This is a genomic window from Citrobacter rodentium NBRC 105723 = DSM 16636, from assembly GCF_021278985.1.
GTDB classification, from domain to species: Bacteria; Pseudomonadota; Gammaproteobacteria; order Enterobacterales; family Enterobacteriaceae; genus Citrobacter_A; species Citrobacter_A rodentium.
Genome location: NZ_CP082833.1, coordinates 3906941 through 3964611, shown reverse-complemented (window position 1 = coordinate 3964611; position 57671 = coordinate 3906941). Strand labels below are relative to the sequence as shown.

Here is a 57671-nt window from a genome sequence, read left to right as displayed (position 1 = left end):
GTACTGCACCGGGACTGGATTCGCACCGCTGGCGACCGTTATGTTCTCGATCCGGGTATTCCGGAGGTGCGCGACTGGATCACCAGTATCGTGGCTGAAGTCGTGAAAAACTATCCGGTCGATGGCGTGCAGTTTGATGATTACTTCTATGCCGAATCACCGGGTTCAGCGCTGAATGACAATCTCACCTGGCAGCGTTACGGTCAGGGATTCCACAGCAAAGCCGACTGGAGGCGTCATAATACCGAGCTGCTTATCGCACAGGTTTCCCGCACCGTCCGCCAGATCAATCCGCAGGTGGAGTTTGGCGTCAGTCCCGTCGGCGTCTGGCGTAACCGCTCGCACGATCCCGCTGGTTCAGATACGCGTGGCGCCGCCGCCTACGATGAGTCATACGCCGATACGCGTCGTTGGGTACAGCAAGGATTGCTGGATTACATTGCGCCGCAGCTGTACTGGCCGTTCTCGCGTGATGCGGCGCGTTACGACGTGCTGGCAAAATGGTGGGCAGAGGTGGTAAAACCGACCAAAACCCGGCTTTACATTGGCGTGGCGCTGTACAAGGTGGGCGAGCCGTCAAAAAATGAGCCGGACTGGATGGTGAATGGCGGAGTGCCTGAACTGAAAAAACAGCTCGATTTAAATGACGCTGTACCGCAGATTACCGGCACGATTTTGTTCAGAGAAAATAACCTCAATCAGCCGCAAACGCAGCAGGCGGTTACCTACCTGCGAAGCCGCTGGGCAATGCAAAACTCACCCTCTTCCGTTAGTGCTAAAATGCTGAATAATTAACACCTCAGGTATGCAGGGCGATGGTATAGCCCTGCTCACGCCAGTTGGTCAGCTGCTCCTGCTGTCGCCTGGAGAGCGCCTTGCCGGCCCAGACAAAAATTTGCTGGCCGGGGAACATCTCTGGCCGCGGCGACTCCAGCGGTTCGGCAAGCACGTGAATATTCCAGCCCTGGACGGATAAACGCCAGGCTTCAAGCCAGAGACGCGTCCGATCGTCCGTATCCCAGGCCAGAAGAAAAGCGTCTTTATCAGGATCGGTGCACTGCCGGACATTGTTCAGGCACACCACGACATAATCAATCAGCACGCCGTCCAGTAAGCTTCCCATGATCCGCGCCGTTGCCTGTTCAAGATTGAGGCGCTGGCGAACCGGGACAAAAATATGATCGATAATATCGTCTACGGAACAGGTTTCACCCAGCTCGGCGATGCGCATCCGCAGCTTATCGGGATTAATACGGCGTAACAGAGACATCATCTCTTCCTGCAACGCCAGCCAGCCGTCGTGCTGTGCTATTTGATTATCTTCAAGCAGCGCTTTGACCTTCCCGACAGGCACGCCGCTTTTTATCCAGCGCTTGATCTCTTCGATACGTCGGATATCTTCTTCGTCAAACTGACGATGTCCGCCCTCACTGCGTTGCGGTTTCAGTAATCCATAGCGTCTTTGCCAGGCGCGTAACGTGACCGGGTTTATCCCGCAGCGTTCTGACACGTCACCAATACTGTAAAAAGCCATAGAGTCCCTCTCACCAAAAGCCATACATCCTTGTATAACTTAACCAATGCAAACGGCATGTACAAATTTAATTTTGCTGTACAGCTCGCGAAATAGCGTTTGATCAGGGGCTGGCGCTTGAGAGATTTGTAACTAAATTTAACATTTAATTAAAGATCGGCTGTCCGTTCAGGCCAGGCGATAGCCTCAACGCCGGCCAGACAGGGACTGGCGAACAGGCTTCCCTGGAACTGGCTAATACCCGCAGATTCAAGCCACATCCACTCTTCCGCCTTTTCCACGCCAACTGCCGAAATAGCGATTTCAAGGGAGGTACAGCATCTGACAATGGCCTGAACAATCGCCTGCCGCGGCCCGCTCTTATGCACATCGCCCACCAGCGCGCGGTTGATTTTGATTCTGTCAGGCTGAAACTGAGCCAGCAGCCACAGCCCGCCGTAACCGGCGCCAAAGTGGTCGATAGCGACGCTGATGCCCGCGCTTTTCAGCAGCCGCACGGCGCGGGTGAACTCGTCCAGGCGCGAAATCACTTCGCTTTCTGTAAATTCCACGGTGACCTGCTCCGGAACCAGACCGTTGCTCTCAATCGCCTGAAGCAGCGTTTCGACAGCACCAGGAAGATTTACCAGCGTCATAGGAAGAAGATTAACCGAGATGGTCTGCTGTCGCAGATTGAGTTTTCCCGCCATCGCGAAGGCAATCTGCTTCGATTTGAGGTCAGCTTCATAAATGGCGTTACCGGTTAAACCGGCAAAAAAGTCTTCCGGCCCCCTGCCATCTTTTGTCCTGACCAGCGCTTCAAGCGAAACGACCTCTCTGGCGAAAGGATCGACAATAGGCTGAAAGGCAAAACTGCACTCTGCCGTATTCTCGAGCTCGATAGCGTTTTGCGCCACGCCTTCGCCATCGGTAATAAATTCCCAGGCGTTAGCGGGCGGAATTTCGAAATAGTTTTCTTTTTCAGTCGCTTCCACAAAGGTGCGGAAGAACTGAAGCGCCCGGTCATTAAACGCCAGCTGATATTTAGTGGTTCCCTTATCCAGAACCGTTTGCAGAACTTCATCCCTGTCATATTCCCGCAGATCGAACAGTTCCATCCCCACTTTACCGAAGCGACGCGACGGCGCGTAATCGCGCAGCAGTTCAACCAGGTTATGGTGTCGATCATCAGTGCAAATGCTGTTATAGATTTTCAGCACACTGTCTTCCGGTCCCTCGAGAAGCTGAAAAAAATGACGGCCATTGAACAATAAGATCCCCGTGACGTCGGCCTGTTCATTTTTGAAGTTTGCGGCGGCGACCATCTTTTCAAGTGAAACAAAGGTGATGCTTTCGCAAATATAGCTACGGTAGATGACCGTTGTGAGCATGATATTTCCAGAAATGAAAAATTGAGAAAACACCCTACCAGAACCGGGCCAATTCGTCTTGCGAAACATTACCTTTAGATAACATTATGTTCACAAAGGAAAATTATCACTTCTCTCTTGTGCAAATTTATCCTACGTCAGTAAAAAAGATGTAAAAGTAGGCTGTACAACTTACTTTTCCTCAAACAAAAAAAACACATCTTAACTATATGATAAAAAAGAGTTAGCATTAAATGCTAAAAATTAGCGTGCTAATCTATACGCTTTTTATGTACATGTTTTCTATGTTTGTATAACTTATATTGCAACTTTGTAGATTATTGAAACAAACGGGAGTCATACATGCATCACAACAGCTTTCTGGCCGGTTCTTCGAATGCGATTACCCAGTACTTCAATAAAGCTAACCTGCCGACTCAGCAGGAAACGTTGGGTCAAGTTGTGGTGGAAATCCTCAGCGATGGTAAAAGCCTGAACAGAAAATCTCTTTGTACAAAATTGTTGGGGCGTCTGGGCAAAGCGACCAGCCAGGAAGAGGAACACCATTATCACACGCTGATCGGTCTGTTATTTGATCGTTAGTGGGAAGTTCACGCCGAACCGCTGCGAGGTCAGCGACGGCATCCAGAGACGTAGTTATGAACAGAAGTGAAATAGAGCAACTGACAGATGAAATCATTGGTGAAGCGGTGTTAACGCTGCTGAAAAGCCATGGCCCGATTAATACCCAGGCGCTGATTGTGGCGCTGGGGAATATGGAGGCCAACGAGGGTGATAGCCAGCGGCGAGAGGCCATTAAAGGCGTTATTGCTGAAGTGAACAATATGTCTTCCCGGCGGGGCAAAAAAGCGCAGAAAGCGGATTCAAATGCAGAACAACGGGGCAACGTGCTGCAGCTGTTTGGCAATCGTCAGCCAGACAGCGCAAAAAAAATGCACTGACCACAACCTTATTCAACATTACGGTAAAAGCGCATGAGACAAGTTATGCTTAAACAGCCTGATATTTACGCAGTTCTTCCTGATACAGCAATGTCAGAATTTTTCCGCAATGCGGGTGAGCGACTCGCTGATGAGTCTGCCATTTTAGAAACCGCCATTAGCCACATCCTGGCGACGGATGTGCATATCACCAATAAAGCGATTATCCTGTGGCTGGTTCATGAGCTTGAAACTACAGATAATGTGGTTCACGCCGATGTGTTACGTAAAACGCTGGAAATTGTTGTCGGTTACACGATGGACGATATCTGACGGTTGGCCCATACCAGAATAAGACACCTTCTGGTATGGGCGAAGAGATTAAGGTTGTGAGGTCGTTTGCTCCGCTTTGCCAAAGAATTGTGTTGCGCCATGTGCATGTTCCCCGGCGCCGCTCACTCGCTTAAGTTGTACAACACCACCTTTTTCCCATGCGTTTGCCCCCGCCAGTACAGGCCGCGCCTGAATATCCTGGCGCTGTTGTTTAACCTCACTGGTATCGATACCCAGTCGACGGTCGCGGTCGGCCAGCAGCGCAGGATCAAGCTGCCCTTCTCCGGTAAAGCCCATCATCAACGCCGGTATGCCAAGCGGCAAGGTTTTGTCGCGGTCGGTATGCCAGGTATGCCAGGTCTTTCCGTAGGTATTGACAATTTTGCTCATCAGCGCCTTGTCCGCGACCGCCGGTAGTCCCGGCGCCACCAGACTGCCCGACTTCACCTCATACTGATGACTGTGCCAGAGTTTTTTCTCCTCTGGCGGCAGCGCGTTAAACAGGCGTTCGCTGATGATATACTCCACGCCCATCAGACGAGCGTCTTTGGTATTACCGTCATAGATTACCGCCTGCATCACCTCTTCATTCAGAACGGTGACGTAATGATGCGCCTCCATCTGCCCGTTTTTATCGCCGTTATAAAAGTGAAAGCCATCGAGATAGGCGCTGATGGCGTCAATGGGCGGGCGCGACTGGATCACCTGCGCGCCTGTCTCCAGAGTACGCAGTCCCGCCGACGTTTCTTTACCTGGCAGCGGCGTATTCGGCGGGGTGTTGTTCGCCCCGCATGCCGTCAGTTGTACAACGCAAAACGCGGTTAAGATCGCCTTCTTCACTTATGGCCTCCGGAATAAGGCGAAACTACGCCCGGCGAGTTCAAAATCGGTTTCGGTTTCAATGACCGTGCCCTGCCCCTCGTCTCCGGCGGTGGAGAGTTCAAGCACCCATCCGCCTTCGCCCGTTTCAGGGATGCTGAAGGGGACGCTGCCTTCAAACGGATTGAGCAACAGCAAAACGTCGTGCCAGATCCCCTCTTCAGTTTCGAGATCGGGACGCCCGATATATACCCCGAGAGTGGAGCCTTCGTCCCACTGCTCTGGCTGTTGCAGCCCGCCGCCGGCGTTGTACCACTGGATCACCATCCCGTCCCGCCAGTTCTCACGCCGTAGCAACGGCTGTGCTTTTCTCAGTTGAATAAGATGACGGGTAAATTCTCGCAGCGCCTGGGCGGATTCCGGTAAATTCTCCCAGTGAACCCAGGAGATCTCGCTGTCCTGACAGTAACCGTTATTATTCCCGCCCTGGCTGCGGCCAAATTCATCGCCTGCCAGCAGCATCGGGGTGCCGTGGGAGAATAACAGCGTGGCGAGGAAATTACGCTTCTGACGCTCGCGCGTGGCGATAATGGCTTCGTCGTCGGTAGGGCCTTCCACGCCATAATTGTACGATCGGTTATCGTTATGACCGTCGTTGTTATCTTCGCCATTCGCCTCGTTGTGCTTTTCGTTATAGGAGACCAGGTCGTTCAGGGTAAAGCCGTCATGCGCGGTCACAAAATTGACGCTTGCCCACGGTCGGCGTCCGCGCAGGTCGTAGAGATCGCCAGATCCCAACAAGCGCGCGGCAAAATCGGTCGAAACATTATCGCCCTTCCAGTACTCGCGCACCGTGTCGCGGTATTTGTCGTTCCACTCTCCCCAGCCGGGCGGGAAACCGCCAACCTGATACCCTCCCGGACCGATGTCCCACGGTTCGCCAATCAGCTTCAGTTTCGACAGCACCGGGTCCTGCATTATTGCGTCAAAGAAGCCGCCGCGCTGGTCAAATCCTTCCGGCTCACGCCCGAGGATAGTTCCCAAATCAAAGCGGAAGCCGTCGATATGCATCGACTCCGCCCAGTAGCGCAAAGAATCCATCACCATTTGCAGCACCCGCGGGTGTGAGGTGTTTACCGTATTACCGGTCCCGGTATCGTTGATGTAATAGCGATGCTGGTCGGGCAGCGTCCGGTAATAGGAGAAGTTGTCGATCCCCTTGAACGACAGAGTGGGTCCCAGCTCATTCCCTTCCGCCGTATGGTTATAAACCACGTCAAGAATGACTTCGATACCCGCATCGTGAAACGCGCGCACCATATCGCGAAAGCCCTGAATGCCGCGCGGTCCATAATAGCGCGTCGCGGGGGCGAAAAAGCCCAGCGTGTTATAGCCCCAGAAGTTTTTCAGCCCCTTATCGAGCAAATGCTGGTCGTCCGGGAACCAGTGTACCGGCAGCAACTCAACGGAAGTGATGCCGAGACTTTTAATGTACTCCACGCTGGCGGAATGCCCCATCCCTTCGAAGGTGCCGCGCAGTTCGTCAGGAATAGCGGGATTCAGGAAGGTAAAGCCTTTAACGTGCGTTTCATACACGATGGCATTGGGCCAGGGAATATCAGGACGATGGTTATCCTGCCAGTCAAAGGCGTTGGGATCGACCACCCGGCATTTCGGCGTAAACGGGGCGCTGTCGCGGGTGTCGAAGCTGAGATCTTTGTCTTCATGATCCAGTTCATAAGCGAAGTGCGCTTCGTTCCACTGAATATCGCCCACCAGTTCTCTGGCGTAGGGGTCGATTAATAGCTTATGTGGATTAAAACGATGGCCGTTTTCCGGGTCAAAAGGGCCGTAAACCCGGTAGCCATAGAGCGCGCCCGGTTCAAGATCCGGCACATAGCCATGCCAGATCTCATGGGTAAACTCCGGTAAGGTCAGACGGGCGATTTCATGTTCCCCGCCCGCATCGTACAGGCAGAGTTCGACGCGTTCGGCGTGGGCGGAAAAAAGGGCAAAGTTGACCCCTTTGCCGTCATAGTTCGCCCCTAACTGGTGACAGTGCCCTGCTCTGATTTCGAAAGCTTTGCCATTAGACATTATGCATTCTCCCTTGATGCGTCTGAATGTTCAGAAGAAACTTCGCGTAAAACGCCAATCAGCGGATGACCGGGTAAACGGTCAAGATAAAGCGTGGAGCCAACCGTCACCGTCTGCTGGTTAAAGACGTCCTGATACTGGCGATCCGCCAGCCGGGCGGGCAAGATAATCTGCGTTTGCGCGCGGATAGCCATGTCCGTCGCGCACAGCGATGCCTTCAGACGGCTGAAGAGCCAGCGCGGCGCCACCACCAGCAGCGCGTTTTCATCATCCGTCCGGGCAAAAGCGATAACGTTTTCCGCGTTCTCTCCCGTGGCTTCCAGCGGCAGATAATCGCCTTTACGGAACAGCGCGGGAAGCTGCTGGCGTAAACGTAACAGCGTGGCGGTGACGTACTGATTCACCTGGCCGCTCAGCCAGCATCTTTCCTCACTGAATACCTGGCTGTCGGCTTGTTCAAGTTGACGGGCCAGCTGGCTGAAATCCGGCAGGCGGCGGTTGTCCGGGTCGACAAGACTGAAGTTCAGCGCCTCGCTGCCCTGATAGATATCCGGCACGCCGGGGGCGGTCAGTTTGATCAGCGTCTGGGTCAGGCTGTTGACCAGCCCGGCGCGGATGAAAGGCTGTAACGCCGCGTGGAAGTCCTTCAGAAACAGTGTATTGTCCGGCGACAGCATATGACGCGCGTAGTCCAGCACCGCCGTTTCGTACGCTTCATTGGTATCGACCCAGTCGGTGCGCAGCTTGGCTTCACGCAGGGCTTTTTCGACAAACTCAAGAAAACGCGATTCCAGCGCATTCAGACCTTCAGCATCGTCAGGCGTGAATCCGGTCGGCCAGACCCCCGCCAGCGCCTGGTATAACATCCAGGTATCGGCGGATTTTGGCGCGGTGCCGTCGTTGAGAAACTTAACGTGCGTCTGATTCATCTGTCGCCAGCGGGCAACGTGTTCGGCCCAGCAATGGGGCGCTTCGGTGAGCGTATAGAGCCTGGCGCGGGCATCTTCGCCGCGCTTGGTGTCGTGGGTTGAGGTGCTGGAAAGCGCATCGGGCTGTAGACGTCGCCGCTCCAGCATCTCCTGGTGGAAGCGCGTCAGCGAAAAGGTGCGCTGCACCGGTTCGGCCCCCACTTCATTAAGCGCAAGATCCATGTTCTGGCGGAAAAACAGCGTATCCTCAACCGATTTCGCCATCAGCGGTCCGGTGAGCTGCTGAAAACGGGTACGGAACGCCGTGGCGGTTTCACTGAGGCAACCAGCATCGGCGCCGGTCAGCAGACGGGTGATAAACTCAAGCGCCTCCCCATCCGGTGCGTATTCGCTGGCGCTCAGACGGGCGGTAACGCGCCGCAGCAGTTCGCGGTCAGCGGTCGTGAAGCCCTGCGCATCGCCATAGGTACGATAGACCGGAAACGCAATCAGCACTTCACGCAGCGCCTCGCGAAGCTGCGCCTCCGTCAGCGAAACCTCCTGGTCGTGCGCCAGCCGCATCGCCAGCTTCAGCAGACGGCTAAACTCGCCGGCAAAATTACGCTCAACCATCAGCACGCGGGCTTTACGCAGCTCCGCCCGCATATCCACCTGCTGGCCGACGGCCTGCTGCCAGACCTGGCGCAGATCGGCAAGCGCCCGATCATCCACCAGCACTTCGGCCAGGGCGGCGATAAATTCATAGCCCGTCGTCCCGGAGATCGGCCACTCCGCCGGCAGATTTTCTCCGCGGGCAAGAATTTTTTCGACGGTGATATAGCAGTTCTCGCCCGCCTTGCGGCGTAAACGCCGGAGATAGGCCAGCGGATCGGCAAGCCCGTCAATATGATCGACGCGTAAGCCGTCTACCGCGCCGCACTGAACCAGTTCCAGAATCAGCCGATGGGTATCATCAAATACCGCGTCATCTTCAACGCGAACGCCAACCAGCCCGGTCACTTCAAAAAAGCGTCGGTAAGAGAGATTTTCTGCCGCCTCGCGCCAGGAGGTTAAGCGCCAGGGCTGTTGATCGTGTAACCGGGCAATAGCCTGTTTATCGGTGATGGTCAGCACTTCCGCCTGCCGATCCTGCCAGCACTCAGGGTCCAGCGGATAAAAATTATCAAAATACGCCAGCGTCGGTTTCCCCGTTTCGGGGTCGGGCCGGACAGCAATCTCCCCCTGCTCCAGCACCTTTTCAAACGTGTCGCCGAGAAACGGCAGCGTCAGCCGCTGTGACCAGTCGATATCAAAATGTCTGGCGTAAGCGCTTTTCTCGCCGTGCTCAATGACATCCCGCCACCATCGGTTTTCCAGCGAGCTGGCCATATGATTAGGCACAACATCGAGGATCAGCCCCATCCCCGCCGCATGGATCGCAGCTACCATACGGTCGAAGCCCTGCCGTCCGCCAATTGCCGGATCGATCTCATTACAGTCGGTAATGTCATAACCGTGGGTCGATCCCGTCGTCGCCGTAAAAATGGGCGAAGCGTACAGATGGGTGATGCCAAGCTGTCTGAGATAGGGAACGAGCTGCGTGGCTTTATCGAAGGTCATTCCGTTGCGAAACTGAATGCGATAAGTGGATAAAGGGACAGTCATGCGGTTTCTCCCTGCGCGAGGCGAACAACAATGGCGTTGGGATTAAGGCGTTCGCTGGCGTCAGGCCAGGCAAAAACCGTTTTCCCCGGCATGTCGGGCAGTACCACCGGCGTATCGCCGATATTGAACGCCAGCGACAGCGTTCCCGCAGCGAAGCGCCAGCGAACGGCGACAAATCCCGGCGCGGTTTGCACCACTTCGCCCTCCCCGCCGCGCGCGCTTTTCAGCAGCGGCACGATGAAGCGACGCCGTTTGACCAACAGCTCACGCGTAAAGGTCAGCCAGGATTTTCCTTCTTCGCTCTGCATTTTCGGCCAGTCGAGTTTTGAACGCGTGAACGTTGTCACAGCGTTCGGATCCGGGACATCTTCCTCCCCATGCCCGGTGTCTCCGGAGAACTCCTTTTTCCGCCCCTCACGCACCGCGCGCGCAAGTTCGTCATGGAAATCGGTAAAGAACAGGAACGGATGCGTCTCACCGTACTCTTCGCCCATAAACAGCAGCGGAATATGCGGCGAAAGCAGCAGCGCGGCCAACAGCACCTGCGTTTTATTCGCGCCTGCCAGCGTAATCAGCCGTTCGCCCTGCGCCCGGTTGCCGACTTGATCGTGATTCTGGATGAAATCGACAAATGCAACCGGCGTCTGCGCGCCGCTGGGAACGCCACGCTTCTCGCCGGTTCGCTCAGAGCGTTCTCCCTGCCATGCAAACCCTTCGCTGAGCGCTCTCGCGACATGTTGTTCAGGCTGGCTGGCGAAATCGGCGTAATAGGCATGTGTCTCACCGGTTGCCATAACGTGCACCGCGTTGTGAAAATCATCGTTCCACTCCGCCGTATACAGCGGCACGCCGCCATCCTCACTGCGCGGGTGCAGGAAAAGGACGTTGCGGTTGTCCTCGGTGGTGAGGTGTATTGGCCTGTCGGTAATATCACGGCGGATACGTTCGGCAATCTCAATCAACAGGTGTTCTGACGAGGTATCGGCAATATGGTCAATGGCATCGAAGCGTAATCCGTCCAGCTGGTATTCCTCCAGCCAGAAGAGCGGCGCTTCAGTAATGTAACGCCGTACGGCATCGTTTTCATATGCGATGCCGTTTCCCCACGGCGTCATTCTCTCAGGGTCAAAGAAATCGGCGGCCAGCTGCGGCAGATAGTTCCCTTCCGGCCCGAAGTGGTTAAGAACAATATCCAGCACCACCGACAGGCCGTAGCCGTGCGCCGCATCAACAAACGCTTTCAGATCGTCAGGCGAACCATAGGCCGAATGCGGCGCATAAAGCAGCGTTCCGTCATAGCCCCAGCCGCGGTTGCCGCCAAACTGCGAAACGGGCATTAATTCGATGATGGTGATACCCAGTTCGGCGAGATAGGGTAATTTTGCGATTGCCGCCTGCAAGGTTCCTTCCGGAGTAAAGGTGCCGATATGAAGCTCGTAAAATACCGCCTCCTCCCAGCGACACCCCTGCCAGTCCGCATTGCGCCAGTGAAAGGCGTCAGGGTTGACGACCAGCGAAGGACCATTGACATCGTGTACCTGCGCGCGTGAAGCGGGATCGGGGATCGCCGTGCCGTCGGCAAGTACAAACTGATATGGCGTACCCGCATGAACGCCCGGGATCTGCGCCTCGAACCATCCGTCGCCGCTGGCTGTCATCTCATGGTTTACATCATGAATACGAACAAAAACCTGCTCCTGATTCGTCGCCCATACGCGAAAGCGAACAACATCAGCGGCCACAAATTCACTACCCCAACTCTTGATAAAGGATTTTGAACTCATTCTGTCGCCCCATTAAACCCGTTTCGTCCTCGGGTTAGCTCTGTACAGCTCATCTTTGCACCGTCACTGTTTGACGGCATTCGAAGAACAAGCATAGACCAGCGGCGGCTTTGTGCAGGTGACAGCGTCACTAAAAAAGCGGCGTTGCCGCCATAAAACGATCGGATAAAGGGGTAAATGACTCCGGGTAAAAGAAATTACCCTCCTTATACCCCTTTAAAAAATATGGCCTTCGCGAGTTATTCAGATCATGTTGCGCTGTCAGGACAAAAGAGGAATGTTTGTCCGCAGAGGTAAAGCAGCAGAATGTCTGCCGACAATTAATTATAAAACGGACTATAAACGCGTTGTTTTTATTGCAGGCGGCAATAACCCTGCTTTTTATCGCCGTATTTCCTGCTGTCACATGAAAATATAGCTGAAGGCATTACACTATTTCTTTATGTTGCGATGTAACATTACTGTGTGTTAAGTGTTTCTGATTCGATCTACTATTCAGAATGTGCGACGACGATCGTGATATTGTCATGCGTTAATTACCATAAGGATCAGCCTCATGGAGATGTATCTTAAAAGAATGAAAGACGAATGGGTCACGCTGGTTGAACAGACGGACCCGCAGATTCGCAGGCTCGCTTCTGAGATCGCGACGCGCCATGCGCATGACCTGAGCATTGAGTTTTATCGTATTGTGCTTGCCGATCCGCATGCTGAAGAATTTTTAAGTAATGAACAGGTTGAAAGACAGCTCAAACATGCGCTTGAAAAATGGATTGTCGATGTCCTTTCCAGCGGCGTGGAAGATGTCGAACGGCTGATAAAAGTCCAGCATACGGTTGCTGAAGTCCATGCGCGAATCGGTATTCCGGTTGAACTGGTGGAAATGGGATTTCGCGTGTTAAAGAAACTCCTCTATCCCATTATTATTGACGGCCACCATGACGCCAACGATAAACTGCTGATTTACCATTTCTCAATTAACAGCATCGATCTGGCGATGGAAGTGATGTCCCGGGCCTTTTCCTTTAGTGAAAGCAGCGCGGCGAAAGAGGATGAAAACTATCGTATTTTTTCGCTGCTGGAGAACGCCGAAGAAGAGAAAGAGCGGCAGATCGCTTCGCTGCTCAGCTGGGAAATGGATATTATCTATAAAATTATGCTCGACGCCGATTTTGGCAACAGCCTGCCGTTAAGCCAGGCTGACTTTGGGCTGTGGTTTAACCATAAGGGCCGACACTATTTCAGCGGCATCGCTGAGGTGGGCCATATTTCGCGTCTGATTCAGGATTTTGACGGCCTGTTTCTACAAAGCCGTGAAACGGCAAAGGCCCTGAGCAATAAAGCCGCGCGGGTCAAATTTCTGCTGCAGATCCGCAATACCGTTTCGCAGATTATTACCCTGCTCCGCGAACTATTTGAGGAAGTCTCCCGGCACGAAGTGGGCATGGATGTGCTGACGAAATTACTTAACCGCCGCTTTTTACCCACAATCTTTAAGCGGGAAATTGCCCACGCCAATCGTGCGGGTACGCCGCTCTCTATTCTGATTATCGACGTCGATAAATTTAAAGAGATAAACGATACCTGGGGACATAATACCGGCGATGAGATCCTCCGCCGGGTGTCGCAGGCTTTTTATGATAACGTTCGCAGTAGCGATTACGTATTCCGCTACGGTGGCGATGAATTTATTATCGTGCTTACCGAAGCGACCCAGGCGGATACCCTGCGCATCGCTGAACGTATTCGCCTGCGGGTTGAAAAAACCAAAATTAAGTCTCCTGACGGGGCAACTATTCCGCTCTCTTTATCGATTGGCGCCGCCATGTTTAATGGTCACCCGGATTACGAACGCTTAATTCAGATTGCCGACGAAGCGTTATATACCGCGAAGAGACAAGGCCGCAACCGCGTTGAACTCTGGAGTCCCGCTTCCTGACGTTGTTCCGGATGCAGAGGTAACTAATGAAACTAACCGACGTTAAAAATACCGGAGACAGCATATTCTTTCCCGCTCTTGAACAGAATATGATGGGCGCGGTGCTGATCAATGACAATGACGAGGTTTTATTTTTCAACCCGGCTGCGGAAAAACTATGGGGCTACAATCGTGATGAAGTGCTCGGCCAGAGTATTTCAAAACTGATCCCCCACGATCTGCGCGCGGCGCATCCTGATTATATTCGTCACAATCGCGAAGGCGGTAAACCCCGCGTTGAGGGGATGAGCCGGGAATTACAGCTGGAAAGAAAAGACGGCAGTAAAATCTGGACCCGTTTCGCCCTGTCAAAAGTCACCGTGGAGGGCAAAATTTTCTATCTGGCGTTTGTCCGCGATGCCAGCGTCGAGATGGAGCAAAAGGAACAAAAGCGCCTGCTGGTGCTGGCCGTCGACCACCTTGACCGCCCGGTGATTGTTCTCGATCATGAGCGGCGCATTGTCCAGTGCAACCGCGCGTTTACCGAAATGTTTGGCTACGGTATTCAGGATGCGGCGGGTCAGCAGCCGGACACCCTGCTCACCATTCCTGAAACCCCCGCCGATAACCGCCTGCGGTTAAAACAGCTGCTGTGGAAAACCGAACGCGACCAGGATGAGTTTCTGGCGTTGACGCGCGCCGGAGAAGCGATCTGGATCAAGGCCTCCATCAGCCCGGTTTATGACCCGCGCACCCGGCTACCTAACCTGGTAATGACCTTTTCCGATATCACCGAAGAGCGCCAGATCCGCCAGCTGGAAGGCAATATTCTGGCGGCGATGTGCGCCAGCCCGCCCTTTTATGAGATGGGAGAAATCATTTGCCGTAATATCGAAGCGGTGCTCAGGGATACCCACGTCTCGCTGTATGCGCTGAAAAATAACAGCCGACACTTCTGGGCAGCGTCGTCGAAGGAAAGCGAAAAGAAAAATATGAGCGTCTGGTCGTTGCCCCTCCGCCAGCGCGACGGTTCAGCGGCCGGTACGTTGACGATCAAAACCGTAAAGGGCAAAGAAACCAGCGCCTTTATCGAACGCGTGGCGGACATCAGTCAGCATCTTGCGGAGCTGGCGCTCGAACAGGAAAAAAGCCGCCAGCAGATTGAGCATTTGATGCAGTTTGATCCGCTGACCGGCCTGCCCAACCGCAATCATCTCCACGCCTGGCTTGATGAGTCTGTTGCGGCTAATCCGCAACATCCGCCCGTCGTCTTCCTGATTGCCGTTGACCATTTCCAGGAGGCCATCGACACGCTGGGCTACGCGCTGGCCGATCAGGTTTTGCTGCAGGCCATTAATAAAATTCGCGACCGGCTAAGGCCGGATCAGTATTTAAGCCGTATTGAAAGCACCCAACTGGTCCTGGTCAGCCATGACAGCGAAATGAGCAACATTACCCAGTTCGCCGATGAGCTGATTGCCATCGGCAACGAGGCGATTCTGTTTGACGATAAGCCCTTTCAGCTGACCTTCAGTATTGGAATCAGCTATGAGGCGGGCAAAGACCGCGACTACCTGCTTTCGACGGCGCACAATGCGATGGATTATATTCGTAAAGCGGGCGGTAACGGCTGGCAGTTCTTCAATCCGCAGATGAACCGCGCGGTAAAAGAGCGTCTGCAGCTGGGCGCCGCGCTGAAAAGCGCCATCGCCAGTAACCAGCTACGCCTGGTTTATCAGCCGCAAATTTTCGCCGATACCGGCGAGCTGTACGGTTTTGAGGCGCTGGCCCGCTGGCATGATCCGGTCCACGGCCATGTTCCGCCCAATCTTTTTATTCCGCTGGCCGAAGAGACAGGTGAAATTGAAAATATTGGCCACTGGGTGGTCAGGGAGGCGTGTCGCCAGCTGGCCGAGTGGCGCGCGATGTCGCTGAACATTCCGGCCTTGTCGGTCAATTTATCGGCCCTCCATTTTCGCAGCAACCAGCTTCCCGACCAGGTTTCCGGGGCAATGGCTGAATTTGCTATTCCGGGTGAACAGCTGACGGTTGAGATCACGGAGAGCATGATGATGGAACAGGATAAGGAGATCTTCACGCGGATCGGCATTCTGCGCAATATGGGGGTGGGCCTGTCGGTGGATGATTTTGGCACCGGTTTCTCCGGTCTGTCACGACTGGTCAGCCTGCCGGTAACGGAATTAAAAATCGATAAAACCTTTGTTGATCGCTGCCAGACGGAAAAACGCATCCAGTCTTTGCTGGAGGCGATTATCAGCATCGGACAGCGTTTAAATCTGGTGGTGATTGCCGAAGGCGTGGAGACCAAAGCACAGTTTGAGATGCTGCGCGCGGCGCGCTGTCCGGTTATCCAGGGATACTATTTCGCCCGCCCCATTGCGGCGAACGAGATCCCCGCCTGGATGAACAGCTCCCTGCCGATGCATATCTGATTCTGTATTACGCGCTGTAGGCGCTTTTCAGGGTCTCTAACAGCGCCTGCGCGGCGGTGGAAAGTTTATGATGCGCTGAACGCAGTACGCCTACTCTGCGCTCAATAACCGGACCGTCCAGCGCCAGACACACCGCGCCAAGCTCCGTCATCTGCCGGTGACACAGCGCGGGCACCGCGCTACCGCCCAGTCCATTAGCGACCAGACGGCCAATAGTGACCAGTTGATGGCTTTCCAGCGCCACCTTCAGCGGGCGGCCGCTTTGCGCCAGCTGCTCTTCCAGCATCAGACGCACCGCGGAAGGCCGTTGCAGAGCGATAAAATCCAGGCTCAGCAGTTCGCGCCACGAAATACGTTCCCGCTCAGCGAAGCGGGAACCGGGCGGCACGATGGCGACAAAGCGATCCAGGCCAAGCGGCGTAAAGTGCAGATGGCCGGAGTAATCCGGCTCAAAGGCAATCCCCATCTCCACCCGCCCCTCGCTGACCATCTCAATAACCTGTTCGTTGATCACATCATGAACGGTGACGTTGATCCCCGCGTAGCGGTCGCGAAAGGTTTTCAGCGCCGGCGGCAGAACGTTTGCCGCAAAGGAGGGCATTGCCGCCACCGATACCTTTCCCCGCTGTAGCGTAAAGCGCTGGCGCATCGCTTCTTCGGTGTTATCCCAGTCGGCAATAAGCTGGCGGGCCATCGTCAGCAGCGTTTCTCCCTCCTGGGTCAGCGTGACCTTCCGCGTCGTCCTTAACAGCAATGGCCCGCCTAACGACTCTTCCAGACCTTTAATCGTCAGACTCAGCGCCGGCTGGGATATATTCAACCGCTCGCTGGCATGGGCGAAATTCAGAGTGTGAGCTACCGCTAAAAATGCGCGTAACTGTTTGATGCTCATTCTCATTTTGCTGACCATTAACTGATTGAATACATTTAATTAACATGGCATTGATAAAAAAAACAAATGAGTGAGTCACAAATTTAAAATTAACAAATCATTTTTGCCCGCTAATGATGTCGGCAACGACAACTGAAGGGGCAACACTATGTCTGGACTGGATAAACGGGTCGCCACGTATCAGGAGGCGCTGGACGGCCTTAGCGACAACATGACGCTACTGGCTGGCGGCTTCGGTCTGTGCGGCATTCCGGAAAACCTGATTGCGGAAGTCCGTCGCCGCGAAGTCAGAGGGCTGACGGTGGTTTCCAACAACTGCGGCGTGGATGGCTTCGGGCTTGGCGTACTGCTGGAAACCCGTCAGGTACGCAAGGTGATCGCCTCCTATGTGGGCGAAAACGCTCTCTTTGAGCAGCAGGTGCTGAGTGGCGAACTGGAGGCGATTCTGACGCCGCAGGGCACGCTCGCCGAGCAGCTGCGGGCTGGCGGCGCCGGTATCCCCGCCTTCTTCACGGCCACTGGCTACGGTACGCCAGTGGCCGAAGGCAAAGAAGTGCGCGAATTCAACGGGCGCGCCTGCATCCTGGAGCGCGCCATTACCGGCGATTTCGCGCTGGTCAAAGGCTGGAAGGCCGACTGGTACGGCAACGTCATCTATCGCCATACCGCACAAAATTTCAATCCCCTGATGGCCGCCGCCGGGCGCATTACGGTGGTGGAGGTTGAAGAGATCGTCGCTCCCGGTGAGCTGGACCCCGCCGCCATTCATACCCCCGGCATTTTCGTTGACCGCCTGATCCAGGGGCAGTTTGAAAAACGTATTGAACAGCGCACGCTGCGCAGCTAAGGAGCCTGACCATGTTAACGCGTGAACAGATGGCCATGCGCGTGGCCCGTGAGCTGCGCGACGGCTATTACGTCAACCTCGGGATCGGCATTCCGACCCTGGTGGCGAATTACATCCCTGACGGCATCGACGTTATGTTGCAGTCGGAAAACGGTCTGCTGGGCATGGGAGCATTCCCCACGGAAGACGAGCTTGATGCCGACATGATTAACGCGGGCAAGCAGACAGTTACTGCGCGTAAAGGGGCGGCAATTTTCGACTCCGCTCAGTCGTTCGCCATGATCCGCGGCGGCCACGTCGATCTGACCGTGCTTGGCGCGTTCGAAGATGAGCCGGAGACGCCGGACAATATCAATTTGCCGAACCCGCTTATCGCCATTTCGCCGCTGATCGCAGTTGGCGTGCTCAACCTGATGTTTACCCGCTGGATCCCGGTCTGGTACGGCAGCAGCCATCAGCTCGATCTGCCGGGGCTTGCCGCGCCGGTGATCACGGACATCAGCAAGATTACCGCTATCTGGGCCGTTGAGGCGGCGCTGGTGTCGGGGATCCTGCTGGTGGCGATTTTCGGCTGGCGTAATATCCGCGGCGACTGGCGGAAGGCAGCAGAACCGCGGTGGGCGGGGCCATTCTGGCAGCCATGAATACCGCCTCCGAGTACGGTTTCGGCGCCGTGATCGCCGCCCTTCCCGGTTTTCTGGCACTCGCCAGGGGGCTGTCGGCAATCCCCAATCCGCTGCTGAATGAGGCGATCAGCATTACCACCCTCGCCGGGATCACCGGTTCAGCGTCCGGCGGGATGAGCATTGCGCTGGCGGCCATGTCGGATACTTTTATAGCTGCGGCCAACGCCGCCAACATTCCGCTGGAGGTTCTGCACCGCGTGGCTTCAATGGCCAGCGGCGGAATGGACACGCTGCCGCATAACGGCGCGGTGATCACGTTGCTCGCCATTACCGGACTGAGTCACCGTCAGGCCTACGGCGGCATCTTCGCCATCACCCTGATTAAAAGCCTGGCGGTACTGTTTGTCATCGGTGTGTTCTATACCACCGGCATTGTCTGAGGAGAAGAATAATGAATTTGGACGGAAAAACGGCGCTGATTACCGGTTCCACCAGCGGAATTGGCTTAGGTATCGCCAGCGTGCTGGCCAGCGCGGGGGCGCAGATCGTGCTTAACGGTTTTGGCGACGTGGAGGCGGCCAAAGACGCTATCTCCGCCCGTGGCGCGGTCGCAGGCTATCACGGCGCCGACCTCAGCGACGCCGGGCAGATTACTGAGATGATGCGTTACGCCGAAAGCGAGTTCGGCGGCGTGGATATTCTGATCAATAACGCTGGCATTCAGCATGTCTCGCCGGTGGAAACCTTTCCTCCGGAGAAATGGGATGCGATTATCGCCATTAACCTCTCTTCCGTGTTTCACACGACCCGCCTGGCGTTACCGTGGATGCGCGAGCGCAACTGGGGGCGGATTATTAACATCGCCTCGGTGCATGGTCTGGTGGCGTCAAAAGACAAAGCGGCCTATGTTGCCGCCAAGCATGGCGTGGTGGGATTAACCAAGACTATCGCTCTTGAGACGGCGCAGACCGGTATCACCTGCAACGCGCTGTGTCCCGGCTGGGTGCTAACGCCGCTGGTTCAGCAGCAGATCGACAAACGAATAGCAGAGGGCGCAGATCCTGACGTTGCACGCGATGCGCTGCTGGCAGAAAAACAGCCGTCACGGGAGTTTGTCACGCCGGATCAACTGGGCGAGCTGGCGCTGTTTTTATGTTCCGATGGCGCGGCGCAGGTACGCGGCGCCGCGTGGAATATGGATGGAGGTTGGGCGGCGCAGTGAGTATGTGAACGTTGCCCGCTGGCGTTTTGCGTAGCGGGCGGGGTCTGGTCGGATAAGGCGTACCGGTTTTTATGCGTTCAACTGATAATCAAGGGTGATTTCCGCCTTCAGCACCTGCGACACCGGGCAACCGGCCTTCGCCTTCTGGATGATGCCATCGAAGGTGTTCGCATCAATGCCCGGCACTTTCACTTCGCTGTGCAGCGCAATTTTAGTAATAGCGAAACCGGCGTCGACTTTATCCAGCGATACATCGGCGGTGGTGTCGATGGCGTCAGGGGTAAAGCCCGCTTCGCCAAGCATCAGCGACAGCGCCATTGAAAAACAGGCGGCATGGGCCGCGCCGATAAGCTCTTCCGGGTTAGTGCCTTTTTCGCCCTCGAAGCGGGTATTAAAGCCATACGGCTGTTGACTGAGCACGCCGCTCTCGGTGGAGACGGTGCCTTTTCCGCGTTTAATGTCGCCTTCCCAGTGTGCCTGACCTTTTTTATGGATTGTCATTGTTGCTCTCCTGTTGGCTTAAAAAAGCAAGTATAGACCATGAATTGCCATCCTGATGAAATAGTAATAGCCAGCCGGAACGCTATTTCAGTTAAAACCTCCAGCCTGTGCAGAGTAAATTACAGCCCCTTTGTCGGACGATGAAATATTTATTAAAAGCACATTTACGATAAAATTATCGCACAATTAAAACCTGTTAAATCAGGATATTAAAATAAAAATTACTGCTTTCAGGAGTTTTCTGAACCACAGCGATAAAATTATTTGCCATGCTGAATGTGAATTAAATTTCTGCGAGCCGTACTTACTTATAAATACATCGACACGGAGGCACCATTATGTTTACTTATTACTCAGCAAATACCTCAACCGCACAACCGGCACTGGTTCATGCCATTGAGCAAGGTCTCCGCGCAGAACGTGGCGCTGTCACCGAAGATGACATTTTAATGGAGCTGACCAAATGGGTGGAAGCAACCGACAATGACATCCTCAGTGACATCTACCAGCAAACAATCAATTATGTCGTCAGCGGCCAGCACGCTTCCCTGTAAAGTGCTATGCTGTTACCGCAACCTAAGGGGTTACGTTTCTTTCGCATTAGCGAAATTTCCTTAAAACCAGCAACAGGATTGAGGAGTTAAAATGAAATCGAACCGTCAGGCCCGTCATATTCTTGGACTGGACCATAAAATATCCAATCAGCGCAAAATAGTGACTGAAGGCGATAAATCCAGCGTGGTGAACAACCCTACCGGCAGAAAACGCCATCCGGACAGCAAAAAGTAACCACACCGCCTGAATCTGACGATAAACACCATCGCAACCGCGATGGTGTTTTTGTTTCCGGGGCGGCAGATGCTTTATACTCTCTGCCCGATGCCCTGGCATAACGGCAAAGTATTATAAAAGGCGCCAGGGACGGAAATTCAAAAAAGAGCGAGTCATATGGAAACCAAAAGCAAAAAAATGCGTTCCCTTTATATCCCTTACGCTGGCCCGGTACTGCTGGAATTCCCCCTGCTGAACAAAGGGAGCGCTTTCAGCATGGAAGAACGTCGTAACTTCAACCTGCTGGGGCTACTGCCGGAAGTGGTCGAGACAATTGAAGAACAGGCGGAACGCGCCTGGATTCAGTATCAGGGCTTCAAAACCGAAATTGATAAGCACATCTACCTGCGCAATATTCAGGACACCAACGAAACCCTGTTCTACCGCCTGGTCAATAACCACCTCGATGAGATGATGCCGGTCATCTATACCCCGACGGTCGGCGCGGCCTGTGAGCGTTTCTCGGAAATTTATCGTCGCGCGCGCGGCGTGTTCATCTCGTATCAGAACCGCCACAACATGGACGATATCCTGCAGAACGTGCCGAACCACAACATTAAAGTGATTGTGGTCACCGACGGCGAACGTATTCTGGGTCTTGGCGATCAGGGGATCGGCGGGATGGGCATTCCTATCGGTAAGCTGTCGTTGTACACCGCCTGCGGCGGCATCAGCCCGGCTTACACGCTGCCGGTGGTGCTGGACGTCGGCACCAACAACCAGCAGTTGCTCAACGATCCGCTGTATATGGGCTGGCGTAACCCGCGCATCACCGACGATGAGTATTACGAATTTGTCGATGAATTTATCCAGGCGGTGAAGCATCGCTGGCCGGATGTGCTGTTGCAGTTCGAAGATTTCGCGCAGAAAAACGCGATGCCGCTGCTTAACCGCTATCGCAATGAAATCTGTTCTTTCAACGACGACATCCAGGGCACCGCGGCGGTTACCGTCGGGACGCTGATTGCCGCCAGCCGGGCGGCGGGCAGCCAGCTCAGCGAGCAGAAAATCGTGTTCCTCGGCGCAGGCTCCGCCGGTTGCGGCATTGCCGAGCAGATCATTGCCCAGACGCAGCGTGAAGGCTTAAGCGAAGAAGCGGCGCGGCAGAAAGTGTTTATGGTGGATCGCTTCGGTCTGCTGACCGACCAGATGCCGAACCTGCTCTCCTTCCAGACGAAGCTGGTGCAAAAGCGTGAGAATCTGAAGACGTGGGACACCGACAGTGAAGTGCTGTCGCTGCTGGACGTGGTGCGTAACGTTAAACCGGATATTCTGATTGGCGTCTCCGGGCAAACCGGTCTGTTTACTGAAGAGATCATCCGCGAGATGCACAAGCACTGTCCGCGTCCCATCGTCATGCCGCTGTCAAACCCGACTTCACGAGTGGAAGCCACGCCGCAGGATATTATCGCCTGGACCGAAGGCAATGCGCTGGTCGCAACCGGCAGTCCGTTTGCCCCGGTGGTCTGGAAGGATAAAATTTACCCTATCGCCCAGTGTAACAACGCCTATATTTTCCCGGGTATCGGCCTTGGGGTGATCGCCTCCAGCGCGGCGCGTATAACCGATGAGATGCTGATGTCGGCCAGCGAAACGCTGGCGCAGTACTCGCCGCTGGTGCTCAACGGTGAAGGACTGGTGCTGCCGGAGCTGAAGGATATTCAGACCGTCTCCCGCGCCATCGCTTTCGCCGTCGGCAAAATGGCGCAGCAGCAGGGCGTGGCGGTGAAAACCTCCGCTGAGGCGCTGCAGCAGGCCATTGACGATAACTTCTGGCGCGCGGAATACCGCGACTATCGCCGCACCTCTATCTGACTCTTTGCCCGGTGGCGCTTGCGCTTACCGGGCCTACGCTTTTGCGAACCGCGTTCCGGTCTTCATAACATCTACTTTTCGCTTTTACCCTTCCCTTCGATAATTCACCTCATCAACGAAAATATGTTGCGTTTAGCGGAACAACAGTGTTAGTGTTCCCCTTGAAGGAACAAGGATGATTTAAATGATTATGAATTTCCGACACAAAGGATTACGTGACCTGTTTCTTCATGGGCAAACGTCAGGCGTTATGACTCAGCACGTTCGCCGCTTAAGGCACCGTCTGGCGGTCATCGATGCCGCCTGCCGGATTAGCGATATTGATATGCCTGGCTACCGGCTTCATCAGTTGTCGGGCGAGCGGGACGGTGTCTGGGCGATATCCGTTTCAGGTAACTGGCGCATCACTTTTGAATTCATCAATGGCGACGCGTATATATTGAATTACGAGGATTATCACTGATGAAAATGGCAAACCATCCCCGTCCAGGGGAGATCATTCAGGAAGCGCTGGATGAACTGAACGTTAGCTTGCGTGAATTTGCCAGAGCGATGGAAATCGCCCCCTCAACCGCCAGCCGTCTGTTAACCGGCAAGGCCGCGCTCACGCCGGAAATGGCCATCAAATTGTCGGTGGTGATCGGCAGTTCGCCGGAAATGTGGTTGAATCTGCAAAATGCCTGGAGCCTGGCGGAAGCAAAGAAAAGCGTGGATATCTCACGCCTGCGTAAGCTGGCAGTACAGTAAGCATAATGGCTACGGTTTTGCCTGGCCGGACAGGCGTAAGCGCTATCCGGCGTTTGATTATTGCTGCGGGCGTTTTTCCTTCCACGCATCCCAGGCCTGTTTGATCTCCTGCTTCGCCGTTGCCGCGTCGTTAAAGCCGTTCAACTCCACCTTCTTGCGACCTTCCGGTAAGTCTTTATAAACGCGGAAGAAGGCTTCCAGACGCTGCACTTCAATCTTCGGCAGGTCGCTGATCTCTTTAATGACGTCATAAGTGGGATCAATCTTGCTTGCCGGCACCGCGACGATTTTGTCATCTGTATCGCCGCCATCGATCATCTTCAGTACGCCGATAGCGCGCAGTTTGATCAGCGTCCCTGGCGCCATCGGCGCGCGGGTGTAAAAAATCACGTCCAGCGGGTCGCCGTCGCCTGCCAGAGACTGGGTGAGCGATCCGTAGTTAGCCGGATAGGCAACCGGCATCGACTGGAAACGGTCAGCGACGATAAAACCGGTATTCGCGTCGGTTTCATATTTAATGATGCCGCCCGCGGGAATTTCCGTTACCGCATAAAACTCCTCCGGCGCGTTATCCGGCTGCGGGAACTCAAGTATGTTCTGCGCCTGTACCGACGCGGACAGCAGGACGCTTGCAGCAAACCATTTTTTCAGCAGAAGCATTGTCGTGTAACTCTTCGGTTATTTGTGAAGACAACACCTTACGTACAGCCAGTGACAGATATATGACATTTTTATGGCAAAAAAAAGGCGCGACCGCAGTCACGCCTTGTTGTGCGATGAGGGGGTTAACTTAGCCCTTCCTCACTCTCTTTTTTCGCTTCGGCCTTCTCAACCTGGCGATACCAGCGCGGATGGTGTTTCTTCGCCCAGCGGCGGCTCACCTTCCCTTCAATCATCCCTTTGATCGATCCCTTCACCCAGAATGCCATATACATATGGATGAGGATGGCGTGCATCAGAATAATGCCCGCCGCCGCGTGGATCAGCAGGCTGTAACGCACCACCTGCATCGGGAAGAACTGCGCAAAGTAAGGACGCCAGATAATCACCCCGGTGACCAGCAGCACGAAAATCATGCTCATAATCGACCAGAACATCATTTTCTGCCCGGCGTTGTACTTGCCGACGTCCGCCACTTTGTGCTCATTACCCTTCAGCACTTCGACGATGTTTTTCAGCCACGGAATATCTTTCTTATCCGGGATGTTGTGATGCTCAAAGCGCACAAACATGAACATCAGGGCAATGAAGATCGCCACGCCGAAGAACGGATGCAGAATGCGCCCCATCTGCGGCGTGCCGAAGGTCTGCGTCAGCCATTGCAGGGTCGGGAAGAAAAACGATATTCCCGACAGCGCCACCAGGAAGAAGCAAATCACCACCGTCCAGTGACAGGCGCGATCGATAAACTTCGTGCGCACAATCATTTTTGACTTACTCATGATGCTCCTCCTCGTCATCGTCCACTTCCTTGTTCGGGCCAATACCAATGTAGTGATAGATAAGCCCGGCGAAGGTGGCGATAAAGCCAGCAGCGGCTAACGGTTTCAGCGCCCCTTTCCACAGATTGATTGAGGTGTCGACCTTCGGTTCGTTCGGCAGACCGTGATACAGCTCCGGCTGATTCGCATGATGCAGAACGTACATCACGTGCGTGCCGCCGACGCCCTGCGGGTTATAAATCCCGGCGTGCTCATAGCCTCGCGCTTTCAGCTTTTTGACGCGCTGCTCGCCCAGTTCCAGCATCTCTTTTTTGGTGCCGAAATGGATAGCCCCGGTCGGACAGGTTTTCACACAGGCTGGCTCCTGGCCGACGCTGACGCGATCGACGCAGAGTGTACATTTATAGACGCGGTTATCCTCTTTATTGAGGCGCGGCACGTTAAACGGACACCCGGCGATGCAGTAGCCGCAGCCGATGCAGTGCTCGGACTGAAAATCGACGATCCCGTTGGCGTACTGGATGATCGCCCCGGCGGACGGACACGCTTTCAGACAGCCCGGATCCTCACAGTGCATACAGCCGTCTTTGCGGATCAGCCACTCCAGCTTGCCGTTCTGCTCGGTTTCGCTAAAGCGCATCACCGTCCAGGACTTGGCGCTGAGATCGGCGGGATTATCGTACACCCCGACGCAGTGCCCCACTTCGTCACGAATGTCGTTCCACTCAGAGCAGGCTACCTGGCAGGCTTTACAGCCTACGCAGGAGGAGACATCAATGAGCTTGGCGACTTCGGCCTTGTAATCACGCGCCCGCGGAGGCGGCGTGATGGAGTTTGTTGCGGACTGTTTAATAATGTCCTGCGTTTCCAAAGACATATGCTCGCCCCCTTACGCCTTCTCGATGTTAACTAAAAACGCTTTGTACTCCGGCGTTTGCGAGTTGGAGTCACCGACGTTTGGCGTCAGGGTATTGGCGATATAGCCTTTGCGCGCCACCCCTTCAAAGCCCCAGTGCAGCGGGATACCGACGGTTTCAACCTGCTGACCGTTGACGTTCAGCGTGCGCAGACGGCGCGTGACGACCGCAACCGCACGGATAAACCCGCGCTTGCTGCTTACCGTGACGCGATCGCCATTGGTGATGCCTTTGGCCGCCGCCAGCGTCTCGCTGATTTCCACAAACTGTTCCGGCTGTGCGATAGCGTTCAGCAGCGCGTGCTTGGTCCAGGTGTGGAAGTGCTCGGTCAGGCGATAGGTGGTGCCGACATACGGGAACTTATCCTTCTTACCTAAGCGCAGCACGTCGTCCTCATAGATACGCACGACCGGACTGGAGACCACGTTCGGATGCAGCGGGTTAGTGCCCAGCGGCGTTTCCATTGGCTCGTAGTGTTCCGGGAACGGTCCTTCCGCCAGTTTATCCAGCGCGAACAGGCGACCAACGCCTTCCGGCTGCATAATGAACGGACCGGTTTTGCTTCCCGGCGGCGCGGTATTGAAGTCCGGAATATCGTTACCCGTCCACTTCGCCCCGTTCCACTGGATCAGCATCCGCTTCGGATCCCACGGTTTGCCGTTGATATCCGCGGAGGCGCGGTTATACAGCACGCGACGGTTGAGCGGCCACGCCCAAGCCCAGCCCAGCGTATTGCCCAGCCCTGACGGGTCGGCATTGTCGCGGTTAGCCATCTGGTTGCCCTGCTCGGTCCAGCTGCCGGTGTAGATCCAGCAGGAGGACGAGGTGGTGCCGTCATCGCGTAGCTGGGCGAAGCTGCTCAGCAGTTGCCCTTTCTTCGCAATCAGCACGCCGTTAGCGTCGTAGAGATCGGCCAGCGCGTAGCCGTTGTTCTCTTTCGCCACTTCTTCCGATTCCGGATGGTCAGGCTGTTTGTAGCTCCAGCGCATTTTGAGCAGCGGTTCTGCGCCTTTACCGCCTTCTGTGCGATACATCTCGCGCAGGCGGTGGTAAATCCCGGCCAGAATTTCGCCGTCGTTACGCGCTTCGCCCGGTGCGTCCTGACCTTTCCAGTGCCACTGCAGCCAGCGGCCAGAGTTAGCGATTGAGCCATCCTCTTCCGCAAAGCAGGTGGACGGCAGACGGAACACTTCGGTCTGAATGGACGCCGGATCGACATCGTTCGACTCGCCGTGGTTCTGCCAGAACGTTGAGGTTTCGGTTACCAGCGGGTCGATCACCACCATGAACTTCAGCTTGCTCAGGCTGCGCACTACTTTGTTTTTGTCCGGGAAGGAGGCAACCGGGTTAAAGCCCTGACAAATGTAGCCAGTGACTTTTCCGCTATCCATCATGTTGAAGTATTTGATGACGTCATAGGCCTGGTCCCACTTCGGCAACCAGTCAAAGCCCCAGTCGTTCTCTTTCTGCGCATCGTCGCCATAGAATGCTTTCATCAGGCTGACGGCAAACTTCGGATAGTTGCTCCAGTAGTTGACCTGATCGGCCTGCGTCGCTTTTGGTGTGTTGGCGTTAAGCCAGCTCTGCCAGTCGCTGTGCTTTTCTGACGGCAGCGTCAGGTAGCCTGGCAGACTGGTTGAAAGCAGACCGAGATCGGTTAAACCCTGAATGTTAGAGTGACCGCGCAGGGCGTTTACGCCGCCGCCAGCCATCCCCATATTGCCAAGCAGCAACTGGATCATCGCCATCGTGCGGATGTTCTGCGCGCCTACGGTATGCTGCGTCCAGCCCAGCGCGTACAGGAAGGTCGTGGTCCGGTCCGCGGCGCTGGTAGAGGCCAGCACTTCACACACTTTCAGGAAGTCGGCTTTCGGCGTACCGCAGATGTTTTCGACCACCTCCGGCGTATAGCGGGAAACGTGTTGTTTCAGCAGGTTCCAGACGCAACGGGGATGTGACAGGGTTTCATCGCGTCTGGCAAAGCCGTTTTCATCGAACTGGTAGTTCCAGGATGATTTATCATACTGGCGCTTGTCCGCGTCATAACCGCTGAATAAACCGTCTTCAAAAGCAAAATCATCCCGCACCAGCAGGCTGGCGTTGGTGTAGTGCTTAACGTATTCAGCGTTGATTTTATTATTTTCGATCAGGTACAGTAGAACGCCGGACAGGAAGGTAATGTCCGTGCCGGAACGAATCGGCGCGTAAATATCCGCTACCGACGCTGTACGGGTAAAGCGTGGGTCAACAACAATCAGCGTAGCGTCGTTGTTGTTCTTCGCTTCCATCGCCCAGCGGAAACCCACCGGATGCGCTTCAGCGGCGTTGCCGCCCATCACCATCACGACGTTAGCGTTTTTAATATCAACCCAGTGGTTGGTCATCGCACCGCGACCAAATGTTGGAGCAAGACTTGCTACCGTTGGTCCGTGTCAGACGCGCGCCTGGTTGTCTACCGCCAGCATGCCGAGCGAGCGCACGAATTTTTGCGTCAGCATACCGGTTTCATTACTGGCGGCGGAAGCGCACAACATCCCGGTGGAAAGCCAGCGGTTTACCGTTACGCCCTGCTCGTTCTTTTCAATAAAGTTGGCGTCACGGTCAGCTTTCATTAATTTTGCAATGCGGGAGAAGGCTTCATCCCAGCTGATACGTTGCCATTTATCAGAACCTGGCGCGCGATATTCCGGGTAACGCAGACGGTTTTCGCTATGGACGTAGTCCAGCAGCCCTGCGCCCTTTGGACATAAGGCTCCGCGACTGACCGGATGATCCGGATCGCCTTCGATATGGTAAATCGCTTCCTTCGTATTTTTTGCTCCATCACCCAGGCTATACATTAATAGCCCGCAACCTACGGAACAGTATGTGCAGGTGTTTCGGATCTCTTTTGCGCGTAACAGCTTATAATTACGCGCCTGAGCCAGTGCCATTTTGGGAGTGAATCCCAGCGCAGCCACTGTGGTTCCGGCCATACCGCCCGCGCAGATTTTAAAAAATTTTCTGCGGCTGACGTCCATTGCTTTCCTCTTTTTTCCAGAGTGGTATACACAAGGTCATTTATGCCGCATCGCAGCAACAAAAAATGACGTGTATAAACTTCGCGAGGAAACTAACAGCAATACCCATAATTTTTTTGCGTCAAATCAATAACGAAACGGTTCCGCTACTAAATAGTTCCTTTTGTTGTTTTTATATACCACTATAGTGGTAATTCCCTTTCAGTATTTGCCTGGCATTTCCTGTCGGAAAAGTGCTATAAATTTCAGCTTCTTTTTTTGATAGTTCTGGAAACGGCATAGCGCATGACAAGACAAAAAGCGACGCTCACTGGACTCATCGCCGTTGTTTTATGGAGCACGATGGTGGGCTTAATTCGCGGCGTCAGTGAAGGGTTGGGTCCGGTGGGCGGCGCGGCGGCAATTTATTCCCTGAGTGGCCTGCTGCTGATATTTACCGTCGGTTTTCCCGATATTCGCCGCTTTCCTGTTGGTTATTTAATCGCCGGTAGCGTCCTGTTTGTCAGCTACGAAATTTGCCTTGCGCTCTCGCTCGGCTATGCCGCTACGCGTCATCAGGCGATTGAGGCGGGCATGGTCAATTATTTGTGGCCAAGCCTGACCATTTTATTCGCCATTTTGTTTAACGGTCAAAAAACCAACATGGCGATAGTGCCGGGATTACTGCTGGCATTAACCGGAGTATGCTGGGTGCTTGGCGGGGAAAACGGTTTACATCCTGCCGAAATAATCAACAATATTACCGGTAGTCCACTAAGCTATTTCCTCGCGTTTCTCGGCGCGTTTATCTGGGCGGCTTACTGCACGGTTACCAATAAATATGCGCGCGGTTTTAACGGCATTACGCTGTTCGTTTTACTTACTGCCCTGAGCTTGTGGGTGCACTATTTTATCTCTCCCCAGCCCGAAATGATTTTCAGTACTCCGGTGGTGATTAAACTTTTTTCCGCGGCTCTAACGCTGGGATTCGCCTATGCCGCATGGAACGTTGGCATTCTGCATGGCAACGTGACGGTGATGGCGGTCGGCTCCTATTTCACCCCCGTTCTCTCCTCGGCGCTGGCAGCTATCCTGCTGAGCGCCCCGCTCTCTTTTTCCTTCTGGCAGGGGGCGATAATGGTCTGCGTCGGTTCGCTTCTGTGCTGGTGGGCGACGCGCCGGGGATAAATTCGTAGCCGGATCGTTCTTTTTGCGTCGGTCCGGCTGTAACAGATTTTTCCCCGCCATTGCGTGATTCTGATTTTTTTTCTTTGCGCCTGTCAAAATAGTCAAACATGGTTTAGGCTTAATTTAACTTACCTGTGATTGACGTTTATTATTTAATGGCATGTTAAAATAATGTTAAAAATATGCAAAAAAACATCAATCTTAGGGAGTTTTTCAATAATCCCGCGCTGTATAATTAATACGAACAACTAACCATTAAGCAATTAATATCCTGCCAATAGTTAGCGTGAAATATATATTATTCATCTTTTTCTCACTGCGTAATTAATAAAAACAGTTCTAATTAAGTGATCTTAATCACACATCCAAAATTATCCTGCAATAACTTGAAACTTAATATTGAATTAGTGCTACCGCCTACTTTAAAAATAGCTTGCCATTGATGAGTAGCCTCGTTTAGCAGTGGCTTAGGAAACACATTAAGAAAATTATAAGGATTAACTAAATGAAACTTAAATTAGTTGCAGTGGCAGTGACCAGCCTGTTGGCAGCAGGCGTCGTTAATGCGGCAGAAGTGTACAACAAAGACGGCAACAAACTGGACCTGTACGGTAAAGTAACCGCTCTGCACTACTTCTCTGACAATAACGGTGATGATGGCGATAAAACTTATGCACGTCTGGGCTTCAAAGGCGAAACTCAGATTACCGATCAACTGACCGGTTTCGGCCAGTTTGAATATGAATTCAAGGGTAATAACGCAGAAACTGAAGGCACTAAAGGCAACAAAACTCGTCTGGCGTTTGCTGGCCTGAAATTCGGTGATTATGGTTCTTTCGACTATGGTCGTAACTATGGCGTAGCCTACGATGTCGGCGCATGGACCGACGTTCTGCCTGAGTTCGGTGGTGATACCTGGACTCTGACTGATAACTTTATGGCTGCTCGTACCACTGGTGTTGCAACCTACCGTAATACCGACTTCTTCGGCTTGGTTGAAGGTCTGAATTTCGCTGCTCAGTATCAGGGTAAAAATGACACCGCCAGCGCTACCTTCCCGAAAGGCCGCGACGTAGTGAAATCTAACGGCGACGGTTTCGGTATCTCTTCCAGCTATGAATATGAAGGCTTTGGCGTAAGCGCTGCCTACGCGAAATCTGACCGTACTGATGGTCAGATCGCATACGGTGATAACGAACTGAATGCTGCCGGTGAAAACGCTGAAGTCTGGGCCGCTGGTCTGAAATATGATGCGAACAACATCTACCTGGCAACCACCTACTCTGAAACCCGCAACATGACTGTGTTTGGTAACGATCACATCGCCAACAAAGCGCAGAACTTTGAAGTGGTTGCTCAGTATCAGTTTGACTTCGGTCTTCGTCCGTCCATCGCGTACCTGAAATCCAAAGGTAAAGACCTGGGCCGTTATGGTGACCAGGATCTGGTGGAATACGTTGACGTTGGTGCCACTTACTACTTCAACAAAAACATGTCCACCTACGTTGATTACAAAATCAACCTGATCGATGACAGCAACTTTACTGAAGCGGCTGGTGTAGGTACTGACAACATCGTTGCAGTGGGTCTGACCTACCAGTTCTGATTCGCTTAAATTCGAATTGAGCGGTACAAAAGCCAGCCCACTAAGGGCTGGCTTTTTCATAGCAGTGAAAACCGGTCATAAGGAGTATGCCGTGCAAACCTATACGGGATGTTGCCTCTGCGGTCAGAGCCATTTTACCGTCGATCTAAAATCTCTCGACGTCTATGCCTGCCACTGTACGCTGTGCCAGAAATGGTCCGGCGGCATTGCGATGTATCTGGAAGCCAGCGGGCATCCGATGATGGATCCCGATGCGCCGGAAGCCGCCTTTTACGCCTCATCTTCACGCAGTGAGCGCTATTTCTGTTCCGGCTGCGGTTCCCCGCTGTGGTTTAAGCTGACCGATCCCCTGCGCTACTTCATTCCGTGGACCTTACTGGAACTGAGCGAGTACGATCGCCGTCGGCTGATTCTCGCAGCGGAAATCTACACCGAAACGCAGCCGACCTTTTGCGGTCTGACCGGACAGTACGCGCGCCTGAGCGGTAAAGAGGTCGACGCGCTGGATATTACCCACTGAGTTAATCGCGGCTTACCTTCGCCAGACTAAACCACATCCCAATCGCCAGCAGCATCAGCATACTTCCGGCGCTGCTCAGCGCCACGCTGTGCGACCAGGTAAACGCCTGTTTCGCCGCCTCGACAATACTTTCACCAGGCGCGTCCGGCAGCGTCTGCGCCAGCTGCACCGCTTCCCCCATTGAGGAAGAAGCCCGCTCGCGTTCTGCGGCGCTCAGCCCCGCGGGCAAAATAATGGAGGCGGAAAAGCTACGGCTCAGCAGCAGACCGAAAATGGCAATTCCCAGTCCTGCCCCCAGCTCATAGGCCATCGTTTCGATAGCGCCAGCCGCTGCCGCTTTCTCTGCGGGCGCGGCGGCCATGATTGCCGCCGTCGAGGCCAGCAGTGCGCTGGCGGCGCTGAATCCGAGCAGGGCCATTAATACCCACGCCTGAATTTGCTGAACGCTGAAGTCGGTCATCGCCAGACCGTAAAAACTGAGCGCGCTTAACGCCATCCCGCCGGTCGCCACCCGGCGCAGCCCCAGCCGGGAGACTAACATACCGGCAAGCGGGCCGCTGAATCCGCTGGCCAGCATCACCGGCAGCATAAACAGCCCCGCCTGATACGGCGTCAGGCCATGCACAAACTGCAACTCCTGCGCCATCAGTAGCTCAAATCCTACCAGGGTGATCATGGCGGTCATCGCCATCATCACCCCGCTTAAAATAATGCGATGGGTAAAGAGACGCAGATCGATCATCGGCCGCGACGCCGCCAGTTGAAGGCGGACAAACTGCGCCAGCAGCAGCGCGCCGCCGCTCACTGTCAACATAATCACGCCGGTGGCGATATGCCCCTTCAGCGCAGTTTTGGCGCTGTAGACCAGCAGTAAAATGGCGACAATCAGCATGATGGCGTGAACAAAGTTTAACGACTGCTCGCGACGTCCCGCCTGCCGCGGCACATAGCGCGCAGTGAGCGCGAGCACCACCAGCACGATCGGCACGTTAATTAAGAACACCGCTCCCCAGTAAAAATGTTCCAGCAGCATACCGCCAACCAGCGGACCAAACGCCGCGCCGCCGGAACCGACTGCCGCCCAGACGCCAAGCGCCATATTACACTGCCGGGCTTCGACGAACGTTGCGCGGATCCCGGCAAGGGTGGCCGGAACAATCATCGCGGCACCAATCGCCAGAAGCGCACGTGCAGCGATAAGCCATCCGGCGCTGGTAGCAAAGGCGGCGGCAAGCGAGGCCAGGCCAAATAATCCGCCGCCAAGCAGCAGCAGCCGTTTAAAACCGATGCGGTCGCCAAGCGCCCCCATCGGCAGCACCATCCCGGCCATGACCAGCGAGTAAATATCAATGATCCACAGCAGCTCGTTGCCGCTGGCGCCCAGCGTCATACTCAGCGTGGGCGCGGCGACATGCAGCACCGTGGCATCGATTGCCACCGGAATGTAGACCAGCACAATAATCACTAACGTTAACCACTGACGTAACATAAAACATCCTTCATCTCACAAATTGGACATGCGTCCAGCTTTATCGATCCTACGTAAAATTGAACGTATGTCCAATTTTTTGTTACACTGCATTTTTAACGTGAAACCGGAGGGGAGATGAGCTATCTGCACAAAGATGAGCGCCGGGAGGTCATTTTGCAGGCCGCCATGCGCGTGGCGCTGGAGGAAGGCTTTACGGCAATGACGGTCAGGCGCATCGCCAGTGAAGCGAAAGTGGCGACCGGCCAGGTACATCACCATTTCGCCTCTGCTGGAGAGTTAAAGTCGCTGGCCTTTGTGCGTCTGATCCGCACCCTGCTGGATGCAGAAACGACCGGCGAAGATGCCAGCTGGCGCGCGCGCCTGCATACGATGCTTGGCAGCGATGACGGTGGTTTTGAGCCCTATATTAAACTCTGGCGCGAAGCGCAGATCCTCGCGGCTAAAGATGCGGAAATCAAAAGCGCTTATCTGCGCACCATGCGCATGTGGCATGAGGAAACCGTCGCCCTCATTCAGCAAGGCGTTGCCGCCGGTGAGTTTTGTCCGACCGGTGCCGTCGCAGATATCGCCTGGCGGCTGATTGCTCTGGTCTGCGGCCTTGACGGGATGTACGTCCTCGGCATTCAGGAAATGACCGACCCGGCTTTCAGGGAACATCTGGATCGGGCTATCGCGCTTGAACTGGGTGGCCCTATGGTATGACACCAGCGTGATACAACTTTTATTTACATTTGGTAACACTTAAGAAACCTCTTATTCCCCGCTGGCGCCGCCCGGCTGCCCATTTTTATCTATCCTTTCATCAATATTCCAAAAAACACCAATAAATTCTGGAAAGGGCGAATGCACGTCTGTGCCACAGACGCCCTTTGCCCTGCCTGTTTTTATTTTTTAATGAACGATATGTGCATGTGAGGGACATTATGGCGCAACAAAATGAGAAAAATAATCGTTATCTTTTGAGCAACTGGAAGCCTGAAAGTCCCGCCTTCTGGGAAAATAAGGGTAAAGCCATTGCGCGAAGAAATCTCTGTATTTCAGTCGCTTGCCTGTTGCTTGCCTTCTGCGTCTGGATGCTGTTCAGCGCCGTCGCCGTTAACCTGAATAAAATTGGCTTTAATTTCACCACCGATCAACTCTTTTTATTAACCGCCCTTCCTTCTCTTTCTGGCGCAATATTGCGCGTACCCTACTCTTTTATGGTGCCGATATTTGGCGGACGTCGCTGGACGGTTTTCAGTACTGCGATCCTGATTATTCCCTGCATCTGGCTGGGGTTTGCGGTGCAAAATACCGCCACGCCTTTCGGCGTATTTATTGTTATTGCCCTGCTGTGCGGCTTTGCCGGCGCCAACTTCGCCTCAAGCATGGGGAATATCAGCTTCTTTTTCCCGAAAGCCAGACAGGGCAGCGCGTTAGGGGTTAATGGCGGGCTGGGCAATCTCGGCGTCAGCGTCATGCAGCTGGTCGCGCCGCTGGTGATCTTTTTACCTGTGTTCACCTTCCTCGGCGTGCAGGGCGTGCCGCAGCCGGATGGTTCGCTGCTGTTTCTGGAAAACGCCGCGTGGATCTGGGTGCCGCTGCTGGCCATCGCCACCGTTGCCGCCTGGTTCGGCACTAATGATATTGCCAGTTCAAAAGCGTCAATCGCTTCACAGCTGCCGGTGCTCAAGCGCTTTCACCTCTGGCTGCTGAGCCTGCTGTATCTTGCGACCTTCGGCTCTTTTATCGGCTTTTCAGCCGGCTTCGCCATGCTGTCGAAAACCCAGTTCCCGGACGTCAATATTCTGCAGCTGGCGTTTTTCGGCCCGTTTATCGGCGCGCTGGCGCGTTCCGCGGGCGGCGTGATCTCCGATAAGTTCGGCGGCGTGCGCGTGACGTTGATTAACTTCGTCTTTATGGCGCTCTTTTCCGCCCTGCTGTTCCTGACGCTGCCGGGCTCCGGTTCCGGCAGCTTTATCGCCTTTTACCTTGTCTTTATGGGGTTGTTCTTAACGGCTGGCCTGGGCAGCGGTTCTACCTTCCAGATGATTGCCGTTATCTTCCGCCAGCTCACCATTTATCAGGTAAAACTGCGCGGCGGTACAGATGAACAGGCGCAGCGGGAGGCGGTTACCGATACAGCCGCGGCGCTGGGCTTTATTTCCGCCATTGGCGCGGTCGGCGGCTTCTTTATTCCGAAAGCCTTTGGTACTTCGCTGGCGATGACCGGCTCCCCGGTCGGCGCCATGAAAATTTTCCTTGTGTTTTACATCGCCTGTGTACTGGTGACCTGGCTGGTCTATGGTCGCCGTAAACCCAAACAACAATAACAACACCTTGTAAGCCCGATAAGCGTAGCGCCATCGGGCCATTGCCGGATAAGGCGTATACGCCATATCCGGCCTACAAAATCCTGGAGCAGGAGAAATGTCATGAGTAAGCTACTGGATCGCTTCCGCTATTTTAAATTAAAGGGCGACACCTTTGCTGACGGCCACGGTCAGGTAATGCACTCCAACCGTGACTGGGAAGACAGTTATCGTCAGCGCTGGCAGTTCGATAAAATCGTGCGCTCGACCCACGGCGTGAACTGTACCGGTTCATGCAGCTGGAAAATCTACGTTAAAAACGGTCTTGTCACCTGGGAAGTCCAGCAGACCGACTACCCGCGCACCCGTCCGGATCTGCCTAACCACGAACCGCGCGGCTGCCCACGCGGCGCCAGCTATTCCTGGTATCTCTACAGCGCCAACCGCCTGAAATATCCGCTGGTGCGCAAGCGCCTGATCGAACTGTGGCGCGACGCTCTCGCTCAGCACAGCGATCCGGTGCTGGCCTGGGAGTCGATTATCAACGACCCGCAGAAGTGCATGAGCTACAAGCAGGTACGCGGGCGCGGCGGTTTTATCCGCTCGAACTGGAAGGAACTTAACCAGCTGATCGCGGCGGCGAACGTCTGGACGATTAAAACCTACGGCCCGGACCGCGTAGCTGGTTTCTCCCCCATTCCGGCAATGTCGATGGTCTCTTATGCCGCCGGTACCCGCTACCTCTCCCTGATCGGCGGCACCTGCCTGAGCTTTTATGACTGGTACTGCGACCTGCCGCCCGCCTCGCCGATGACCTGGGGCGAGCAGACCGACGTGCCGGAATCCGCCGACTGGTACAACTCCGGCTACATCATCGCCTGGGGCTCCAACGTGCCGCAAACCCGCACCCCGGACGCCCACTTCTTCACCGAAGTGCGTTACAAAGGGACCAAAACCATCGCCATTACCCCGGACTATTCGGAGGTGGCCAAGCTCTGCGACCAGTGGCTGGCGCCGAAGCAAGGGACCGACAGTGCACTGGCGATGGCAATGGGCCACGTGATTCTGAAAGAATTTCACCTCGATAACCCCAGCGACTACTTCCTTAACTACTGCCGCCGCTATACCGACATGCCGATGCTGGTGCTGCTGGACGCCCGCGAAGACGGCAGCTTTGTCCCGGGCCGCATGATGCGCGCCTCCGATCTGATCGATGGGCTGGGCGAAACCAATAATCCGGAATGGAAAACGGTCGCCTGTAGCAGCAACGGCGAACTGGTGGTGCCTAACGGCTCGATTGGCTTTCGCTGGGGTGAAAAAGGCAAATGGAATCTCGAACCGCTGGCGGCAGGCAGTGAAACCGAGCTGACACTCTCGCTGCTCGGCCAGCATGATGAGGTGCTGGGCGTAGCCTTCCCCTACTTCGGCGGTAACGAAAATCCGCATTTTCGCAGCGTGAAGCAGGAGCCGGTGCTGGTACGCCAGCTGCCGGTAAAACGCCTGACCCTTGCCGACGGCAGCAGCTGTCCGGTGGTCAGCGTGTACGATCTGATGCTGGCTAACTATGGCCTCGATCGCGGACTGGAAGATGCACTCAGCGCCAAAGACTACACGGAAGTGAAAGCCTACACTCCGGCGTGGGCCGAGCAGATCACCGGCGTGCCGCGTCAGCATATTGAAACCATCGCCCGTGAATTCGCCGACACCGCGCATAAAACCCACGGCCGTTCGATGATTATTCTCGGCGCTGGCGTCAACCACTGGTATCACATGGATATGAACTACCGTGGGATGATCAACATTCTGGTGTTCTGCGGCTGCGTCGGGCAAAGCGGCGGCGGCTGGGCGCACTATGTCGGCCAGGAAAAACTGCGCCCGCAGACCGGCTGGCTGCCGCTGGCGTTCGCGCTGGATTGGAACCGTCCGCCGCGCCAGATGAACAGCACCTCGTTTTTCTATAATCACTCCAGCCAGTGGCGCTATGAGAAGCTCACCGCCCAGGAACTTCTCTCTCCGCTGGCCGATCCGGCGAAGTTTACCGGCCACCTGATCGACTTTAACGTGCGCGCCGAGCGCATGGGCTGGCTGCCTTCCGCGCCGCAGCTCAACCTCAATCCGCTGACGGTAAAAGCCAGCGCTGAAAAAGCCGGTTTGTCGCCAGCTGATTACACCGCGCAGGCGCTGAAATCAGGCGACATTCGCTTTGCCTGCGAACAGCCGGACAGCGGCAAAAACCACCCACGCAACCTGTTTGTCTGGCGTTCGAATCTGCTCGGTTCGTCGGGTAAAGGTCATGAGTACATGCTCAAGTACCTGCTCGGGACGGAAAGCGGTATCCAGGGCGAAGCGTTAGGCTCAGACGAAGGGATTAAGCCGGAAGAGGTGGAATGGCAGACCGCGGCGATAGAGGGCAAACTCGACCTGCTGGTCACGCTCGACTTCAGAATGTCCAGCACCTGCCTGTTCTCCGATATCGTGCTGCCGACCGCCACCTGGTATGAAAAAGACGACATGAACACCTCCGACATGCACCCGTTTATTCACCCGCTGTCGGCGGCGGTCGATCCGGCGTGGGAATCGCGCAGCGACTGGGAAATTTATAAGGGTATCGCCAAAGCCTTTTCGGAAGTGTGCGTCGGCCATCTGGGACAGGAAACCGACGTGGTGCTGCAACCGTTACAGCATGACTCGCCGGCGGAGCTGTCGCAGCCGTTTGATATTCTGGACTGGCGTAAAAATGAGTGCGAACTGATCCCCGGCAAAACCGCGCCCACCATCGCCGTGGTCGAGCGCGACTACCCCGCTACGTATGATCGCTTTACCTCGCTCGGTCCGCTGATGGATAAACTGGGCAACGGCGGTAAAGGCATCACCTGGAATACCCAGACGGAGGTCGACTTCCTCGGCAAACTGAACTACACCCGGCGCGAAGGTCCGGCCAAAGGCCGTCCGCGGATCGATACCGCGCTGGACGCCTCTGAGGTGATCCTCGCGCTGGCGCCGGAAACCAACGGCCAGGTGGCGGTGAAAGCCTGGGAAGCGCTGGGCGAATTCACCGGGCGCGAGCACACCCATCTGGCGCTGAATAAAGAAGACGAGAAAATTCGCTTTCGCGATATTCAGGCCCAGCCGCGCAAGATTATCTCCAGTCCGACCTGGTCCGGCCTGGAAAGCGAGCACGTGTCGTACAACGCCGGATATACCAACGTGCATGAACTGATCCCGTGGCGCACCCTGTCCGGCCGTCAGCAGCTGTACCAGGATCACCCGTGGATGCGCGCCTTCGGCGAAAGCCTGGTGGCGTATCGCCCGCCGATTGACACCCGCAGCGTCAGCAAAATGCGTGAGATCCCGCCAAACGGCTTCCCGGAAAAAGCGCTTAACTTCCTGACGCCGCACCAGAAATGGGGTATTCACTCCACCTACAGCGAAAACCTGCTGATGCTGACCTTATCGCGCGGCGGGCCGATTGTCTGGATCAGCGAAACCGACGCCCGCGAGCTGGGCATTGAAGATAACGACTGGATCGAAGCCTTCAACGCCAACGGCGCGCTGACCGCCCGCGCGGTAGTCAGCCAGCGCGTACCGCCGGGTATGACCATGATGTACCACGCCCAGGAGCGCATCATGAATATTCCGGGGTCGGAAATCACCGGCATGCGCGGCGGTATCCACAACTCCGTCACCCGCGTCTGCCCGAAACCCACGCACATGATCGGCGGTTACGCCCAGCTGGCGTACGGTTTTAACTACTACGGCACCGTCGGCTCCAATCGCGACGAGTTCATCATGATCAGAAAAATGAAAAATATCGACTGGCTGGATGGTGAAGGTCGGGATCAGGTACAGGAGGCGAAAAAATGAAGATACGCTCACAGGTTGGGATGGTGCTTAACCTCGATAAATGCATTGGCTGTCACACCTGCTCTGTCACCTGTAAAAACGTCTGGACCGGACGTGAAGGGATGGAATACGCATGGTTTAACAACGTCGAAACCAAGCCGGGTATTGGCTACCCGAAAAACTGGGAGGACCAGGAGGAGTGGCAAGGCGGCTGGGTTCGCGATGTGAATGGCAAAATACGTCCGCGCATGGGCGGCAAGATGGGGGTGATCACCAAAATCTTCGCCAACCCGGTGGTGCCGCAGATCGACGACTACTACGAGCCGTTCACCTTTGATTATCAGCACCTGCACAGCGCGCCGGAGGGCAAACACCAGCCTACCGCGCGCCCGCGTTCGCTGATTGACGGCAAGCGGATGGATAAAATCATCTGGGGGCCAAACTGGGAAGAACTGCTCGGCGGCGAGTTTGAAAAGCGCGCCCGCGACCGCAACTTTGACAAGATCCAGAAGGAGATGTACGGCCAGTTCGAAAACACCTTCATGATGTATCTGCCGCGCCTGTGCGAACACTGCCTCAACCCAAGCTGCGTGGCGACCTGCCCGAGCGGCGCCATCTACAAACGCGAAGAAGATGGCATCGTGCTGATCGACCAGGACAAATGCCGCGGCTGGCGCCTGTGCATCAGCGGTTGCCCGTACAAAAAAATCTACTTCAACTGGAAAAGCGGCAAATCTGAGAAGTGCATTTTCTGCTACCCGCGTATCGAATCCGGTCAGCCGACCGTCTGCTCGGAAACCTGCGTCGGACGCATCCGTTATCTTGGCGTATTGCTGTACGACGCCGATCGCATCGAAGAGGCGGCAAGCACGGAGCATGAAACCGATCTCTACGAGCGCCAGTGCGACGTGTTCCTCAATCCGAACGACCCGGCGGTGATTGAAGAAGCGCTGAAACAGGGCATTCCGCAAAACGTGATTGACGCAGCTCAGCGCTCGCCGGTGTATAAAATGGCGATGGACTGGAAGCTGGCGCTGCCGCTGCATCCGGAATACCGCACCCTGCCGATGGTCTGGTACGTGCCGCCGCTGTCGCCGATTCAGTCCTACGCTGACGCCGGCGGTCTGCCGCAATCGGACGGCATACTGCCAGCCATCGAAAGCCTGCGCATCCCGGTACAGTACCTTGCCAATATGCTGAGCGCTGGCGATACCGGTCCGGTGCTGCGCGCGCTGAAGCGCATGATGGCGATGCGTCACTACATGCGTTCGCAAACGGTGGAAGGCGTGACGGACACCCGCGCGATTGAGGAAGTGGGCTTAAGCGTTGAGCAGGTTGAGGAGATGTATCGCTATCTGGCGATCGCCAACTACGAAGACCGCTTCGTGATCCCGACCAGCCACCGCGAGATGGCGCGCGACGCCTTCCCTGAACGCAACGGCTGTGGCTTCACCTTTGGCGACGGCTGCCACGGGTCTGACACTAAATTCAATCTGTTCAACAGCAGTCGTATTGACGCCATTAATATCACCGAAGTGCGTGACAAGGCGGAGGGGGAATAATGCAAATCCTCAAAGTGATCGGCCTGCTGATGGAGTATCCCGACGAACTGCTGTGGGAGTGTAAAGATGAGGCGCTGGCGATGGTGCGTCAGGAAGCACCAATGCTCAACGGCTTCGCCAGCGACCTGCTCAACGCCCCACTGCTGGATAAACAGGCCGAATGGTGTGAAGTGTTTGACCGCGGCCGCGCCACGTCGCTGCTGCTGTTTGAACATGTCCATGCGGAATCCCGCGATCGCGGCCAGGCAATGGTGGACCTGCTTTCGCAGTATGAAAAAGTGGGCCTGCAGCTTAACTGCCGCGAGCTTCCCGACTATCTGCCATTGTATCTGGAATATCTGAGTATCCTGCCGGAAGCGGAAGCGCGGGAAGGTTTGCAGAACGTAGAGCCTATTCTGGCGCTGCTGGGCGGACGGCTGAAACAGCGCGGTACGCCGTGGTATCAGCTGTTTGACGCCCTGCTGACGTTTGCAGGAAGCCGCCTTACAAGTGACAGCGTCACTCCGCAGGTCGCCAAAGAGACGCGTGACGACACCCGTCAGGCGCTGGATGCCGTCTGGGAAGAAGAACAGGTGAAATTTATTGAAGATAACGCCACTGCCTGTGACAGCTCACCGTTACAGCAATATCAACGACGCTTTAGCCAGGACGTGGCGCCGCAGTATGTCGACGTCAGCGCGGGAGGCCCGAAATGATACATTATCTGAACGTCTTTTTTTACGACATCTACCCTTATATCTGCGCGACGGTCTTTTTCCTCGGCAGCTGGCTGCGCTATGACTACGGCCAGTACACCTGGCGCGCTTCATCCAGCCAGATGCTGGATAAACGCGGGATGGTGGTGTGGTCGAATTTGTTCCATATCGGTATTCTCGGCATCTTCTTCGGCCATCTGTTCGGGATGTTGACTCCGCACTGGATGTACGCCTGGTTTTTGCCGATTGCGGTAAAGCAGCAGATGGCGATGATCCTCGGCGGGGTATGCGGCGTGCTGACGCTGATTGGCGGCGCGGGCCTGCTCTGGCGTCGTCTGACCAATCAGCGCGTCCGCGCCACCTCGACCACGCCGGACATTATTATTATGAGCATTCTGCTGATTCAGTGCCTGATCGGGCTGAGCACCATTCCGTTCTCGGCGCAATATCCGGACGGTAGTGAAATGATGAAGCTGGTTGGCTGGGCACAAAGCATCTTCACCTTCCGCGGCGGCTCGTCGGAAATGCTTAATGGCGTCGCTTTTGTCTTCCGCGTTCACCTGGTGCTGGGGATGACTATTTTCCTGCTGTTCCCGTTCACCCGGCTGGTGCACGTCTGGAGCGCGCCGTTTGAATATTTTACCCGCCGTTACCAGATAGTCCGTTCCCGTCGATAAGTTTTTTCGCCCGGTAGCGCCTCGCCTGCCGGGTTTATTTTCTTAAGTAGAATTTTCTGTTTTCTTAACACGGCGGCGCTGTATTTAAGAAATGACGAAGATTCCTGCGCCATAGTTGAATATCCTCTTAAATACCTTAAATACCGCATCTCTGACCAGCATCCAGCGCTCGTCTGAGCCCTCAATGCTGGCGGCGAGTTAAAATCATTTCATTTGCCTTCACTTAAGCAGAATTAGACAATTTTCCTGCCGATCAACCTTTCTATGAAATAAATAACAGACGCCAGGACTGGTGTCTTATCTACGCATTATTCAAGGATACTGGAATTTATCTATGAAGATACCTGCCTTATCACCCCAAATTAAACCCAAAAAAATCGCTTTATTATTAAGTGCATTATTAGCAACCACCACCTTTTCTGCTTTTTCCGCGCCAGTAAAATATACTCTCGACGCCAGCACCCCCAGCGACCAACTCACGGTGAATATCACCAATGGGGATGAAATTTCAAGAATCGATATTAACGTTGCCGACGGTCGCGTTGATTTCGCCGACAATATCACAATGAACAGTACCGGCGTAGTTAACGCAACAGGTTCCCAAAACGTCTGGTTCGCCTATCTTAAAGCCGGTGAGATAAATCTGGGTAATCATTTTACCCTTAACTTCGACCCACACTCGAACGGGACCTATTCGACTGCCGATGGTATTGCCCTGTATGGCACCGGCAAACTGACCGCTGAAAATTACACCTTTAATAATTTGAATGACGACGAAGAATCGGACGGGCTGTACGTTGGCGATAACGCCCGGGCCGACCTGAAAGGCCTGACTACCATCAGAGGCGGCGGTATCAGCTCCGGATCTCAGGGGATTTTAAATGCCGAGAATATTGATATCGCGTATACCCGTCCTGGCACGCGTGAATCTGGCGACTCAACCGATACCGGCATGGCCTTATGGGGCGGTAAAGTCACCGTCACCGGTAATACCGCCATTAATATTGTCTCCCCGACCTTTTATCTGGAAGGGATTCGCACGTATACCGACCTGGAGTTAGCCGGACATACAGATATTCAGTTAACCAGTAATTCAACTGACCGCTACTCTGATGTCACTGGCATTCTTATTTTCGACTCGTTCTACAGTTCCTCCCTTGGCGGTAAGCGTGTCTTCAACGATGTCAGCATCAAAATTAAAAGCACGACCGAGGATGGCTACGCTGATGGCCTGACATACCTCGGCGGCAACGGTAAGCATACTGATCTGATTATCAATAAAATTGATATTGATAGCTCGGGAAATGATATTGTGCGCGGTATTTATTTATGGGGTGACGATCCTGCTGAGACGGCTACACATCGTATCAACGATGCGAAAATATCGTTATCCGGCAATGATAAGGCAACACTGTGGGGCTTTTTTAGCGCCAACGTTAATCAGGATGACGGTATCGTGCAATGGGATGCCGATACGATCGTCGGCAACATCGCCATTACCTCTGAAGGTGGTAAAGAGTCTTATCTGCTTTATCAGGCGGACGCCCTGTTTACCGGCGATGTTATTTTAGGCGATCGGAACGCCTATGATTCTGTCGCCGACACCCTGTACTCCATTTATGGACGCTGGGGCTCAACGGATATCACTAACCATAATAAGCTGGTTGCATGGGGTAAAATGCTGGTCCGCGGCGACCATGCGATTAATATCGTCTCTGGCGATAACTCCTACATTTACGGCGACACGGCAATCGAGGATCAGGGTTCCATCAATATGGAACTGAACGGCAGCAACAGCCGCTGGGATATGGTCGCCGACTCTACCCTGACGACCCTGACGCTGAACAACGCCACGCTGAACTTTATGCCTGGCGACACTCCCGCCACCCGCACGCTGACGCGCGACGCGGCGACGTTCAAAACCCTGACGGTGAACGGTGATTATGCCGGTAATAACGGTCACATCGTGATGAACACCCAGCTGGGCGATGATACCTCTCCAACCGACAGGCTGGTTGTGCAAGGCAATACCTCCGGCACCACCAATGTGACGGTAGTGAACGCGGGCGGCGAAGGCGGCCTGACCACTGACGGTATCGAGCTGATCAGCGTGGTGGGCAATTCTGACGGCGAGTTCACCCAGAACGGGCGTATCGTGGCGGGCGCCTATGACTACACCCTGGCGCGTGGTGAAGGCCAGAACGACAAGAACTGGTATCTGACCAGCGGACTGTCGACCGAACCGCAGCCGGACCCGGCAAGCCCTGTCGACCCGACAGAGCCGGTTATCCCGCAGGCGCCGACTAAGCCTGAACCGCAGAAGCCTTCTCCGGCCCCGCGTGAAAACGCGGTACGTCCGGAAGCGGGTCTGTACGGTATGAACCTGCAGGCGGCAAACACGATGTTCAACACCCGTCTGCACGACCGTCTGGGCGAAACCCACTACGTCGATGCCCTGACCGGCGAGCAGGCGGTGACCAGCCTGTGGCTGCGTAACGTCGGCGGTCATACCCGTCAGCACGACGGCAGCGGCCAGCTGGATATGCAGGCCAACCGCTATGTGATGCAGCTTGGCGGCGATATCGCGCAGTGGTCTTCGGACAACACCGACCGTTTCCACCTCGGTCTGATGGCGGGCTACGCTAACCAGAAAGCGCGGGCGGAAAACCAGCGTAACGGCAACCGCGCCGACAGCCGCATCAGCGGTTACAGCGTCGGTCTGTACGGCACCTGGTTACAGGACAACGCCACCCAGGAAGGCGCATATGTTGACAGCTGGGCGCAGTACAGCTGGTTTGACAACACCGTTTCCGGCCGTGGCGTGGAGTCGGAAGAGTACGACTCGAAGGGTTTCACCGCGTCGGTGGAATCCGGCTACACCTGGAAGCTGGCGGACATCAGCGAGCGTAACGCGCTGTACATCCAGCCGAAAGCGCAGGTCACCTGGATGGGCGTGAAGGCGGACGAACACCGCGAAGCCAACGGCACCCGCGTGACAGGCCACGGCGACGGCAACGTGCAGACCCGCGTCGGCGTGCGTCTGTTCGGCAAGGGCCACAACAGGCTGGACGACGGTAAAGACCGCACCTTCCAGCCGTTCGTCGAAGCGAACTGGATCCACAACAGCAAGAACTTTGGCACCGCGCTGAACGGCGAGAACGTGACGCTGGACGGCACCCGCAATATCGGCGAACTGAAGGCCGGTGTGGAAGGCCAGCTGACGAAGAACGTCTCCCTGTGGGGCAACGTTGGTCATCAGGCTGGTGACAAGGGTTACAGCGACACCTCTGCCATGATCGGTATTAAAGCGTCGTTTTAACGACATTGCCCGGTGGCGCGCTGGCGCTTACCGGGCCTACAACGTCTCCCGTAGGCCGGATATAAGCGTAGCGCCATCCGGCAAGGGTATCCCGTAGTGTCGTAGGCCGGATAAGCGTAGCGCCATCCGGCAAGGGTATCCCGCAGGACGGATGAAACACATCCGGCTTTTTGCTTATTTTCCCGCCTCAGGATGCGTATCAAATGCTGCCATGACCCTTGCCAGCTCCGCTTCACTGAAGCCATGCTTCGCATCGTCCACGCCAAGGCCAAAGCGCTCCTGCAATAGCACATACAATGACGCCACGTCCGGACAGTTGATCTGTTCGACCGCATGTCCGTTTTCATAGCGGGTAAAGTGGAAATTGGTCAGCGTAAGCTTGCCGCCGTCAGGCAGATGGCGACACATCAGCAGATGATGGCGAAAATGCGACTGCGGCCAGTGCGCCGACCAGAAGTTGCCCATCACATAATCGCTCTGATGTTGCCTCACCAGATCAAAACAATACATCGACTGCCAGTGCTCATGATGGCGAAACTGCAAAACCCAGTCATCGCCCTCCTGCAACAGACGATATTCGCCGTGCGGCGTGTGCTGTTCAACGTCCGCAAGCAGGCGAATCGGCGCGGTTAACGTTTGCCCGCCAAAGCCGACATCGGCAATCCACGCTTCTCCGTCCAGTTCAACCAGCAGCAGACGATGGGTGCGCGGCGGCAGGCTCGGTGGATGTGAAAGCACCACCCGCCCGAGCAGACTGCGTACGTTAAACCCCAGTTCCCGCAGTACCCGTTCAAAAACGCCATTTTGCTCAAAGCAGTAACCGCCGCGGCGCGCTACGATCAGCTTCTCGGCCAGCGAACGATCGTCAAGCTGCATTTCGCGCGGCAGCAGGACATCCAGATTCTCGAAAGGGATAGTACAGTTATGCCGCAAATGCAGCGCCCGGAGCGTGGCAATATTCACCTCTGTCGATCCGGACCAGTTAAGGCGGGCAAAATAGGCGTTCAGGATGGGCGTCATCAGATTTCCCGGGTGAACCTTATGGTGCGTCAGAGTATAAACGATGAATCCCATGAATGAGATACGCGATATGTGCGGGTTGGCACGGCGCGCAATTTCATTGATACTCAAAAAATAAACCATCACGAGAGACGCTTATGAGCCAGTTCCGCCCTGTCGACTTAAGGCACGCCAGCCGCCTGCTCAATCATGGCCCGACGGTATTAATCACCAGCCGCGACGAAAAAAGTGAAAGACGCAATATTATGGCGGCTGCATGGTCGATGCCGGTGGAGTTTGAGCCGCCGCGTATAGCGATAGTGGTGGACAAAACCGCGTGGTCGCGGGAGCTAATTGAGCGCAGCGGCCAGTTTGGCATCGTGATCCCCGGCGTCGCGGCGACCAACTGGACGTATGCCGTCGGCAGCGTCTCGGGACGCGACGAGGATAAATTCAACTGCTATGGCATTCCGGTTATTAATGGCCCGCTGCTGGGCCTGCCGGTGGTGGAAGAAAAATGCCTGGCATGGATGGAGTGCCGCCTGCTGCCCGCCACCGCCGCGCAGGAAAAGTACGACACCTTATTTGGCGAGGTCGTTTCCGCGGCGGCAGAGGAACGCGCGTTTATTGATGGCCGCTGGCAGTTTGATGACGACAAGCGCAATACGCTGCACCACCTCGGCGCAGGCACCTTTGTGACCAGCGGCAGGCGCGTTACGGCAGGCTAGCCCGCCGTTGCGCCATCACAAAATACCATTGGTTTTCAGCACCTGGCGCAACGCTGGCAGCTGGCAAACCGCGTCGGCTATAGCGCTGATATTGGGCGTATTCTGCTGGAACCAGTCGTGCCCCGGCCCCCATGTGCGCATTGCGCAGAGATAGCAATCCACCAGAGTTAGCTGCTCGCCAAAGGCATAGGGTTCGGCGCTAAGCCGATCGTTCAGCCACCGAAAGAGCGATTTGCGATACTCAATACAGCGCTTTTTCAGCTGTTCCGGCGCGTCCGGCGCCCAGCGATCGGGATAATCAGCGTAGGTATAGGTCGGATAAACGTTAGCAACCAGCCAGACCAGCAGACGCTGGAACTGCTGTCGCTCCGCGTGGCCGACTGGCGGAGCCAGATCGGGACGGCGGTCAAGCACCATCAGCGCAATGGCCGCCGTTTCGGTCATCACCTCGCCGTTCTCCAGGGTCAGCGTCGGCACCTGGCACAGCGGATTAAGCTGTTGCAACGACTCCCGCTGCGGTCCTTCGCTGTCAAAGCCGCTGACGTCTACAAAATGGTAGGGAATCTCCGCCAGCGTAAGCATCATTTCGCTGATTACCGAACCCCAGCCCGGTGCGCCATAGATCGTAATCATGCTGCCTCCTCCACTTAAAAGAGTAAGTGTAGAGCACGCTAACGAATAAAAGGCCCGGCCGCAAATACGGTCAGGCCTTTACGGCTTACAGTGCGATACGAATGATGTCGTCCGGCTGAGTGGCTTCTTTCTCGCGCGTGGACTTCTGCTTCACGCTGACATACAGGGTGTTGCCATCAGCGGAGAGCGCCAGGCTGTTCGGGAAAGTCGGCGTATCGAAGGTTTTCACTACCTTGTAGCTCTTCGCGTCGATCACGCTCACCTTACCCGCCTGACGGTGCGTCACGTAAGCTTCATTACGCGCCGGGTTAAACAGGACGGCCAGCGACTCCGGGGCGGCGACCTTTGCCAGCACGTTGCCGTTGCGGGTGTCGACGACCAGCACTTCCGCCGCTTTCGAGTCGGTGATAAATGCGCGATGACCGGCGGTATCCAGACTCAGGTTGAGAAAGAAGTGCTCTTTACCGTCATCGAGCAGCTTTTTACGGCTGAGGATTTTATGCTCCGCGGTGTCGATGGTAATCAGTTCGCCATCGGCATTAGTGGTGTACAGACGCTTCGCTTTGCTGTCGATGGCCAGACCGGTGCCCATCTTACCGGTATTTTCGATGGTGGTTTTCAGTGCGATCTTTTCGCCATCCACCACCCAAATCACGCTCTCTTTCCCGACGCCGCTAATGTAAACCGTGTTAGTCGCCTCATCGGCCACCAGTTCACGCGGCTGCAGCGGACGGACATCTTCAGAACGCTTACGGGCGTCCAGCACCAGACGGCCCTTCACTTCGCTCGTTTTCGCATCCATCGCCGTAACCGTGCTGTTCACCGTGTTACCAAACCACAGCGTTCCGGTCGCGTTATTGATGGTCGCGCCGAACGGTTTGAGATCGTTGTGAATAATCTGCGTCACTTCCAGCGTGGTCGGATCGAGACGATAAACAATGCCCCCTTTGTCCAGCTTGCGGCTTTGCGAGGTGGCGAGCCACAGCGCGTTTTCCTGCTGGCTGTACGCCATTTCGTAGGCGCCTTTTCCCACGCCCTTACGCAGCATTTCTTCTGCGGCCTGGATGCTGAATGACGAGGCAACCAGCAGCGAACCTAACAGTAATGAACCACGCAGGCGCGGTGAAAACAGATGACGAAAATGCATGACGACTCCCTTTGATAAATCGCTATTTTGCTGCTTCACATCGCTTCGGTGAGCAAAATCATCGCTTTGCTCTTTCTTATAAATGGGAATGGTAATCATTATTCATCAGAAAGTGGAGCACTTCTTCGCATACTGTCTACAATTTTCTTGGTTTCTTAATCTTTAATTAACGCATTGTGCCGTTAAATTTTCATAATTTTACAAACGCATTAACATGTGGCTCACATACCCGTGGGTACGTTCACTTTAACTGGCTTTTTTTCATGAAGATTATTTCCGCAAGACAAACCGCAGTTCCCGCTCTTTTACTCCCGCTCGCCTTCTCTCCGTTGGCCATAGCGGACAGCCACACCGATGAACAAACGATGATCGTCAGCGCTTCGCCGCAGACGGTATCCGAACTGGATACCCCCGCTGCCGTCAGCGTGGTTGATGGTGAAGGGCGACGCCGCGAATCAACCTGTCGGAAAGCCTGACTCGCGTTCCCGGGCTACAGGTCCAGAACCGGCAAAATTACGCCCAGGATCTGCAACTCTCCATTCGCGGTTTCGGGTCGCGATCGACCTACGGTGTTCGCGGCATTCGTCTGTACGTGGACGGGATCCCGGCGACGATGCCGGATGGTCAGGGGCAGACGTCAAATATCGATCTCAGCAGCGTGGAGCGTGTTGAAGTGCTGCGCGGCCCCTTCTCCGCGCTCTACGGCAATGCCTCTGGCGGCGTGCTGAACGTCACAACGCAGACCGGACAACAGCCGCCGACCATTGAGGCCAGCAGCTATTACGGCAGTTTCGGTAGCTGGCGCTACGGCCTGAAGGCGACCGGGGCGATGGGCGACGGCAGCCAGGCGGGCGATATGGACTATACGGTGTCGACGACCCGCTTTGTCACCCACGGCTATCGCGATCGCAGCGGCGCGCAAAAGAATCTGGCTAACGCGAAGCTCGGCGTGCGTCTCGACGAGGCGAGTAAGCTGAGTCTGATCTTCAACAGCGTCGATATCAAAGCCGACGATCCGGGGGGACTGACAGAAGCGGAATGGCGCGATAACCCACAGCAGTCGCCGAGAGCCGAACAGTACCACACCCGTAAAACGATTAAACAGACCCAGGCCGGGCTCCGCTATGAGCGCCAGTTCAGCGCGCAGGACGACATGAGCGTGATGATGTATGCCGGACAGCGCGAAACCACGCAGTATCAATCGATTCCAATGACGCCGCAGCTTAACGCTTCCCATGCCGGCGGCGTGATTTCCCTTCAGCGCCACTATCAGGGCATCGACAGCCGCTGGACGCACCGTGGCGAACTGGGCGTCCCCGTCACTTTCACCACCGGCCTTAACTATGAAAACATGAGTGAAAACCGCAAAGGCTATACCAACTACCGCCTGAACGACGGCGTGCCGGAGTATGGTCACAAAGGTGAACGGCGTCGCGATGAGCGCAATCTGATGTGGAACGTCGATCCTTACCTGCAGACGCAGTGGCAACTGACCGACAAACTCTCTCTCGACGCGGGCGTGCGCTACAGTTCAGTCTGGTTTGACTCCAACGACCACTACGTCACGCCGGGCAACGGCGACGATAGCGGCGATGCCAGCTATCACAAGTGGTTGCCTGCCGGATCGCTGAAATATGCCGTCACCGACGCGTGGAATCTCTATCTCGCCGCCGGACGCGGTTTCGAGACGCCAACCATCAACGAGCTTTCCTACCGGGCTGACGGGCAAAGCGGAATGAATTTCGATCTCAAACCGTCAACCAACGATACGGTTGAGATCGGCAGCAAAACCCGCATCGGCAATGGGCTGCTGACGGCGGCGCTGTTTCAGACCGATACCGAAGACGAACTGGTGGTGGCCGCCAGCAGCGGCGGACGCACCACCTATAAGAACGCGGGTAAAACCCGGCGTCAGGGCGCAGAACTGGCCTGGGATCAGCGCTTCGCCGGTAACTGGCGCGTCAACGCCTCCTGGACCTGGCTGGATGCCACCTACCGCAGCAACGTCTGCGGGGAGCAGAACTGTAACGGCAACCGGATGCCGGGTATTGCGCGCAACATGGGCTTCGCTTCACTGGGCTATGTGCCGGACGAAGGCTGGTATGCCGGCGCCGATGCCCGCTACATGAGCGACATCATGGCCGATGATGAAAACAGCGCCAAAGCGCCCTCTTATACCGTGGTGGGCCTGAATACGGGCTATAAATTCAACTACAGTAACCTGACCGTAGACGTATTTGGTCGCGTCGATAACCTGTTCGATAAAGAATACGTCGGCTCGGTTATTGTTAACGAATCAAATGGCAGATACTACGAACCAGCCCCCGGACGTAACTACGGCGTTGGGGTAAATTTAGCCTGGCGCTTTGAGTAAATTGCACAAATATTATACCAATAGCGGGGGTTCACCCCGCTATATTTTAGCGCTACTTAATTAAGATATTGTTGCTTAACAATCGCTACATTCTTATTGATAATTTCCAGTAAACAGCTGCGGCTGGCCTCTTTATTTCCTTCGGCAATCAGCGTAAACAACTGCCGGTAGTGGTCGACGTTATGCTGATACGCGCCCTCTTTTTCCAGACCATGTAAAAAATGCAGGCTGGGTCCCATACGCACCCAGAGCTGTTCGATCATTTCGACAAGCGTCGGCATACTGGAAAAATGATAGATTTTGAAGCGCAGAGCGCGATTCGCCAGCAGCCGCTCCGCCACGCTGCCGTTCTCATACGCCCACTGATAATTCGCCAGCAGCGCCTCAAGAATCTCCATGCGCTCGGGCGTAATTTGTCCGGTCGCCTCCATCACCGCCATGCCTTCCAGCTCGCAGCGAAGACGGGTAATTTCCGCAAAGCGCGCCATAGAGATCTCCGGCACGATAAAAGCCTGAGCTGGCGCAATAGTCAATGCGCTGGCGGAAACCAGACGCAGCAGCGCTTCCCGTACCGGGGTAATGCTGATGCCCATCTCCTCAGCGATATTTTTGGTAATCAGTCTGGCGCCAGGCCTCAGTTCGCCAATACTGAGTCGATCTTTTAATCCTCTTTCAACGCGCGAAGTCAAACTTATGTGTTGAGTCTTTTCCGTACCAGGCATTTATTTCTTCACCTCATCCTGTAGCTAATCGCAATTAAACCTGAATGGTTTAATTGTTCAAAATTTCACCTGGCGAAGAAATAAAACAACAAAAGTTAATAATTAGCCGCGTTAGTTTTTACGTTACTGGCCTGTTATTGTGCCCTGTACGCGGTAACATAATTAAAGCTGTAAATTTTAAAATTGTCTTTTTTTTATGGCGGCCTGAGCCGCCATATCTTGTTTACACGTCTTCAGCAACGCGTACCACCACTTTGCCGAAGTTTTTACCGCTCAGCAGGCCAATAAATGCCTGCGGCGCGTTTTCCAGCCCTTCGGTGATCTGCTCGCGATAGTGGATCTTACCCTCTTTCACCCAGCGTCCCATCTCCTGCTGAAATTCATGAATACGATGACCATAGTCCTGACCGATGATGAATCCCTGCAGGCGGATACGTTTCTTCAGTACCGTCGCCATCAGCAGCGGCAGTCTGTCAGGACCGTCAGGCAGATCGGTCGCATTGTAGCCGCTGACCAGCCCGCACAGCGGAATACGCGCCGAGGTGTTCAGCAATGGCAGCACGGCGTCAAACACCTTACCGCCGACGTTTTCATAATAGATATCAATCCCCTGTGGACAGGCCTGAGCCAACTGCTCAGCAAAATCATCGGCATGGTGGTCGAGGCAGGCATCAAAACCCAGCGTCTCGATTGCGTGACGGCATTTTTCCGCTCCGCCCGCGACACCAACCACACGGCAGCCTTTGAGTTTGCCGATTTGCCCTACCGTCGCACCCACCGGACCGGTCGCAGCGGCCACGACCAGCGTCTCACCCTCTTTCGGCTGACCAATATCCAGCAGGCCCATATAGGCGGTAAAGCCGGGCATCCCTAAGACGCCGAGCGACCAGGAGGGATGCTCCGGGTTATCGTCGAGTTTTACCAGCCCTGCGCCATCGGAAATATCATAGTCCTGCCAGCCGCTGTAACCCACCACCCATTCACCAGGCTTGTAGTCCGGATGATTCGACGAAACCACGCGGCTGACGGTGCCGCCAACCATCACCGCGCCGATGTCAACCGGCGGCGCGTAGGAAGGTTCATCGCTCATCCGACCGCGCATATACGGGTCGAGAGAGAGAAAGACGGTACGCAGTAAAACCTGACCTTCTCCCGGCGTGGCGACGTCATCCTCCTCCAGCCGGAAGTTATCCGGCGTCGGCGCGCCATGCGGCCGTGAGGCTAAAACCCAGCGACGGTTACGGTGTGTTTGTTGACCCATGATGTTCTCCTCTGCTTCTGGCATGATTCCATCAATAGTAGCAGGCGACGTGCGCCTTTAATGTCCCGTGAGGTTTAAACGCACAACGAGGTAAACGCAGGTCTGCGCGGTTTCATTGATAAAACGACAGTCATTCGGCGGCCCCAGCTCCAGGCAGTCGCCCGCTTTCATCTCATGGCGGGTTTCCCCTTCGACGAAGACCAGTTCCCCCTGCTGTAGCCAGATGAGCTGCCGCGCCCGGGCGTAAGACGAGGCGGGCATCGGGATATCACTGCCGCCCGGAAGCTCAATTTGCACCAGATCGATAGGCAGGTCGCTACGCGGAGAGACGTGACGGCGCAGGTAATGGCTTTGCGGATCGCGCCAGACAGGCTGATCCGCCGCGCGCAGCAGTTTACCCTCCGGCATTTCGGCGCGGGCGATCAGCGTTGACATGCTGATGCCAAACGCGCCGGACAGCCTGCCGAGCAGCGTTGCCGTCGGGCTGCTTTCGCCGCGTTCGATTTTGTGGATCATCGCCCGCGACACGCCCGCCTTTTCCGCCAGCTCCGTCAGCGACCAGCCGCGGGATTCGCGTTCAATGCGAATTCTGACGCCGATCCGTTGATTTATACTGTCTTCAATAGTATTCATAGCGTAATACTATAGTGAACAAGCCCTGAGGTTCAATATGTCAATTCGTTTTGCCTGCAAAGAGGACTGCGCCGCTATCGCAGAGATCTATAACCATGCGGTGCTGCACACGGCGGCCATCTGGAACGATCAAACCGTCGATGCCGAAAACCGTATTGCGTGGTACGAAGCGCGGCAGCTGCTGGGATATCCGGTGCTGGTAAGCGAGGAGAACGGTACGGTGACGGGATACGCTTCGTTTGGCGACTGGCGCAATTTCGATGGTTTTCGCCATACGGTTGAACATTCGGTCTATGTGCATCCGGATCATCAGGGAAAAGGACTTGGCAGACAGCTTCTCAGCAGGCTGATTGACGAAGCGCGGGCCTGCGGCAAACACGTAATGGTCGCCGGCATTGAGTCGCAAAACCACGCCTCTTTACATCTGCACGAAACGCTGGGATTCACCCTCACCGCGCAGATGCCGCAGGTCGGCACTAAATTTGGCCGCTGGCTCGATCTCACTTTTATGCAGCTTCAGCTTGACGATCGCCTGGAACCGGACGCACGCAGATGAATCAGACGCTGACGCTCGCCTTTCTGATCGCCGCCGGTATCGGCCTGGTGGTGCAGAACACCCTGATGGTGCGCATTACCCAGAGCTCATCCACGATTCTGATCGCCATGCTGCTCAATTCGCTAGTGGGGATGGTGCTGTTTGTCAGCATCCTGTGGTTTAAACAGGGCATGACGGGATTCGGCGAACTGGCGGCCAGCGTGCGCTGGTGGACGCTGATACCCGGTCTGCTGGGCTCGTTTTTTGTCTTCGCCAGCATCAGCGGCTATCAGCACGTCGGCGCGGCGACCACTATCGCCGTGCTGGTCGCCAGTCAGCTGATTGGCGGCCTGGTTCTGGATATTCTGCGCAGCCACGGCGTCCCGCTCAGAGCGCTGATTGGCCCGATTTGCGGCGCGGTGATGCTGGTGATCGGCGCCTGGCTGGTGGCGAGACGTTCGTTTTAATTATCCGGCAGGTCGGATGGCGCTCCGTCCTGCAAAAATGCGCCTCAAATGATCGTGCCGCCTTTGGTGAGCTGCTCGCGGCGCGCTTCCATATCTTCTTTGTGCTGGCGTCCGTGATGAGCAATGGCGGTCCGTAATCGCTGTTGTTGACTGTAACGATCTTCACGGCTCAATTGCGCATCATCGCTCAGGGCAATCAACAGTTCGTTCATATGGGCGATGACGCTCTCCGCAATCGCCGCATCAACACGTGCGTTGACCTCATCCAGGTGCGACATAGCATCTCCTTCTTTATCCGGCTTATGAATAATGCATCATACGCTGAAATCCGTCAGCCTGCGGCATTAATTGGGCGGCCAGTTTCCCTTAAGTCTTTTCGCAAACGTCAACCTCTCTATGGCGTGAAAATTCACCCCTTTTTGCCTCTCTTCCACCGTTTGCTTGCCTTACTTCGCCGTAAAGTAGATGGGTGAAAAAGTCTTAGGGATCATAACGTGGCAAAAACTCTCTTGCGCAGCGGCAATCTGGATGACTATCAGGCCGTTGGCGGCGGCGGGCAGGCCGTCTTTGATTCAGCACTGCAAATTCGTGAAACGCTGCGGCTGCGTAAACAGCAGGCAATGGTCGACTGTCTCGCAATTCCGCAAATCAATGACAGCGGCGACCGGGTGGACTGGTATTCGCCCGTTGAAGGACAGGCCATGAGCTGGAAGGCTGCCGATAAAGATGCGCGCTCGCGCGCCCTGCGCAGCCTTTCTGCGACGCTGGAAAGCGCCGCCGCCCTGAGCCGCAAAAGCCTGCAATCGGGAAAAACCTCATTACAGCTTTTTGGCTCGCTGCTGGAAAAAGCCGTCCAGTTTCCCGGCGAAAACCACGTTTATCTGGTGGATGGCAAGCCGGTTATTACCTTCTGGGGCTTTATCAATCTCAATGAGAATACCCGTGACGATGTGCTGGCCTGCCTGCACATTGAAGAACCACCGACCATCGACCTTCCTCTTACGCCGGAACCGGTGGCAGAGCCGGAGCCGACGATCGCCTTTACCCAGGCGGATGAGCCGCTGATCGCAACGCCTGCGCCGCCGGTTAAAGAACCGGAACCGGTTAGCATTGCCGAGCCGCCACCGCCCTTAACGGAAGCCCGCCCGACGCCAGCGCCAGCGAAACCGGCGCGTCGCCTGCCGCTGTGGAGTCTGCCCGTCGCCGCGGTGATTATCGCTGCTATTGCCGCGCCGCTGCTGTGGAAGGTGCAAACGCCCGCCCGCGCCACCGACAGCCTCAGCGCCCCGCTTCCGGCTATGCCTGTCCTGCCGGAACTGACCGCCGCGCTGCCTCTGCAACTGGCCGGGGTGATCCCGGCGCCGAAACCCGAGAAACCTGTCGAGAAACCGGTAGTGATCGCCGCCATCCCGAAAGACGCGCTGGTGATGGATGCCAGCCAGGTTAAAGCTGGCACCACCCGTTTCCTGGACGGCAACTGGCGCGTGCTGATCGATATCAAAGATCCGGCGACCGGCAAAGCCCCCTCCCTGCGCTATCAGATACAGAACAACAAAGGTACGGCGCGGGTGGTGCATGGCAATAACATCGTCTGTCGCGCGACGCTCTTTTCCGGTCTGCATCAGTCCGGCGAACTGATGATCAAAAGTCGCGGCAACGCGCGCTGTACCGACGGTTCCCGCTACCCGATGCCGGAAATTACCTGTAAGGCAGGGGCGAATGACGTAGCCACCTGTACCGCCCGCTACGATGCGCAAGCGGAAATCCCGCTGACGTTTAAAAAGATAGGTGCCTGATTTTATGCTGGTGAATCTGTGTGATTACAAACAGAGCGTCACGCTCATCGCAAACAGCGGCGTCCAGTTTCTCGACTTCGGCGTAACGCCGCAGGAGTCAGCGCATCACGGGCGTTTTGTGCGTAAAACCGCGAACGGACCGCTGCTGCGCCTGGAGTACGATCTGGCGAACGAGCGCTACACCCTGCCCGCCCGTCCCGGCCAGCAGCCGGAGGTGGTAAAGCCCGAGAGCACGCAGACGCTGCGCTATTCGCTGGATGTGCTTAACGGCGTCTGGCTGCCGCTGCCGTTTCTGCGCTTTAACCCGCCGCGAACCTTCGTCGCCGGACCGGATAACTGGGCGCGGGTACAAGTACGTAAACTGGCCGCGCCGGACGGCGCCGGTCATACCCATCGCATCACCATCGCGCTTGACAGTCAGCTCAGCGAACGCGCGCCGGCCGCGCTGGCGCCCTGCGAAAACGATCTGCGCAACGGCACGCGCTTTGCGCTGGCCTGGCGCGACGACGAAGTGGCCGATTTTCTTGACCAGACGTGGATTGA

At 55.3% G+C, this 57671-nt stretch carries 48 protein-coding genes and 3 pseudogenes (2 of these 51 running past the window's edge); 31 read left to right on the top strand and 20 right to left on the bottom strand.

Annotation, left to right across the window (positions count from 1 at the left end; genetic code table 11):
- Window positions 1-795: the 3' portion of a glycoside hydrolase family 10-like protein gene (locus K7R23_RS18765; RefSeq protein ID WP_024132659.1), read on the top strand. It extends 576 nt beyond the left edge of the window; 795 of the gene's 1371 nt are visible here — the last part of the coding sequence; its start codon lies off the left edge, out of view; it ends in the stop codon at window positions 793-795.
- Window positions 796-799: 4 nt separating this feature from the next.
- Here K7R23_RS18765 and K7R23_RS18760 read toward each other — a convergent pair whose 3' ends face one another.
- Together K7R23_RS18760 and K7R23_RS18755 are read right to left on the bottom strand one after the other, a co-directional pair.
- The gene (locus tag K7R23_RS18760; protein WP_024132660.1) at window positions 800-1534 is read right to left on the bottom strand and encodes a MerR family transcriptional regulator; all 735 of its coding nucleotides are present in this window, start codon (window positions 1532-1534) and stop codon (window positions 800-802) included.
- Window positions 1535-1683: 149 nt separating this feature from the next.
- Complete coding sequence (locus tag K7R23_RS18755; RefSeq protein WP_012905798.1) at window positions 1684-2904, bottom strand: diguanylate phosphodiesterase; 1221 nt, start codon at window positions 2902-2904, stop codon at window positions 1684-1686.
- A 342-nt stretch (window positions 2905-3246) separates the two neighbouring features.
- On the opposite strand from K7R23_RS18755, the gene ycgZ reads away from it, so the two are divergent.
- The 3 genes from ycgZ to K7R23_RS18740 are packed head-to-tail and all read left to right on the top strand — an operon-like array spanning window position 3247 to window position 4157.
- Window positions 3247-3486, top strand: a complete 240-nt coding sequence (ycgZ, locus tag K7R23_RS18750; protein WP_012905799.1) for a regulatory protein YcgZ — start codon at window positions 3247-3249, stop codon at window positions 3484-3486.
- Between the two features lie 56 nt (window positions 3487-3542).
- Window positions 3543-3845: a hypothetical protein gene (locus tag K7R23_RS18745; RefSeq protein WP_012905800.1), complete on the top strand. Its 303-nt coding sequence runs from the start codon at window positions 3543-3545 to the stop codon at window positions 3843-3845.
- A 45-nt stretch (window positions 3846-3890) separates the two neighbouring features.
- Window positions 3891-4157: a biofilm development regulator YmgB/AriR family protein gene (locus tag K7R23_RS18740; protein ID WP_024132661.1), complete on the top strand. Its 267-nt coding sequence runs from the start codon at window positions 3891-3893 to the stop codon at window positions 4155-4157.
- A 48-nt stretch (window positions 4158-4205) separates the two neighbouring features.
- On the opposite strand, the gene K7R23_RS18735 is transcribed toward K7R23_RS18740, so the two are convergent.
- From K7R23_RS18735 to treZ, 4 genes are read right to left on the bottom strand one after another with little or no spacing between them, the layout of a single operon-like run.
- Window positions 4206-4997: an OBAP family protein gene (locus K7R23_RS18735; RefSeq protein WP_012905802.1), complete on the bottom strand. Its 792-nt coding sequence runs from the start codon at window positions 4995-4997 to the stop codon at window positions 4206-4208.
- On the bottom strand, window positions 4998-7073 hold the full coding sequence (gene glgX, locus K7R23_RS18730) for a glycogen debranching protein GlgX (protein ID WP_012905803.1): 2076 nt from the start codon (window positions 7071-7073) through the stop codon (window positions 4998-5000).
- On the bottom strand, window positions 7073-9646 hold the full coding sequence (treY, locus tag K7R23_RS18725; RefSeq protein WP_012905804.1) for a malto-oligosyltrehalose synthase: 2574 nt from the start codon (window positions 9644-9646) through the stop codon (window positions 7073-7075). Before treY ends, glgX begins: the two co-directional genes overlap by 1 nt.
- The gene (treZ, locus tag K7R23_RS18720) at window positions 9643-11430 is read right to left on the bottom strand and encodes a malto-oligosyltrehalose trehalohydrolase (protein ID WP_012905805.1); all 1788 of its coding nucleotides are present in this window, start codon (window positions 11428-11430) and stop codon (window positions 9643-9645) included. Before treZ ends, treY begins: the two co-directional genes overlap by 4 nt.
- 556 nt (window positions 11431-11986) lie before the next feature.
- On the opposite strand from treZ, the gene K7R23_RS18715 reads away from it, so the two are divergent.
- A complete protein-coding gene (locus K7R23_RS18715; RefSeq protein ID WP_012905807.1) occupies window positions 11987-13369 on the top strand; it encodes a diguanylate cyclase in 1383 nt (460 codons plus the stop codon).
- A gap of 26 nt (window positions 13370-13395) precedes the next feature.
- Window positions 13396-15801: an oxygen-sensing cyclic-di-GMP phosphodiesterase DosP gene (dosP, locus tag K7R23_RS18710; protein WP_012905808.1), complete on the top strand. Its 2406-nt coding sequence runs from the start codon at window positions 13396-13398 to the stop codon at window positions 15799-15801.
- Window positions 15802-15808: 7 nt separating this feature from the next.
- Here dosP and K7R23_RS18705 read toward each other — a convergent pair whose 3' ends face one another.
- Entirely contained in the window at window positions 15809-16699 is an 891-nt protein-coding gene (locus tag K7R23_RS18705; RefSeq protein ID WP_012905809.1) for a LysR family transcriptional regulator, read from the bottom strand.
- Window positions 16700-16841: 142 nt separating this feature from the next.
- Between K7R23_RS18705 and K7R23_RS18700 the strand changes: the two genes are divergently transcribed.
- The 4 genes and pseudogenes from K7R23_RS18700 to K7R23_RS18685 all read left to right on the top strand — a co-directional run bounded on the left by K7R23_RS18700 (window position 16842) and on the right by K7R23_RS18685 (window position 19388).
- Window positions 16842-17540, top strand: coding sequence for a CoA transferase subunit A (locus tag K7R23_RS18700; protein ID WP_012905810.1), 699 nt, complete (start codon window positions 16842-16844; stop codon window positions 17538-17540).
- Window positions 17541-17551: 11 nt separating this feature from the next.
- A pseudogene (locus tag K7R23_RS18695) lies at window positions 17552-17866 on the top strand (CoA-transferase); the annotation flags it as partial.
- Window positions 17864-18606, top strand: a pseudogene (locus tag K7R23_RS18690) (GntP family permease); the annotation flags it as partial. The pseudogenes K7R23_RS18695 and K7R23_RS18690, both read left to right, overlap by 3 nt.
- 11 nt (window positions 18607-18617) lie before the next feature.
- Complete coding sequence (locus tag K7R23_RS18685) at window positions 18618-19388, top strand: 3-hydroxybutyrate dehydrogenase (RefSeq protein WP_012905811.1); 771 nt, start codon at window positions 18618-18620, stop codon at window positions 19386-19388.
- Window positions 19389-19457: 69 nt separating this feature from the next.
- On the opposite strand, the gene osmC is transcribed toward K7R23_RS18685, so the two are convergent.
- Window positions 19458-19889, bottom strand: a complete 432-nt coding sequence (osmC, locus tag K7R23_RS18680; protein ID WP_012905812.1) for a peroxiredoxin OsmC — start codon at window positions 19887-19889, stop codon at window positions 19458-19460.
- 338 nt (window positions 19890-20227) lie between these two features.
- On the opposite strand from osmC, the gene bdm reads away from it, so the two are divergent.
- From bdm to K7R23_RS18655, 5 genes are all read left to right on the top strand, one after another.
- Window positions 20228-20443 (top strand): biofilm-dependent modulation protein, encoded by a 216-nt coding sequence (gene bdm, locus K7R23_RS18675; protein ID WP_012905813.1) that lies wholly within the window; start codon window positions 20228-20230, stop codon window positions 20441-20443.
- Between the two features lie 91 nt (window positions 20444-20534).
- Window positions 20535-20678: a stationary-phase-induced ribosome-associated protein gene (gene sra, locus K7R23_RS18670; protein ID WP_012905814.1), complete on the top strand. Its 144-nt coding sequence runs from the start codon at window positions 20535-20537 to the stop codon at window positions 20676-20678.
- A gap of 159 nt (window positions 20679-20837) precedes the next feature.
- The gene (gene maeA / locus K7R23_RS18665; protein WP_012905815.1) at window positions 20838-22535 is read left to right on the top strand and encodes a malate dehydrogenase; all 1698 of its coding nucleotides are present in this window, start codon (window positions 20838-20840) and stop codon (window positions 22533-22535) included.
- 184 nt (window positions 22536-22719) lie between these two features.
- A complete protein-coding gene (locus K7R23_RS18660) occupies window positions 22720-22998 on the top strand; it encodes a type II toxin-antitoxin system RelE/ParE family toxin (RefSeq protein WP_012905816.1) in 279 nt (92 codons plus the stop codon).
- Window positions 22998-23282: a HigA family addiction module antitoxin gene (locus tag K7R23_RS18655; RefSeq protein WP_012905817.1), complete on the top strand. Its 285-nt coding sequence runs from the start codon at window positions 22998-23000 to the stop codon at window positions 23280-23282. Before K7R23_RS18660 ends, K7R23_RS18655 begins: the two co-directional genes overlap by 1 nt.
- 57 nt (window positions 23283-23339) lie before the next feature.
- Here K7R23_RS18655 and K7R23_RS18650 read toward each other — a convergent pair whose 3' ends face one another.
- From K7R23_RS18650 to fdnG, 4 genes are all read right to left on the bottom strand, one after another.
- Window positions 23340-23942: an inorganic diphosphatase gene (locus K7R23_RS18650; protein WP_012905818.1), complete on the bottom strand. Its 603-nt coding sequence runs from the start codon at window positions 23940-23942 to the stop codon at window positions 23340-23342.
- A 125-nt stretch (window positions 23943-24067) separates the two neighbouring features.
- Window positions 24068-24724, bottom strand: coding sequence for a formate dehydrogenase-N subunit gamma (gene fdnI / locus K7R23_RS18645; RefSeq protein ID WP_012905819.1), 657 nt, complete (start codon window positions 24722-24724; stop codon window positions 24068-24070).
- Window positions 24717-25601 (bottom strand): formate dehydrogenase subunit beta, encoded by an 885-nt coding sequence (fdxH, locus tag K7R23_RS18640; protein ID WP_012905820.1) that lies wholly within the window; start codon window positions 25599-25601, stop codon window positions 24717-24719. The genes fdnI and fdxH overlap by 8 nt, the downstream gene beginning before the upstream one ends.
- Window positions 25602-25613: 12 nt before the next feature.
- Window positions 25614-28661 (bottom strand): formate dehydrogenase-N subunit alpha, encoded by a 3048-nt coding sequence (fdnG, locus tag K7R23_RS18635; RefSeq protein ID WP_081442300.1) that lies wholly within the window; start codon window positions 28659-28661, stop codon window positions 25614-25616.
- Between the two features lie 285 nt (window positions 28662-28946).
- On the opposite strand from fdnG, the gene yddG reads away from it, so the two are divergent.
- From yddG to K7R23_RS18620, 3 genes are all read left to right on the top strand, one after another.
- A complete protein-coding gene (gene yddG, locus K7R23_RS18630) occupies window positions 28947-29828 on the top strand; it encodes an aromatic amino acid efflux DMT transporter YddG (RefSeq protein ID WP_024132664.1) in 882 nt (293 codons plus the stop codon).
- A 505-nt stretch (window positions 29829-30333) separates the two neighbouring features.
- On the top strand, window positions 30334-31434 hold the full coding sequence (ompC, locus tag K7R23_RS18625; protein WP_012905823.1) for a porin OmpC: 1101 nt from the start codon (window positions 30334-30336) through the stop codon (window positions 31432-31434).
- Window positions 31435-31525: 91 nt separating this feature from the next.
- On the top strand, window positions 31526-31954 hold the full coding sequence (locus tag K7R23_RS18620; protein WP_012905824.1) for a GFA family protein: 429 nt from the start codon (window positions 31526-31528) through the stop codon (window positions 31952-31954).
- 1 nt (window position 31955) lies between these two features.
- Here K7R23_RS18620 and K7R23_RS18615 read toward each other — a convergent pair whose 3' ends face one another.
- A complete protein-coding gene (locus tag K7R23_RS18615) occupies window positions 31956-33443 on the bottom strand; it encodes an MFS transporter (protein WP_012905825.1) in 1488 nt (495 codons plus the stop codon).
- 117 nt (window positions 33444-33560) lie between these two features.
- On the opposite strand from K7R23_RS18615, the gene K7R23_RS18610 reads away from it, so the two are divergent.
- The 7 genes from K7R23_RS18610 to K7R23_RS18580 all read left to right on the top strand — a co-directional run bounded on the left by K7R23_RS18610 (window position 33561) and on the right by K7R23_RS18580 (window position 45833).
- Window positions 33561-34148: a TetR family transcriptional regulator gene (locus K7R23_RS18610; RefSeq protein ID WP_012905826.1), complete on the top strand. Its 588-nt coding sequence runs from the start codon at window positions 33561-33563 to the stop codon at window positions 34146-34148.
- A gap of 221 nt (window positions 34149-34369) precedes the next feature.
- Window positions 34370-35758, top strand: coding sequence for a NarK family nitrate/nitrite MFS transporter (locus K7R23_RS18605; RefSeq protein ID WP_012905827.1), 1389 nt, complete (start codon window positions 34370-34372; stop codon window positions 35756-35758).
- A gap of 102 nt (window positions 35759-35860) precedes the next feature.
- A complete protein-coding gene (locus K7R23_RS18600; RefSeq protein WP_012905828.1) occupies window positions 35861-39601 on the top strand; it encodes a nitrate reductase subunit alpha in 3741 nt (1246 codons plus the stop codon).
- Window positions 39598-41142 carry a nitrate reductase subunit beta gene (gene narH / locus K7R23_RS18595; RefSeq protein ID WP_012905829.1) on the top strand — a complete coding sequence of 515 codons (1545 nt, stop codon included), beginning with the start codon at window positions 39598-39600 and terminating at the stop codon, window positions 41140-41142. Before K7R23_RS18600 ends, narH begins: the two co-directional genes overlap by 4 nt.
- Complete coding sequence (gene narW / locus K7R23_RS18590) at window positions 41142-41837, top strand: nitrate reductase molybdenum cofactor assembly chaperone (RefSeq protein ID WP_012905830.1); 696 nt, start codon at window positions 41142-41144, stop codon at window positions 41835-41837. The genes narH and narW overlap by 1 nt, the downstream gene beginning before the upstream one ends.
- Complete coding sequence (narI, locus tag K7R23_RS18585) at window positions 41834-42514, top strand: respiratory nitrate reductase subunit gamma (protein ID WP_012905831.1); 681 nt, start codon at window positions 41834-41836, stop codon at window positions 42512-42514. Before narW ends, narI begins: the two co-directional genes overlap by 4 nt.
- A 334-nt stretch (window positions 42515-42848) precedes the next feature.
- Window positions 42849-45833 carry an autotransporter outer membrane beta-barrel domain-containing protein gene (locus K7R23_RS18580; RefSeq protein WP_012905832.1) on the top strand — a complete coding sequence of 995 codons (2985 nt, stop codon included), beginning with the start codon at window positions 42849-42851 and terminating at the stop codon, window positions 45831-45833.
- Between the two features lie 174 nt (window positions 45834-46007).
- Here the strand turns inward: K7R23_RS18580 and nhoA are convergent, their stop codons facing one another.
- Window positions 46008-46853, bottom strand: a complete 846-nt coding sequence (gene nhoA, locus K7R23_RS18575; RefSeq protein ID WP_012905833.1) for an N-hydroxyarylamine O-acetyltransferase — start codon at window positions 46851-46853, stop codon at window positions 46008-46010.
- A 137-nt stretch (window positions 46854-46990) separates the two neighbouring features.
- Between nhoA and K7R23_RS18570 the strand changes: the two genes are divergently transcribed.
- Entirely contained in the window at window positions 46991-47560 is a 570-nt protein-coding gene (locus tag K7R23_RS18570) for a flavin reductase family protein (protein WP_012905834.1), read from the top strand.
- 15 nt (window positions 47561-47575) lie between these two features.
- On the opposite strand, the gene K7R23_RS18565 is transcribed toward K7R23_RS18570, so the two are convergent.
- Both K7R23_RS18565 and yncE read right to left on the bottom strand, forming a co-directional pair.
- Window positions 47576-48193 (bottom strand): glutathione S-transferase family protein, encoded by a 618-nt coding sequence (locus K7R23_RS18565; protein WP_012905835.1) that lies wholly within the window; start codon window positions 48191-48193, stop codon window positions 47576-47578.
- Window positions 48194-48278: 85 nt separating this feature from the next.
- Window positions 48279-49340 (bottom strand): 7-bladed beta-propeller protein YncE, encoded by a 1062-nt coding sequence (gene yncE / locus K7R23_RS18560; RefSeq protein WP_012905836.1) that lies wholly within the window; start codon window positions 49338-49340, stop codon window positions 48279-48281.
- A gap of 263 nt (window positions 49341-49603) precedes the next feature.
- On the opposite strand from yncE, the pseudogene pqqU reads away from it, so the two are divergent.
- A pseudogene (gene pqqU / locus K7R23_RS18555) lies at window positions 49604-51714 on the top strand (TonB-dependent receptor PqqU).
- A 56-nt stretch (window positions 51715-51770) separates the two neighbouring features.
- Here pqqU and K7R23_RS18550 read toward each other — a convergent pair.
- The 3 genes from K7R23_RS18550 to K7R23_RS18540 form a co-directional block, all read right to left on the bottom strand.
- The gene (locus K7R23_RS18550) at window positions 51771-52436 is read right to left on the bottom strand and encodes a GntR family transcriptional regulator (protein WP_012905837.1); all 666 of its coding nucleotides are present in this window, start codon (window positions 52434-52436) and stop codon (window positions 51771-51773) included.
- 223 nt (window positions 52437-52659) lie between these two features.
- The gene (locus K7R23_RS18545) at window positions 52660-53697 is read right to left on the bottom strand and encodes an NADP-dependent oxidoreductase (protein ID WP_012905838.1); all 1038 of its coding nucleotides are present in this window, start codon (window positions 53695-53697) and stop codon (window positions 52660-52662) included.
- Between the two features lie 57 nt (window positions 53698-53754).
- Window positions 53755-54330, bottom strand: coding sequence for a helix-turn-helix domain-containing protein (locus K7R23_RS18540; protein ID WP_012905839.1), 576 nt, complete (start codon window positions 54328-54330; stop codon window positions 53755-53757).
- A gap of 37 nt (window positions 54331-54367) precedes the next feature.
- Between K7R23_RS18540 and K7R23_RS18535 the strand changes: the two genes are divergently transcribed.
- A complete protein-coding gene (locus tag K7R23_RS18535) occupies window positions 54368-54886 on the top strand; it encodes a GNAT family N-acetyltransferase (RefSeq protein ID WP_012905840.1) in 519 nt (172 codons plus the stop codon).
- The gene (locus K7R23_RS18530) at window positions 54883-55332 is read left to right on the top strand and encodes a DMT family transporter (protein WP_012905841.1); all 450 of its coding nucleotides are present in this window, start codon (window positions 54883-54885) and stop codon (window positions 55330-55332) included. Before K7R23_RS18535 ends, K7R23_RS18530 begins: the two co-directional genes overlap by 4 nt.
- A gap of 44 nt (window positions 55333-55376) precedes the next feature.
- Here K7R23_RS18530 and K7R23_RS18525 read toward each other — a convergent pair whose 3' ends face one another.
- A complete protein-coding gene (locus K7R23_RS18525) occupies window positions 55377-55610 on the bottom strand; it encodes a YdcY family protein (RefSeq protein ID WP_012905842.1) in 234 nt (77 codons plus the stop codon).
- A gap of 216 nt (window positions 55611-55826) precedes the next feature.
- On the opposite strand from K7R23_RS18525, the gene K7R23_RS18520 reads away from it, so the two are divergent.
- Both K7R23_RS18520 and K7R23_RS18515 read left to right on the top strand, forming a co-directional pair.
- Window positions 55827-57128: an SrfA family protein gene (locus K7R23_RS18520; RefSeq protein ID WP_012905843.1), complete on the top strand. Its 1302-nt coding sequence runs from the start codon at window positions 55827-55829 to the stop codon at window positions 57126-57128.
- A 4-nt stretch (window positions 57129-57132) separates the two neighbouring features.
- Window positions 57133-57671, top strand: partial view of a virulence factor SrfB gene (locus K7R23_RS18515; RefSeq protein ID WP_012905844.1) — the start only. Its footprint extends 2443 nt past the window's final position; only the first 539 of its 2982 coding nucleotides appear in the window; it begins with the start codon at window positions 57133-57135; the stop codon falls past the right edge of the window.

What these genes read in the sequence shown, in the direction of transcription:
- treZ (WP_012905805.1), bottom strand. Translation starts at nt 11,430, where the DNA reads ATGAGTTCAAAATCCTTTATCAAGAGTTGGGGTAGTGAATTTGTGGCC.
- dosP (WP_012905808.1), top strand. Translation starts at nt 13,396, where the DNA reads ATGAAACTAACCGACGTTAAAAATACCGGAGACAGCATATTCTTTCCC.
- K7R23_RS18600 (WP_012905828.1), top strand. Translation starts at nt 35,861, where the DNA reads ATGAGTAAGCTACTGGATCGCTTCCGCTATTTTAAATTAAAGGGCGAC.
- K7R23_RS18525 (WP_012905842.1), bottom strand. Translation starts at nt 55,610, where the DNA reads ATGTCGCACCTGGATGAGGTCAACGCACGTGTTGATGCGGCGATTGCG.
- maeA (WP_012905815.1), top strand. Translation starts at nt 20,838, where the DNA reads ATGGAAACCAAAAGCAAAAAAATGCGTTCCCTTTATATCCCTTACGCT.
- K7R23_RS18565 (WP_012905835.1), bottom strand. Translation starts at nt 48,193, where the DNA reads ATGATTACGATCTATGGCGCACCGGGCTGGGGTTCGGTAATCAGCGAA.
- fdnI (WP_012905819.1), bottom strand. Translation starts at nt 24,724, where the DNA reads ATGAGTAAGTCAAAAATGATTGTGCGCACGAAGTTTATCGATCGCGCC.
- ycgZ (WP_012905799.1), top strand. Translation starts at nt 3,247, where the DNA reads ATGCATCACAACAGCTTTCTGGCCGGTTCTTCGAATGCGATTACCCAG.
- K7R23_RS18700 (WP_012905810.1), top strand. Translation starts at nt 16,842, where the DNA reads ATGTCTGGACTGGATAAACGGGTCGCCACGTATCAGGAGGCGCTGGAC.
- treY (WP_012905804.1), bottom strand. Translation starts at nt 9,646, where the DNA reads ATGACTGTCCCTTTATCCACTTATCGCATTCAGTTTCGCAACGGAATG.
- K7R23_RS18530 (WP_012905841.1), top strand. Translation starts at nt 54,883, where the DNA reads ATGAATCAGACGCTGACGCTCGCCTTTCTGATCGCCGCCGGTATCGGC.
- K7R23_RS18650 (WP_012905818.1), bottom strand. Translation starts at nt 23,942, where the DNA reads ATGCTTCTGCTGAAAAAATGGTTTGCTGCAAGCGTCCTGCTGTCCGCG.
- K7R23_RS18580 (WP_012905832.1), top strand. Translation starts at nt 42,849, where the DNA reads ATGAAGATACCTGCCTTATCACCCCAAATTAAACCCAAAAAAATCGCT.
- K7R23_RS18540 (WP_012905839.1), bottom strand. Translation starts at nt 54,330, where the DNA reads ATGAATACTATTGAAGACAGTATAAATCAACGGATCGGCGTCAGAATT.
- yddG (WP_024132664.1), top strand. Translation starts at nt 28,947, where the DNA reads ATGACAAGACAAAAAGCGACGCTCACTGGACTCATCGCCGTTGTTTTA.
- K7R23_RS18605 (WP_012905827.1), top strand. Translation starts at nt 34,370, where the DNA reads ATGGCGCAACAAAATGAGAAAAATAATCGTTATCTTTTGAGCAACTGG.
- K7R23_RS18535 (WP_012905840.1), top strand. Translation starts at nt 54,368, where the DNA reads ATGTCAATTCGTTTTGCCTGCAAAGAGGACTGCGCCGCTATCGCAGAG.
- bdm (WP_012905813.1), top strand. Translation starts at nt 20,228, where the DNA reads ATGTTTACTTATTACTCAGCAAATACCTCAACCGCACAACCGGCACTG.
- K7R23_RS18715 (WP_012905807.1), top strand. Translation starts at nt 11,987, where the DNA reads ATGGAGATGTATCTTAAAAGAATGAAAGACGAATGGGTCACGCTGGTT.
- sra (WP_012905814.1), top strand. Translation starts at nt 20,535, where the DNA reads ATGAAATCGAACCGTCAGGCCCGTCATATTCTTGGACTGGACCATAAA.
- K7R23_RS18760 (WP_024132660.1), bottom strand. Translation starts at nt 1,534, where the DNA reads ATGGCTTTTTACAGTATTGGTGACGTGTCAGAACGCTGCGGGATAAAC.
- K7R23_RS18655 (WP_012905817.1), top strand. Translation starts at nt 22,998, where the DNA reads ATGAAAATGGCAAACCATCCCCGTCCAGGGGAGATCATTCAGGAAGCG.
- narW (WP_012905830.1), top strand. Translation starts at nt 41,142, where the DNA reads ATGCAAATCCTCAAAGTGATCGGCCTGCTGATGGAGTATCCCGACGAA.
- fdxH (WP_012905820.1), bottom strand. Translation starts at nt 25,601, where the DNA reads ATGTCTTTGGAAACGCAGGACATTATTAAACAGTCCGCAACAAACTCC.
- K7R23_RS18705 (WP_012905809.1), bottom strand. Translation starts at nt 16,699, where the DNA reads ATGAGAATGAGCATCAAACAGTTACGCGCATTTTTAGCGGTAGCTCAC.
- K7R23_RS18740 (WP_024132661.1), top strand. Translation starts at nt 3,891, where the DNA reads ATGCTTAAACAGCCTGATATTTACGCAGTTCTTCCTGATACAGCAATG.
- K7R23_RS18550 (WP_012905837.1), bottom strand. Translation starts at nt 52,436, where the DNA reads ATGCCTGGTACGGAAAAGACTCAACACATAAGTTTGACTTCGCGCGTT.
- K7R23_RS18685 (WP_012905811.1), top strand. Translation starts at nt 18,618, where the DNA reads ATGAATTTGGACGGAAAAACGGCGCTGATTACCGGTTCCACCAGCGGA.
- glgX (WP_012905803.1), bottom strand. Translation starts at nt 7,073, where the DNA reads ATGTCTAATGGCAAAGCTTTCGAAATCAGAGCAGGGCACTGTCACCAG.
- K7R23_RS18745 (WP_012905800.1), top strand. Translation starts at nt 3,543, where the DNA reads ATGAACAGAAGTGAAATAGAGCAACTGACAGATGAAATCATTGGTGAA.
- narI (WP_012905831.1), top strand. Translation starts at nt 41,834, where the DNA reads ATGATACATTATCTGAACGTCTTTTTTTACGACATCTACCCTTATATC.
- ompC (WP_012905823.1), top strand. Translation starts at nt 30,334, where the DNA reads ATGAAACTTAAATTAGTTGCAGTGGCAGTGACCAGCCTGTTGGCAGCA.
- nhoA (WP_012905833.1), bottom strand. Translation starts at nt 46,853, where the DNA reads ATGACGCCCATCCTGAACGCCTATTTTGCCCGCCTTAACTGGTCCGGA.
- osmC (WP_012905812.1), bottom strand. Translation starts at nt 19,889, where the DNA reads ATGACAATCCATAAAAAAGGTCAGGCACACTGGGAAGGCGACATTAAA.
- K7R23_RS18570 (WP_012905834.1), top strand. Translation starts at nt 46,991, where the DNA reads ATGAGCCAGTTCCGCCCTGTCGACTTAAGGCACGCCAGCCGCCTGCTC.
- yncE (WP_012905836.1), bottom strand. Translation starts at nt 49,340, where the DNA reads ATGCATTTTCGTCATCTGTTTTCACCGCGCCTGCGTGGTTCATTACTG.
- K7R23_RS18660 (WP_012905816.1), top strand. Translation starts at nt 22,720, where the DNA reads ATGATTATGAATTTCCGACACAAAGGATTACGTGACCTGTTTCTTCAT.
- K7R23_RS18545 (WP_012905838.1), bottom strand. Translation starts at nt 53,697, where the DNA reads ATGGGTCAACAAACACACCGTAACCGTCGCTGGGTTTTAGCCTCACGG.
- K7R23_RS18610 (WP_012905826.1), top strand. Translation starts at nt 33,561, where the DNA reads ATGAGCTATCTGCACAAAGATGAGCGCCGGGAGGTCATTTTGCAGGCC.
- K7R23_RS18615 (WP_012905825.1), bottom strand. Translation starts at nt 33,443, where the DNA reads ATGTTACGTCAGTGGTTAACGTTAGTGATTATTGTGCTGGTCTACATT.
- narH (WP_012905829.1), top strand. Translation starts at nt 39,598, where the DNA reads ATGAAGATACGCTCACAGGTTGGGATGGTGCTTAACCTCGATAAATGC.
- K7R23_RS18755 (WP_012905798.1), bottom strand. Translation starts at nt 2,904, where the DNA reads ATGCTCACAACGGTCATCTACCGTAGCTATATTTGCGAAAGCATCACC.